The following is a 57,671-nucleotide window of genomic DNA, read 5'->3' as shown; positions in this document are numbered from 1 at the left end:
CCCAGGCTGCTGGCGCAGCTAGAGACCCCAGTCCTCATCGTGCAAGGGGGCGCCGATTCCGCACGTTTGGTGGAAGGTGTCGCTGCGCTGCGCGAAGCGGCTCCACAGATAACACTTGTGACGATCGATGGCGCCGACCATTCGTTTGGCATATCCCATCCGTTTGCCGGCACCAACGTGTTTTTGGAGGAAGCGCTGGAAATCACCTCGACATTTTTGGCTGAAACGCTAAACCGGCAGCGGCAAACAACGTAAAGCCGCGTTGTAAGGCAAGCGGAGTTGCCTGATGCCGGAGGCTGTTATTGGCCGGCTGTCAGGCGGCAAACATTCGGACGGCTCCGGTCTATCGGGTAACGTCATGATGCTAACGGACTTCAAAGACTTTATTTGCGCTAAACGTAGCTTTTTGCAGCGTAACGGACGTGGGAGACTTTATTTGGCGGCACATGGTACAAATGGGCGCCCGTCTGGCCATATAGAGTCTTTCAGGTCCGTTACAACTTCTAGCGGACGAAATCCGGCCCAATAACGTCAGCTCAGTCCGTTACATTGCGGCGGCTATGAGAACCCGCCTGCACGCACGGATGAATCCCCCCCAAGAACTGTTAAAGTGTACGTCGTGTACGAAACGTTTTAGCAGCACCTTAACCTGACAGCAATGTCCCCACCACCCCCAAAAAATGACTTTGCCGCACCCCATTATCGCTGCGCCTCAGTTTAGCGGCAAGTTCCCGGGAAACAAGAAGAAGCCGTCCCCATAACGATGGCGGACGGCTCTTTTTTACGCCGCAACACGCTTGAGCGCGGTTGCTAAAACGATCCTTCGATCACGCTTTCCGCCAGCGGACGGCGACCATTCGGCTGCTCGCGCTCGCGCAGCGCTTCCGGCAGCTGCTCCTTATCGCCGGGGTAGCCGAGGGCAACCACCGCATGCAGCTCCACCTCGTCCGGGACTTGCAGCACCTCGCGAGCTTTGGCTCTGTCAAAGCCGCCCATTGCGCGTGTCGACAAGCCCAGCAGCTTCGCCTGCAAGGCGATGGACGCCCAAGCCGCTCCCGTGTCGAATGCGTGGGCTCCGTTCAGCTCGCCGTCCGCTCTCAACTTATTTGATGCAAGCAAGATGAGTACCGGCGCATGATCCGCCCACGTACGGTTGTTCGGGTTAATAAACTGCCCGAATTTCTCGCGTTGTTCAGGCGTCTTTGCAACGATAAACCGCCACGGCTGCAGATTGCTCGCCGAAGGCGCCCAACGCCCCGCCTCCAATACGGCATTCAGCGTTTCTTCGTCAACGGCTTTGTCCGTATACGCACGCTGGGACCAGCGATTGATAAACAACGGGCTGACCGGGTAATCCGGCCTGCGGAACGCTTCTACTTCAGTTGAAACTTGCTCCAAAACTTGAACAGACGACTCGTAGGTTGTACTCATCGATGTAACACCCTTTCCGTAAAGTTGTATGATAAAGCGACCGGCCTGCGCCTGAAGCCGCTTAAATCCGCCAGCCTACTCGTTCCCGATATTGTCCCAACAGGTTCCGCTGCGCCAGCTCCGCTTCTTCGACAACGACATTTACCTCTGCATGAGGAGCTACATAAAGCGCGTCCGCCGGACAATATAACTCGCACATAAAGCAGGTTTGGCAATCGCTCTGCCGGGAGATGACAGGCACTCCCCGTTCGGTGCGGTCAAATACATTCGTCGGACACACCTTTACACACATATTGCAGCCAATGCAGCGGGATTCGCTCACCATCTCGATCATACTGCTCACCTCCTTGACTGCTCGTTCTACGACAAAAAAGAGACATGGCCAATGTGCGCATGTCTCCAGCTGTCTGGTCAACAAATCGTTATAATCCATAGTGTATCGATCGGATTAAAAGCATCGTAACACCAATCGCTTTATTCCGTCAATCGATAAAATAATCGTTGACAGACGGCCTTTCCCGGATGTACTATTTTCAAAAAAACAGATAATCCCATGCGAATAGTGTGAAATAAGACAAGTCGACCATACCGATGGAGACGTGTTTCCGCCAGCTGGCGGTAATGCGTCTTTTTTTACCATTCCGGCGGATGGAGGAAACCATATGGCAGCAGCACAAACAACTAGACCGGCGCTCTACGCGGATGTATTGGTACTCGGCGGTGGACCGGCAGGCACATGGGCCGCCGTGAGCGCAGCCGAAGCCGGAGCGCGGGTCATCCTCGCAGATAAGGGCTACTGCGGCACAAGCGGCGCCACAGCCCCTTCCGGCACCAACGTATGGGCGGCAAACCGCGATGTCCGGATTCACGAAGCATCTATACGCGACCGTCATGTATTGGGCGGATTTTTGTCCGAGCGCAGCTGGCTGGATCGTATGCTGGAGCGTGCGACGTTGAACCGCCATAAACTCGAAGCTTGGAAATACCCTTTCACCTTCGATCAGCACGGAGATGTCCGTTATTCGCTGCAAGGTCCTGAATATATGCGGCTGATGAGATCCCGCGTCAAGCGTGCCGGCGTGAAAATATTGGATCATTTCCCGGCTGTGGAGCTGCTTGCCGACGAGCACGGCGTCGGAGGGGCGGTGCTTGTCTCTCTGGAGAGCGGCGAATCCCGGACCGTTCATGCCGGAGCCGTCGTCATCGCCACCGGTGGCTGCGCGTTTCTGAGCAAGGCGTTGGGCTGCAACGTGCTGACCGGCGACGGTTATTTGCTGGCCGCCGAAGCCGGAGCGGAAATGTCGGGAATGGAATTTTCCAATACGTACGGCATTTGCGCCGCCAGCGCATCGGTAACGAAAAACGCCTTTTTCCAATACGGCACTTATACTTATGCAGACGGAACCGTCGTGGAAGGGACGGATACGGACGAACAACAAATCACGCCGGCACGGATTTTCAAAATTCAATCGGCAATCGCCAAAAAGCTGAATGACCATACGATCTACTGCCGTTTCGATCATGCGGGCGAAGCGCTGCAGCCGCAGCTGCGCAAGTCGCAGCCCAATCTGTTCTTGGCGTTTGACCGGCTAGGCATCAACCCGTTCAAGGACCGGTTCCCGGTTACGCTCCGCCTGGAAGGCACGGTCCGCGGCACGGGCGGCATTCATATCGTCGACGAAACGTGTGCGACGACAGTGCCGGGCTTGTACGCCGCCGGCGATGCGGCGACACGCGAATTTATCGCCGGCGCTTTTTCAGGAGGCGGCAGCCATAACGCGGCATGGGCGATGTCGTCCGGGTCGTTTGCGGGAGAAGCGGCAGCCGCATATTCCAAGCGGCTCAGCGCCTCCGTGTTAGGCCGCTCCCTTAAGGGGCTGTCCACGACACCGCAAACGTCCGCAGCAAGCTCCTCGCCGCTTGTATCCGCGAAAACGCAGGAATTCGTGCGCGCCGTGCAGGACGAGGTGATGCCTTACGACCGCAATTTTTTCCGCACCGAATACAAGCTGTGCGAATCGTTGATCCGCTTAAACGGCGTATGGGCCAATCTGCGCGAAGGCGCCTCTGCAGCCGGAGTGCAAACCGTCCGTTACCGCGAAGCGGCTGCCATGGCCGCGACGGCGCGATGGATGTACGCTTCGGCGCTGGCGCGTCCCGAATCGAGAGGGATGCACCAATACGAAGATTACCCGGAGCTCGATCCCGCTCAACAGCGGCGGCTGTTGTCCGGCGGTTTGGACGACGTATGGGTCAAACCCCATCAGCCCGCTCCGGCACACTCGCACAGTCCGTTCTGAAGCAGCGCATTTGCGGCCAAGCAATATTACGGTGCGGCCGTCGGTGATCTCTCATCCCGGACGCAGGACGGTGTTGCGGGCCAACCGGAATTACGGCGCGGCCACCTTCTGAACCCGCACTCCATACGCGGGAGCAGATGTAGCCTCAACCCATACTGCCCCCGGCCGGACGACGCACGCCACGTAACGATACCGCAGATCGGGTTTCCCTCGCACCATTCGATACTCCCCACACCGCTACCCTCAGACCAGCTCTACATAGACTGGTCTTTTTGCCTTTTCCCCGACACAGACGATATAATAGATATATTCATTCCGGACAAGGGGCGGCGCAATGGACGAAAAGGATTGCGAAATATTGCTTACCATATTTCAAGAGCAAAATCTGTCCAAGGCGGCGGAACGGCTCTATATCACACAACCCGCGTTAACATACCGAATACGTCAATTGGAAAAATATTTCCAATTCGATATTGTGCAAAAGGAAGGCAAAAACATCCGTTTTACTCCCGAAGGCACGCATTTGGTCGATTACGCAAGAAAATCGCTGCAGGAAGAACAGCGATTCAAGGAATTTATTACCAACTTAAAAACCGAACTGCAAGGAACGCTGCGGCTCGCCGCTTCGGGGCATTTTACCCATTATCGGATGGGTCCGATTTTACAGCAATTTTTGCAGATGAATCCGAAGGTCCATATTTATTTAAACACAAGCATCAATCAGGAGATTTTCCAGTCTCTAGAAAGCAACGCCATCCACGTGGGCATTATCCGGGGAACGTTTAACTGGGTCGACCGCAAGCATTTGATCAATGAGGAGCCCTTCTATATTATCTCGGATAAGGAAATCGATATCGACGATTTGCCGCATTTGCCGCGCATTAACTATCGGCCCAACACACTGCCGGTGAACAAATTCGGCTACAAACCCGACACCTTGCTTATGGAGGTGATCGACGGCTGGTGGAAGGACCGCTATAACGTGCCCTCCCATATTACGATCAACGTCAACAACTACGAAATTTGCAAGCAGCTTGTCAGTTACGGTTTAGGTTATTCCATTGTGCCGGAGCTTTGCTTGCAGCCGCAGGACCGCTTTTTTAAACATAAGGTGCTTTTCCGAAGCGGCGAACCGCTGACCCGGAAAACGTGGCTGATCTATAAGGAGTCGTCGCTGGAGCTGAATCTGGTCAGACAGTTCGTCAGCTTTATCGAATCGCTGGAGCTGAGCAAAGCGGATTAGCCGCTTGAGATCGCCCAAGCAGGCTGCCCTTGAGACACGAGGGCAACTGCTCGCTGGCGGCGCCTTGTTCCCGGCTGCAGCCAGTTCGCTCAATATGCACGCTTTCCCCCACGTGCGAAGCACGAAGTCCCGTGGTGCCTGCTCCGGCAAGCCGCCTGCGCAGCGATCCCGCTGTGTCAAGATTTTGCTTTTCGCCAATAAACGCCGATTCTATCGATCGCCAGCATCGGCTCCTCGATCCCCATTTCCTTCCGGTAGTCGGCAACGGCCGCCGCACAGTTTGGAATATTATAGTCGTCGATGATGACAAATCCTCCGGGCGACAGCTTCGGATACAAGCTTCGCAAACTGACGATTGTTGAACCGTACATGTCTCCGTCCAACCTCAGCACGGCAAGCTTCTCGACCGGCGCAACCGGCAGCGTATCCTCAAACCAGCCCTTGATGAAGCCGACTTGATCGTCCAGCAGCCCGTATCTTCTGAAGTTTTCCTTGACCTGCTCAAGCGAAACTTTTAAATAATCGAATGTATGCAAGGTGTGAACCTCGCTTCCGTCCAGCGGGTATTTGTCCACATCCGATTCAGGCAATCCCTGGAACGAATCGGCAACCCAGACCTTCCTGTCGGTCACATCGTAGGCTTTCAGCACCCCCCTTGCAAAAATACAGGCCCCTCCGCGCCAAACGCCGGTTTCAATAAAATCTCCTTCGATCCCTTCCTTCAGCGCGATCGTCAAGCAGTGTTGAATGTTTTCCATGCGGAACCTGCCGATCATGCTGTGGGCGAATTGCGGCCAATCCAATCCTTCGAGGCGCATGCTGCGCTCCGTTTCGTTCTGAATCCAAATTTCATGCAAAATCGTTTTCTTCAGCAGCTCCAGGTACAGCTGTACGGCAGAGTGTTCTTTCAATCCGCTAACCACCTTTTACAAAAATGTATACAACTTATTTGTATTCCGGCGTACCGGACGGTGCATAGGCAGGTGCGATAAAATATTGCTATTCCGCGGGGAAGCACATGACCTCATGAGTTCATGAACAAAGGGAATCCGCAGCCTTCCTTACCCGGTCTTCCATCACATATTTATATCTATGGCCGCCATCGCAATTGAAAAAAAGGAACCCCGGCGACAAGCCTTCTGGCTTGCCAAGGGTTCCTCTTGATGTAAAGCTGATCTATATCAGGCCCGATGTTTGCAGAAGCCGCTGCATAATAGCCGCGACCTCGGCCCTAGTCACGTACCCCTTCGGCGCAAGCCCGGCGGTTGATCTTCCCGTTACGATGCCCGCTTGAACGCTGTCGGCAACACCGCTTCTCGCCCAACCTGATGCTTCCGCTTGATCTGCAAAAACACGGAGTGTGCTGTCTGCGTCTTGGACCGGGAGCTTCGCTTTCAACCCGGTTATTTTCAACGCCTCCGCAACGATCAGCATTGCCTGTTCACGGGTAATATTCTCATGCGGTCGGAATGTACCGTCCCCAAAGCCATGGATCAAGCCGTATGAGTATGCCGTGTTAACCGCATCGGCGTACCAGTCCGAAGCCTTCACGTCCGAAAATTGCGCTGCGCCGTTCTCGGGCTTAAGTCCAAGTCCCCGAACGACGATAGCCGCAAACTCGGCGCGGGTGATCTCCCTGTCAGGGGTGAACAAGCCGCCGCCCGTACCGTCAACAACCATACGCGAGCCCATGTCGTTGACCGCGTTTTTCGCCCAATGGTACGCAACGTCGGCAAATTCGAGCGGATGCCACACGACGGAATACATGCTGTTGGTCAAGCTGTTGATTTGCGCATAATACAAGCCGTCGATCACAATGATCTTTGTCGGCACGTGGCGAACCATTCCGTCCGGATCAGCCACAACGCCTGTCGTTATTTTATTCGGATCGACGCCTTCCGGGATGGCGATGAGACGCTCCACATAAATGTTAAACTTGGATACTTCAATCGTCCGCTCTCCATAAATAGCTCTTACGGTAAAGTTAACCGGAGGGGCGACAATGGTAAAATTGCCCTTGTTTGCCGCGTTCTCCATGATGGTCGCCGTATCGGCCGCAGGTCTTGCGATTTCCAGCTGTATTTTGATATCTTGCAGATTTACCGCGCCGCCCAGCTGCCCCGATATCGCGTCAATATTCATTTGCAAGGCGGACAGCTTGTACACGTTTTTGTCCGATTTGAGCTCCAGAACCGCCTGCAGCTGTTCCATGTTTTTGACCATTTGACCGTCCAATTCCCCGATAACGACGTCAGACGCAGTGCGAACCGGAATCGTGATGATCGACTTCGGACCTTCTGCCGCAAGTTTGGCGGCAAGCAGATCGGCATCAAGATGCACGGTCGTAACCGACCGGTTGTTTACCTGCGAGACGGTTGCTGTGCCGGCGTTTTCCGCCTTACCGTTAACAAGCACGTCAACCCCGGTGTTTGCCGCCTCAGGCGTGCTTGGGGCGGACGCTGCCGGTGAAGATGGCGCACTGCCGCCGCTGCTGCTGGACGGAATCCACGGCACAACGGCGTTGGAGATGACGGAAGATTCGCTGCCGCCGATTCCATTGATTGCTTTTACCGTAAACGTATAAGAGGTGCCGCCGGCCAATCCCGTTACCGTAATCGGACTTTCATTGCCTGCCGCTACGATATCGCCCGGCGAAGCCGTAACTTCGTAACCGGTAATATCGCTTCCCCCGTTATCCGCCGGGACGGTAAAACTGACTGTCGCTTGGCGGATTCCGGCAACGGCGGCAACCTGCGTCGGAGCTGCCGGAACGCCTTTTGGCGTGGCGCTGAGCTGGTTGGAGGCTGCACCTTCTCCGCTCACATTTAATGCCTTCACGACAAAATAATATGTCGTTCCGTTCGTCAATCCCGCCGCCGTATAAGTGTAAACGTCGCTTGACACACTGGCCGTTTCCGTTCCATAAGTACCTGAAGTGACGCTTTGATAAATATGGTAACCCGTCGAACCCATGACCGGACTCCAATGAAGCGTTACTTCCTTATCCCCGGCTGCAGCGGATTGCAGAGCGGGCGGACCTGGAGGAACAGGAGTCGTATCGCTCGCATCAACCGCAAGCATCTGCGGCAAGCCGTTGTTGAAATGAAACGTCAATGTCGTTGTTCCGAGAGGCAGCGCGGATAAGTACGTTTTTTTGACCGTTACGGTATTGCCGGCCATTTCATAATCGGTTCCTAATACCAGCGCCGCACCTCCGTTTGTAATGCTGCTGAGCGTGTTTCCGTTCAGCGACAATGCCACCGTGACGTCCGCATAAACCGCCGATGTTACGTTTTTATCAAAGTTCGCGCTTGTCGGACTCATCGTGCTGTTTGGCGGCGACGTGTCGTTCACCGTAATAGCCAACGTCTGCGGGGTGCCCCAACTGAAAGCAAAGATCAAATTCACCGTCCCTTCCGGCTGCGCCGACAGGTATGACTTCTTGATCGTTGCCGTATTCCCGGAGACGGTATAGTCCGTTCCCGCTACAAGCGCGGCGCCGCCGTTTTTGATGCTGCTTAACGTATTTCCGTTGGAACTCAGCGTGACAGCCACATCCGCATAATCCGCAGCTGCCGTATATTTGTCAAAACTTGCACTTGTGGGAGTAATGGAACTGTTCGTCGGAAAAAACGGATATCCGCCGTTAAACGCAGGATTGATCCCCCAAATCGCCGTAAAATCCCAACCGGAATACGTAACTTGATCTTTCATATCCGCTCTGGATTTGCCGAGCTCCCACCAGTCTTCTTCATCAGGTATACCTGCCGTCTCCTTGTCATAGTAGCTGCTCGTAATGGTGCCGCCGTTGTTAGAGGCAACCAAGCCGCCTATGCCGTCTCCGGTCACAAGTGCTGCGGCATAGCTGTTTTCGATGGTGCCTGTATGATAGCCGACCAAACCGCCCACCGTCGTCCAGCCTGAGACCTCTACAGTGGAGTAGCTGTTTTTAATGACGCCGTAATTCTCACCAACCAGGCCGCCAACACTCTGGCCTGCATTGTTAGAAGGGTCGCTAATCAAAGCAACCCGCCCTGTGACATAGGTTTGCTCAATCGTTCCCGAAAGGACGATACCGGCCAATCCGCCTGCATAGTTGCCTCCTGATCCGGCAATATCCACCCCTTCCAGCCGCATATTCGTAATATGAGCGCCTTCCACAACTCCGAATAAGCTCAAATAAAACTGATTGGTCCTATTGATTTTTAAATTTGTAATCTTGAAGCCATTTCCGTCCATGGTGCCGGTAAATCTGTTTGTTACAGTCGCACCGTCACCGATCGGCTGCCAACCGTTGCCGGCCGAATAAATAGTCAAATCAATATCTGCCGTCAACTTGAAACTTTTGTCCAAATAATCCCGAACGTGATTAAGTTGGCTTGCATTTGCAATCAGATAAGGATCCTCCGGCAATCCCGTTCCGCCCGCAAACGAGGGTGCCGCATGTACCGCCCCCTGTTCATACCAACCCGACAAGTTAAGAAGCAGCATCAACGCCGCCAACATACGCCGCCAAGCTTTGTTCCTCATGTCTCTTCGAAGTCTCCTTCTCTTTATCGATAGCGCCAAAAGGACGTTCATTATAAAAACGCATCCGCCCTCATTGGACAAACTTCCCGTTTATTTTACTAGCCACGTCTAAACAAACACTAAACAATGATGCAAACGATCAACACAGCAACCGGATCGATCTTTGAGTAAAAGGTGCTTAAATCGCAAAAAAAGAGAGACAGCCGGATCGGCTGCCTCTTAAAAAATGGCTTATAAATTTGCTTGAAACGCGGCTTTGGCGTTCTGAAATTCTTGCCTGATTTCCGCCAGCAGGTTCGGGTCGGCAATCAGATCATACGCCGCTGCGGCAATCGATTTAGCGGCCGCAATGACCGCATGATGACCGCTTTCGCTGACCCCGGCCGCGACCCATTCGGTCGAATGGCTGGATGTGCCAAACGGCACAAAAGCGACACGCAGACATGCGCCCGGAACGATGTAGGTCACGTTGCCGAAATCGGTGGAGCCGGTGCTGGAACGCGGCGGTGAAATATGTTCGATGCCCGCTTGTCTGGCATTGTCGAGCAGCAGCTTGTTCAGCGTGTCGACGTTGACTTTGTTCTCGCATTGCTTCACCTGCCGGATCGTCAGCTTCGAGCCGGTAGCCAGCGCTGCGCCTCGCGCCGCATTGTAGACGCGTTCGAGCACGGTATCGAGATACGGGCGGTCCGCCGCGCGCACATAAAACTGCGCAACAGCCAAGTCGGGAACGATGTTGGCGGCGGTGCCTCCATTGGTGATGACGCCGTGCATTTTTACATCGGGTCTTACATGTTCGCGCAAATATTCGATTGCGTTAAAGGTCATCAGCACCCCGTCCAGCGCGCTGATGCCTTTCTCCGGAGCTACGGCGGCGTGTGCGGCTTTGCCTTCGAATACAAAATCGATCAAATTCATCGCCAGCGATTTGCCGTCCACCGTGGTGCGGTCGCCGCCATGCATCATCAGCGCGACATCCAGCCGGTCGAACAAGCCGTGCCTGATCATCGGCAGCTTGCCGCTGGTCGTCTCTTCGGCCGGAGTGCCGTATACGACGATTTCCACGGGCAGATCGCCCAAGTTTTGCGACAGCGCGATTGCCGCCCCGGTAATCGATGCGGCCTGCAGATTGTGGCCGCAGCCGTGGCCAAGCCCCTCTAGTGCGTCGTATTCGCACAATAAGCCGATAACGGGGCCGCCTTCTTTATTTTTATACGTCGCTATAAATGCCGTCTCCAGACCGGCGACGCCTTTTTCCACCGTAAATTGATGTTCCGCGAGCGTACGGGTAAGCAGTTCCACGGCTTGAAATTCATTGTTCCCCAGCTCCGGATGGTCGTGAATAAAATCATTGACGTCGATAATCATCTGCCTCATGTTGTCCACTGAAGCGTATATATTTAATTTGGTTTGGTTCAATCCGGTTCCCTCCGCCAAAAGCAATCTTTAATTATATAGATGGCAGGCCACAAGCTGGCCGTTCACTTCTTTTAATACGGGTCTTTCCGTGCGGCAAATGGCCATACATTCGCTGCAGCGCGGATGAAATGTACAACCTGAAGGCGGGTTCGCAGGACTTGGCACATCGCCCTGCAGCACAATTCGTTCCTTCTTCACAAGCGGGTCGGCAATCGGTACCGCGGAAAGCAGCGCTTTTGTGTACGGATGCTTCGACGAGCTGAACAACTCGCGTTTGTCGGCCAATTCAACAATGCGGCCCAAATACATAACGCCGATCCGGTCGCTGATATGTTTAACGACGCTGAGATCGTGAGCGATGAACAAATACGTCAACTGGAATTGGTCCTGCAAATCCTGCATTAAGTTAATCACCTGGGACTGGATCGACACGTCAAGCGCCGATACCGGCTCGTCGGCGACAATCAGCTTCGGATTCAGCGCGAGCGCCCGGGCGATGCCGATCCGCTGCCGCTGGCCGCCGCTGAATTCGTGGGCGTACCGCTTGGCATGGTAGCCGCTCAAGCCAACGACCTCAAGCAGTTGTTCCACCCGCTTGTCCCGCTCTTTGCCGCTGGCGATGCCATGAATGTTCAGCGGTTCGGCGATAATGTCGCCTACCGTCAGTCGCGGATCCAAAGAAGCGTACGGATCCTGAAACACCATCTGCAAATCTTTGCGCAGCTTCCGCAGCTGCCCGGCATCCATGCCGACCAGATTTTTGCCTTCATACAGCACTTCGCCGTCAGTGGGCTTCAACAATTGAAGAAGCGTGCGCCCGGTTGTCGATTTGCCGCAGCCGCTTTCGCCGACTAAACCGAGGGTTTCGCCCTTGTAAATCGTAAAATCGAGGCCGTCGACCGCTTTCACGTGGCCGACCGTGCGGCTCAGAATGCCTTTTTTGATCGGATAATATTTTTTAAGATTCTTTACTTCGATAAGCGGTTGATTCACTTTGCATCTCCTTCCGGCTTAGGGCGTATGGAGCCAGCAGCGGCTTACATGCCCGGGTTCGATTTCCATCAGCTGCGGCGCGTCTTTGCGGCAGTTTTCCATGGCGAATTCGCAGCGCGGCGCAAATGTGCAGCCATCGCGCAGACTGCCGGGAATCGGCACATTGCCTTTAATCGAATACAGCCTTCGCTCTTCGACTTCGAGCGACGGAATCGACTTCATCAAACCTTGCGTATAGGGATGTTTCGGATTCGTAAAAATCGTCACGACATCGCTTTCCTCCACCACTTTGCCGCCATACATCACGATCACGCGGTCGCACATTTCCGCAACGACGCCCAAATCGTGGGTAATCAGCATGATTGCGGTATTTTTCTCGGCGCGCAGCTTCCTCATCAAGTCCAGGATTTGCGCTTGAATGGTGACATCCAGCGCTGTTGTCGGTTCGTCGGCAATCAGCAGCTTTGGCTCGCAAGCCATCGCCATGGCGATCATCACCCGCTGACGCATGCCGCCGGACAGCTGATGCGGATATTCGTCGACAATATGCTCCGGTCTCGGAATACCGACCAACTTCAGCATCTCCACCGCATGCGACTTCGCTTTCGGTTTGTTATAGCCAAAATGAATGCGTGTCGCTTCGCCGATCTGCTCTCCGATCGTAAATACCGGATTAAGCGAAGTCATCGGCTCCTGAAAAATCATCGCCATGTCGTTGCCGCGAATGCTGCGCATCTCGTCATCCGTAAGCGCCAAAATGTCTTTTCCGTCAAAATGGATCGAACCTTCGACCACTTTCCCCGGAGTAAGCCGCATCGTCGTCAGCGATGTCACGCTTTTGCCGCAGCCCGACTCGCCGACTATGCCGACCGTCTCTCCTTCGCGGATGGTGATATCAACCCCGTCCACAGCGGGAACGACGCCTTCGTCGGAATAAAAATAGGTTTTGAGCCCTTTAATTTCGAGCAGTTTGTTTTTTAATTGATTTGTCATGGGGGGCGCCTCCTAAGAACTTTGCGATAGCAAAGTTCACTTCGTAAGCCTAATCCGAGTTTTGCAGAGCAAAACTCACTTCGTAAGCCGAAAGTTATAGTTTCATCTTGGGGTCAAGTGCGTCGCGCAAGCCGTCCCCCAACATATTAAAAGCAAGCACCATAAACATGATGGCCAGCCCGGGTATCGTGCTGACATGCGGGGCCGTCCGCAAATATTCCCGGCCCGTGCTGAGCATCGCGCCCCACTCCGGTGTCGGAGGCTGCGCTCCCATGCCAAGGAAACTGAGTCCCGATGCGGTCAAAATCGCCGTAGCGATCCGCAGCGTGGAAAGCACGATAATCGGGGCGATGCTGTTAGGGATCACGTGTTTGAAAATAATTGACGCATCGCTCGCTCCCATCGCTTTGGACGCTTCGATGTACTCCTTGTTTTTCACGGAAATGACCGAACTTCGCGAAATCCGCGCAAACGTCGGCACCGAAAAGATCCCGATCGCAATCATCACGTTAATCATGCTGGGGCCAAGCACGCTGACAATCGCCAGCGCGAGCAAAAAGCTCGGAAACGCCATGAAAATATCCATAATCCGCATAATCAGCGCATCGGCTTTGCCGCCGTAATAACCGGAAATCGTACCTAAGGCCATTCCGACAACAACGGAGATAATGACGCCGACGATGCCGATCATCAAGGAGATTTGCGCGCCGTAGATGATACGCGAAAGAATGTCGCGGCCGAACTCGTCCGTGCCAAACGGGTGACTCCATGACGGGGATTCCAGCATGATTTGCATATTTTGCGCAAACGGGTCGTATGGCGCAATCCAACGCGCCAACAGGGCTACGATAATAAATATCGCTACCATCCATAATCCGACCATCGCCCGCTTATTTTTTTTAAACCGGCTCACCATCATTTGCAGCGGCGTGCGCGGCTTATAAGTCCGCTCGTTTCCGCTGTTTTCGGCAGGCGCGGCCGCAGTGGCTGTCTGACTCATGAGCTTGCTCCTTTCTTTGTACAACCGGATGAATTAATCGTATCGTACCCGGGGGTCTACCAAGCTGTAGCATAAATCGACGATCAAATTGACGACAACAAATATGGCGGCGATAAACAGCACGGTGCCTTGAATCGCGGGATAATCGCGGAATTGTATCGATTGGATGACATAGCGTCCGATACCGTTCATGGAAAACACCGTTTCCGCCAGCACCGCTCCGCCCAGCAAATGTCCGAATTCGAGGCCGATGATCGTGATGATCGGAATTAATGCGTTTTTCAGCGTATGTTTGTATATGACAAACTTTTCTTTCACACCTTTGGCGCGAGCCGTGCGCACAAAATCTTGATGAATGATTTCAAGCACCGAGGAACGGGTCAAACGGGCGAGAATCGCCGAAGAGGAAAGCCCGATCGCAAATGCCGGAAGGATGAAATATTTGAAGCTGTCCGAGCCGCCGGAAGGCAAGATGCGTAAATAAAAGGAGAAAATCAAGATCAGCATCAATCCGAGCCAAAATACCGGCATCGATATGCCAAACAGCGAAAACAGCATCGTGGCGTTATCCCGTAAACTGTTGGGTTTGGTAGCGGAAAATATGCCGGCCATTAATCCGACGACAACCATGATGACAATCGCCATGACCGTCAAGGTGAGCGTAGTCGGAAAACGGGTCATGATCTCCGTCATCACCGGCCGGTTGGAACGCATCGACGTCCCCAGATCGCCTTGCAGCAGTTGTCCGATGTATTTGCCGTACTGGACATACAGCGGATCGTTCAGGCCAAGCCGCTCGCGGACAAGCTCCACGTCCTGGTCGCTTGCTTCGTTACCGGCAATCATCCGGGCCGGGTCGCCGGGCACGGAATGGATCAAAATAAACACAAGTATGGATACGCCAATCAAGGTCGGAATCATCTGTAGAATTCGTTTTATAATATAGCTGAACAACCAAGCTCCTCCTTTTCAAAGTCTTCATAATTAGGAAGAGGGAGGGCCATCGCCTCCCTCTTACTTCTTTTCATAAGTTTGTTCGATGAATTCATTCTGAATATTTATTCATGCAGCGTATGGAGGGCAAGGGAATGGCATGCAAAGTTTACGTCCGCCTTGAAAACCGTGTTTTTACCGCAAGGTAAATTCAAGAAAACACGGTTTTCACGAGCGGTGGAATGCCATCCCTTTCCCGCAATAGCCTTGTTCATGTATAAATTTCACAGTGGTATTTCATCGGACAAACTTATTTTTTTACGACATCACGCAAAATCAGACGTTCGTTATTCCAGCTGTACACATTCTCGAGATTGCTGCGGTAACCTGTCGTTTGCTTATAGTCAAGCAGGAAAATCCATGGAGCTTGATCTTTGATCAATTTCAGCGCATCGACGTAAACCTTCTTGCGTTCGTCGGCATTGGCAGATTTCATGCCTTTGTCGATGAGAGCGTCAATCTCCGGATTGGCCAGTTTCGAATAGTTGCTTGCGCCTTTGGTCATCAGGATCGGTCTCAAACCCCAGTCCGCATCGTTGGTCGATGCGCCCCAGCTGTTTAACGCAAGGTTGAACTCGGCTTTCGGATCGCGGGTCGCTTCCTGGAACGCGCCGAACTCCCATTTGCGGAATTCCACTTTCAGTCCTACGGCTTGCAAGTTTCCTTGGATAAACTCAGCAATTTGACGGTCCATCAGGTAACGTCCGTCCGGAGTCCACAATTTGATTGTTGTGCCCGGCTGTACGCCTGCTTCAGCAAGCAATTGCTTTGCTTTTTCCGGATCGTACGGATATGCTCCAACGGAGGAGAAACCCCATACCAGTTCGCCCACTGCCGCTTCCGCCACTTTTGCTTGGCCGGACATGATTTTTTTCACGATCGTTTCTTTATCTACCGCATAGTTAAGCGCTTGACGCGCTTTGGGATTATCGAACGGCGCTCTGGTCGTGTTAATGGACATGTACAGGTTGCGTGAGCTTGGTTCAACAAGCACTTTGACTTTGTCGTTTGATTTCAGACGATCCACGTCGGTGGTTACTACAGGAACGATAATGTCGGCTTCGCCGGTTTCCAGCATGATCGAACGGGCGGAGTTTTCCGGCACCGGTTTAAACGTAATTGTTTTCGATTTCGGCTTGTCGCCCCAATAATCGTTGTTTGCTTCGAATACGAGTTTGTTGCCCGGCACCCATTCCTTCATTTTATATGGACCGGAACCTACCGGCGATTTGCCGACGTCCTTGCCTTTTTCCTTCAGGTTTTTCATGCTGTGGATACCGCCGTTCGTGTGGGCGAAGGAAATCAGCGCCGGACCAAACGGGAATTTCAGATCAAAGCTGACTTGGTATTCGCTGTCCGCATTCACCTTGTCGATAAACTCGGCATACAGCGAGTAACGGTTCAGCTTGTTGTCTTTATTGATGACACGATCAAACGTATATTTAACCGCTTCCGCGTTCACCGGAGTGCCGTCCGTGAACTTAACGCCTTCGCGGAGCTTAAACGTAATTTTTTTGCCGTCAGGAGAAATTTCCCATTCTTTGGCTAACTGAGGAACAATTTTGTTGTCTTTGTCCAAGGTGACCAGCTTGTCAAAGATAAGCTCATTGGCATTGTTGGAGATGCCGTCGCTGGTGTCTTGCGGATCAAGCGTAACCGGCTCGGAACCAAATGCGACTATAAGGTCTTTGGGTTCGGCTGCGCCCGTTGCGCTCCCTCCGGCGGAAGGCTGCGAGGAACTGCAGGCGGAGATGACAAGCATAAGTGATAATGCGAGAATTGATAGTGTTTTTTTCAAAACGTTTCCCCCTTCGTGTACTAAAAATATTATAATTTACGGGCTGCATAATCGGTTATGCCAATTCATGGATAACCATGGCAGCCAGCTTGATGCCATACATATAATCGCTGATGAAAATGTTTTCGTTTGGCGCATGTTTGCGCGAATCGCTGTTGCCTACGCCAAAACCGACCGTGGGAATGCCAAACTGCTGGCACAGCTGATACATCGGCCCCGAACCGGGATTCATCAGCACCATTTGCGGCTCTTTGCCGCTGACCTTCTTGGCTGCTTGGATCACTTTTTGCACGAGCGGGTGGCCGGGATCGGTTTTTGCCGCCCTGGAGCCTTTGCGCGCCCGGATTTCGATATCTTCGAAGCCGTTGCGGTCCAAGTGTTCCCTCAGCAGCCTCACGATCTCTTCAGGATCTTGATCCGGCACGAGACGGAAGTCAATCTTCGCTCTCGCCTTGGAGGGCAGCACCGTCTTGGAGCCTTCCCCAATATAACCCGAATCGATGCCGCAGATGGTGCACGTCGGCTGGAAGAGCAGCTTTTCTTTCAGCGCTATGCCCGACAGGTTCAGCAGAAACCGGTCCAGACCGTATCGCTCAAGTGTCTCCGCCTCGGGATATGCCATCTTCTCCAGCGCTTTCCTCTCCGCATCGGACAGATTAGCCACCCGGTCGTAGAAACCGCCGATCAATACGTTTTCGTCGCGGTCTTTTAATGTATTTAAGGCCCATACGAGCCGCCAAGCGGCATTTTCAACAATCGCTCCATTCAGCGAGTGAAGATCGGAGTTCGCACCACTTGCAATCAATTCGACATATAAAATGCCTTTGGTGCCAAGCTTAAGCTCAAAGCTCCCGTCCGGGTTGACGATACCGTTTTCCCAAATGCACAGATCGGCCTTCACCTTGTCCGAATGACTTTCAATAAAATCGGACAAGTTCACGCTGCCCCGCTCTTCCTCGCCTTCGACGATAAACTTCACATTCAAGGGCAGCCTCCCGTATACCTGGGTATACGCATGAATCGCGCAAATGCGGGCCATCAATGCCCCTTTATTATCGGCAGCGCCTCGGCAGATCAGCTTATCCTCTTGAATTTCGGCGGCAAACGGCTCGCAAACCCATTGCTCCAGCGGATCTTCAGGCTGGACATCGTAATGGTTGTAAAATGAAATCGTTTTCTTTCCGCCGCTAAAAAATTCGCTGTACACAACGGGGTGGCCTGTCGTTTCCAAAATATCAGCCGTACCGCCGATTTGTTTAAACAGCGACTGAAGCCATGTTGACGCCTCCTGTATGCCTCTATTTTGCGTGGAAACGCTGGGTATCCTGCAAAACTCGCGCAGCCAGTCGATGTACATGTCTTTGTGTTCCTCGATGTAGCGGTTAACAAGATCCATCGTACTCGTTATCCTTTTCTTCTTAAGTTGTCTTGTAAAGAATTATAACACCGGCTTTACAAAATGTTTAATTTATAATTTTATGGATTATTGATAAAAAAATTTTTCAGAATCGGCAATGTCACTTTTGCCTGTCTTCCGCATATACTGTGTTGGTTGAGAAGGAATTAGGGAGGGATCTCATTGTTAACCGCCGCAAATGATCAAGTATGCACCAAAGAAAGCGTTATTGAAATACTGAATCGGATGGAGCTGAATCAAATAGCCAACTGGTTGCGCATTTTACCGGAGGAACGCTGGAGAGGGATGTTCCTGACACATTGGCCCACACTGGCCAAAAAGTGCGGCTTACGCGACTAAAGCCGCGCTACATAAACAAAAACGCCGCAAGTAATCGAAAACAGCGATGCCTCCCCTTGCGGGAAGCTCGCTGTTTTTTAATACGCACACACGGATTAAATTTTGAACCTTTTAATGAGCATCTGCAGTTCGTCCGCCATTTTGGACAACAAATTCGCCGAAGATGTAATTTCCTCCATGGTGGCCAATTGTTCTTCGGTTGCCGCGGCTGCGCTTTGCACGCCGGATGCGGTATGGTCGGAAGCCTGCTTAATGACATCAAACGCCTGCACGACCTGCTGTGTATGGTCCGACATTTGCTGGGACGATGCCGATACCTCCTGAATTTGCGACGTGACCTCATGGATCGATTGCCTGATTTGCAAGAAGGCGTCACCTGCGGTATTTACCGCTTCAAAACCGCTGGCCACTTCGCGAATGCCGGCATTCATAGAGTGCACCGCTTTGGTCGTTTCACTTCGCATGTGTTGAATCAGACCGGTAATATGCCCGGCGGAGTTGGCGGATTGCTCGGCAAGTTTCTTCACCTCGCTGGCCACGACCGCAAAACCGCGTCCGTGCTCCCCGGCCCGGGCCGCCTCAATGCCGGCATTCAGAGCGAGCAGGTTTGTTTGCGTAGCAATACCGGTAATCGCATCAACGATCTGTTCGATTTCTTCGGAGCGCTCGCGCAGCACCTGAATCGTCTCTGCCAGATGATTCACTGTTTCGCTTATGGAGTTCATTTGCGCTACCGCTGTTTGAACCGCCGTGTTGCCTTGCTCCGTTTTCTCCGAGGCGATCGTTACCGCAGCGGATACGGATTGGGCGTTAGCTGCAATTTGGCGAATGCCGGAAGACACTTCTCCGACTGCTTGGGCGCTCCCCTGCAAATTATGGATTTGCCGTTCGGTGGCATGCGCAACCTCTTCCGTCACGGCAGCAACTTGCTCGGCCGCCGAACTTGTTTGCGCTGCGCTGGCCGTCAGTTCCTCCGCCGATGCGGCCACGTTGATCGCGCCCGATTCCACCTGCTGAATCAACTGGCGCAAATTCAAAATCATCGCATTAAAGCTTGCGGCAAGCTTGCCGACCTCGCTTTGGTCCTTGACCGCGACGTGGACCGTCAAATCTCCTTTTGCCGCCTGCTCAGTCAAATAAATCAGCCGCACAAGCGGCGTCGTAATGACGCTTGAGAAATAAAATCCGACAGCAACGACCAAGACAAGAGCAGCCACCATAATCCAGATGCTGTTCATCTTGATTTGCGTGCTTTGCGCCATCACAATATCGTAAGGTTTTTCGTTGCAAATCAGCCATCCGGTTTGTTCGTCGTAAATATAGGAGATCAGCATATCTTTGCCGTCACGGTTCATCACCTCGCTGCCGTCTTCGCCCTTTAACCCTTTCTGTACAAAAGGAAGCTCGCTGATGTCCTTTTGCTGCAGCGTTTTATCGGGGTGCGCCAATATTTTTCCGCTGCGGTCCAGAATAAAGGCGGTGTTTCCGTCGCTTGACAGCTTGGTGACATAATCGCTCAGCTTGTCCAGCAGCAGTGTATTGTTGATCGTTCCGATCGTTTGTTTGCTGGCATTCAAGATCGGGGCGACAAGTACGACGACCAGCTGCTTTTCGCGCTGCGTGATGCTGACATCGGAAATAACCGGCTGGCCTGTCTGCATCGCTTGTTTGAAATAATCCCGGTCCGCCAGACTTGTCGTTTCTTTATCGTCGGCACGCACGATTTGCTGGCCCGTCTTGTCCAAATAAGTGACCGACTGCGATTCGGGATGCTCTTTGGCCGTAGCGGCAAGAAACGATTTAATAAAAGCCAGATTGGCCGGAGATGCCGTGCTGAAAGCATCGGTTTGAGCAAATGTTTTAATCACGTCAAAATTTTTGTGAATCATCAGGTTAACGCTCTCTTGGACTTCCCGGGCGTTGCCCATGCTCAGCTGGGTTGCGTTTTTTTGCAGCGCCTTGTCGTTGGTGCCAATGCTGTAAATGGCAAACACAAGCAGCGGTAAAGCGGTGAACAGAACCAAAATGGCAATCAATCTCTTTTTCAAAGACAATGAAGCTATAGCGCTTATCACATTCAAAACTCCTGTCTCACATATTTGTCGATTCCTGCGGATCCGTGTTCCACTTGTTTTATTATAGGCACCAAAAGCAATTAGCCCAGATCTCGTTCCGCATATAAGAACAAAACATGCAAAAATAGGTAATTATAACCATGTTTTCACATATAGGAACCAGACGGCCTATTCCCCGCCACGATGAGATATGATGAGATCAGTTGTGCTGCTTATTTCCGGAATGCTGCCAACCGGCGGCGACGGACAATTGGTAGGCAAAGGCGACCCAACGGCACAGGCGGAGCAAGTATTTCAAAATATCGGAGCCGTGCTCAGCGCAGCGGGCGCAACATTTGCCGATGTGGTCAAGCTGAACATCTATTTGACCGACATCGGGCTGCGCAGCGCGATAGCCCCTGTCCGCGAAGCTTGTTTCGGCCAGAACAAACCTGCCAGCACGCTGCAGGAAATAAGCCGGCTGGCGCATCCCGACGCCCTGCTTGAAGTCGAAGCCATCGCTTATTTGTAAGCGGAGTACCGTATTGCGGCCGGCTGCAAGCTGTCGCTCGAAACCCGTTCAACGAAAATACCGTCCGGAATGATCCGGACGGTCGGGATAAATATAGCGGTTATAGTTAACGGACTACTTGTGCTTTTTCCAGTCCATGCTGCTGTTATTGAGCAGATGCTCAAAATCGTTGTCCAGCCGCTTCTGTTCGGCACGGCGCGCTTCTTCCGCCCGCGTACGCTCCTGCTGCTTGCGCTGCTCGTCCTCCGCTTTCATCTCGTCGGCTTGTGACTTCAGCTTCTCGACGATGTCGGGACGAAGCAGATCTTTTAAGGTTGACGGCTTATCGGAAGCTGCCGGAGCGGCGGGGGCGGACCATTTTTTCTTCGCCATGATGATCACCTCATTTTCTAGCCATATTATATCAAGCTGAAGGAATAAAAAAAACCGGCCCTCACGTGGAGTACCGGCTGTATCTTGTTTGAATGGACCGAATTGCCGCCCGAATCGCCTTTAAAACCGCGGCAAATTGGACAAATTGTTGCTCGGGTCGCCATCGGGGTATGAACGCAGCGTCTTTTCGCCTTCGCGGTTTCTGCCCGTGTTGACATCTTCGATAAGTCCGGCTTCGGCCATTGCAATGGCTTGGTTGATGTCAACGATGGAGCCGTCCTGAAACTGCACGGCGCGGATCGCTCCGTTATCGTAATGAACCGCCTGGATGATCGCTTTGTTCGGATCAATCGTATGCGGCCCTTTGCCGTATTGCGTGCCGTCGCGCATAAAGGTGCCGTATTGAATCGGCTGGCCGTTCTGTCCGTAGCCGGTGTAACCGCCTTGGAAGCCGACATTACGCGCATCGGCATGATTGATTCCGGTATTGCGCATCCCGTAAGGCGCGTTCGCATCCCCCGACGAACCGGGAACCGGCATGCCGCCGCCCGCTTTGAACGTCTCGGTGCCGGCGTCTCTCGCCTGCTGCATATTGCCTATGCTGCCCAGGTTTTGCATGCCGGTCGCGCTCTGCATGGTGTTCATGCCCTGCATCCCGCCCATACCCTGCGCGTTATTTGCCGTTCCTTGCGTGCCGCCCGCAGCACCTTGCATCCCCATGCCTCTTGTGGCGCCCATGTTTTGCATCCCATTCATGCCATGTATGGTATTCGCAGCATTCTGCATTCCGGCTCCTTGCATCCCGCCGTTTGAAAACTGCATGCCGCTTATCCCCTGCGAGTTGCCTGCACTTTGGTAGCTGCTGCCGGCGCCTTGCACGTTACCATTGCCGAATGTGCCGCCCATCCCTTGCATGTTACCTTGATTTTGCGCACCGATCATGCTGCCGGCACTTTGCGTGCCGATAGCGCCACCCATGTTTTGCATACTTCCGGTCCCCGCCATTCCCATATGTCCCGTGCCGGGGAAGGTATTCATCATCACGTTTTGCTGCTGCTGTTCCATCTGATTGTAATCGTAACCGCTGCGGCGTCTTGCCATAAGGTAGATCAGCTCCTTTTTTAATTATGTCCTATACATTGATGCCAAGTATCTTGAACTACCTTATTAGCATGCGCGATTCAATTGGAATTTATGCCCAACGTTGAAGTTATCCTTTGACCGAACCCATCACAAGGCCATCTTTTACATACTTTTGCAAAAAAGGATAAAGACACAATATCGGAACCAAGGTGATGACGTTATAAGCCATCATCAACGACTTCTGCGATACCCGCATCACCCTTTGCGCATCCGACAATGATTCAACGGCTTGCAGCTGGGTTTGAAGGACCTGCATATACGTTTGGATCGGATACATGGATGCGTCCGTCATATAAATCAACCCGTCGAACCATGCATTCCAATGGCCGATGGAGCTGAGCAATACCAATGTGGCCAGCGCAGGAACAGATAAAGGAACATATATTTTTAATAAGGTTTGGAAATAACTCGCACCGTCCATAAGAGCGGATTCTTCGATTTCCTTCGGAAGCTGGCGAAAGAAATTCAATAGCAGCACCACATTAAACACAGGCAGCGCTCCCGGAAGTACCAACGCCCACACGGAATTAATCAAACCTAGGTCATTGACAAGAATATAGGTCGGAATCAAGCCGCCATGAAAAAGCATCGTTACGACACAAAGCCAGACATACCAGGATCTCCCGGGAAACTTATTTGGCTCTTTCGATAAAGGGTAAGCCGTAATAACGGTTAACGCCATATTGATCGTGACGCCAAGCGCTACCCGCAGGAAGGAGATGCCCAATGCCTTTACAATCCGGTCATCGGACAATGCTTGTTTATAAGCTTCCAGATTAAAACCGATCGGCCAAAGCCCGACAAGATTGGCCCCCGCAGGGCCCTTATCACTGAAAGAAATCGCAGCCATATGAATGAAGGGGATCACGCATATTACACCCAAGCCGACTAGCACTGCTATGTTAAATAGGTTAAATATCCGGTAAAGAACTGCCCGCTGATAAAGTCTCACCCCGGCACCCTCCTTTTAAAAAATTCGATAATTGGCATACTTCTCAGCCAACCGATAAGAAAGCCAAATGAGCAGAAAGCCGATCACCGATTTAAAAAGTCCGGCTGCCGTCGCTAGACTGTATTGCGCGCTTAATATACCAAGTCTATACACATACGTATCGATAATGTCACTGACCGAATACACAAGCGGATTGTACATCGTGAATATTTGGTCAAACCCCCCGCTCAGAATATTACCCAGGCTTAAAGTTGCCAGCAGAATGACAATCGGAGTAATGCCCGGAATTGTAACATGCATCGTTTGCTTCCAACGGGTGGCGCCATCGATCATTGCGGATTCATACAATTGGGCGTCAATATTGGTTAATGCGGCCAATATAATGACGATCAAATAACCGCATTCCTTCCACATGTTGCTTGTAAACAGCACAGCAAGAAACCAAGGAGGATCGCCGAGAAAAAAAATCCGCTCCAAACCTAAGGCCGCGACAATATTGTTCACGACACCTTGTCTTCCGAATACATCAATAAGCACGCTGCTCATAATCACCCATGAAACAAAGTGGGGGAACAGCAGCACAGTCTCCGTATACCGCTTCAAAAGCTTTAACCGCAATTCATTCAGCAGCAATGCTATGACAATAGAGGCCGCCAAGGTAGTGACAATCTTTACAAAGGATATAAACAGCGTATTGTAGACGACATCCCGAATATCGGGTAATTCAGTTAAATATACAAAATGATCAAAACCGATCCAATCAGAACCGAAAAAACCCTTAGTCGGGTAATATTCCTGAAAAGCAATAACAAACCCTACCATCGGCCCGTAGGAAAATATGAATAACATCACGATCCCCGGCAGCAGCAAAATATGAAGGGGCCACGTATGTTTTATTTTTGTACGGCTCATTATGATTTTTAACATCATCAATACCTTCACTTTGATTAGAATGAGGAGGCAATGGATGAAGCGGTTCATATCGAAGCCCCACCCTACTGCCCCCTATTTTACCGGACCGTTTATTTATTCGTTTTATACCAAGCGTTAACTTCATCGGACAAGTCTTTGCCGCCTGATTTGTTCCATTTATCTACGAATGCATCAAAGTTATCAAGGGACTCACCCATGATGAATTTAATCAGACCTTCCATACGCGCTTTATCTGCAAGCGGTTTTTTGGCGGCTATGACAGGTGTTGTCGGCCCTTGGAAAGCGCTGTAGACCAGATTGTTTTGAAGCTGTTCCTGAATAATCTTGTAGGACTGCGTAACAACCATCTTCTCTGTCCAACCGTATATGGATTTGGGATCCATGATCAACGGATATTTCTTCTTCGCTTCTTCGCTCTTCAGCTTGCTGGTGTCCCCGCTGGCGATAACTTCCCGCAGATTCTCATCCAATATTTGATTTTTCATCGGCGGATCAAACCAGAAAGGCGGATACAATTTGAAATCCTCTTGCGCTTTATTATAGGCCTGCTGGTTGTTTCCGTGGTAAAAAGCAGAATGCTGGCCTTGCCATAGTTCGTACCATAAATTGTATTGTTTCACCGCCGCTTCCGGATATTGAAAGCCCTTTTTAACAACCAGCCATTTGCTCGTAGACGACTTGTTCTTAATTTTGTATTTGCCTTCCGGGTTCACCATAATGGGATACGCAAACCATTCGGCTTCGGGCTGATTCAATTTATTTTTCATCGGCGGCCCAAGCGAACCCCAGAAAGGATAGAAAATGATGCCGATTCTTCCGGCTGCAATATCTTCCGTGACCTTATCCCCATTTTTGACAGCAAACTCGGGATCAAACAGCTTTTCCTTGTAAAAGTTCTGCATCGTTTGGAGCACATTTTTCATTTCAGGCAACGTGTCCCCATAAACAAGCTCACCGTTTTTATTAGGCAGCCACGTGTCCGGGTATACACCATATGCATGGGCAAATGCGTCAAGCACCAGCCCAAGGTCATTCTGCAGGCCGATCCCGATTGTGTTTGGACCGCCCATTTTATTATCAATAAATGCTTTAGCAACCGTACGCAGCTCCTCAATCGTTTTGGGAGCCTTTAAGTTCAGCTTATCCAGCCAATCCTGCCGGATCCAGATGAGCTGAATCCCCCCGGCATAGTCTTGAGTGATCGGCAGCCCATATACCTCCTTGTCGAAGGTAACCGGCTTGAAGAACAGCCCATTGTCAAACCCGAACGATTCCTTCACACTGTCCGTAGCATATTTCTTATAAACTTCGCCAAGTGGTTGAATTTGACCGGCCTTCATCAGCTTATACACTTGAGCCGCGTTTGCTTCGAACATATCCGGTATGTCATTGCTCGCAATCGCAAGATCAAGACGTTCCGCACTTCTTCCCCGCTCCACCAGCCATTTGACATCCCATTTAATATTTAATTTTTCTTCGTAAAATTTAGTCAGAATGTTGTCCTTAATCGACTCACCTTGGGGAAACCATATACTAGGGTTATCTTCCCGCATAACACTGATGGTTATCGGTTTAGCAAAAGGCTCCAGCGGTCCGTCTTTTCCCGCTACTTTCGCAGTATCGGCTTTCGTTTCCTGATTGTTTGTGTTTTTTGTGCTTCCCGCATCCTTACTTTCGGTGGTACATCCGGCTAACACCAACGTCAGCATCATACTTACCGCGCTCGAAAAAACAAGACCCCTTTTAACCGCTTTCATTTCATGCCTCCCCTAACTATTTTTTGAGCTCATTCATGATTATAGCGGCAGCGCGTTAGCACCGACAATATGAATAAACACCTCTTACTAGTACTTTTCTCCGATTCCTGCAAATCACCGTTAATAAAAAAACAGAACACAACTATCGTGTCCTGGGCGCTAACGATTTCTATTCTTGTTTTAATTGAACCTGCGGGTTGCTAAATACATCAAACCGATCCCGTGCCGGACTGGAAAATTCAATGACAACGGCACCGGCTTCTCCAGCTTGGAACCCATGATACACATTGCCGCCAATCGTGTATTGCTCGCCGGCATGAAGCTCAATCTCCTGAAATTCGGTATGGACCCGGACTTTCCCCCATACGACCCGGAACGTTTCCAGCTTCCCCGGATCATCCCCTACAGGAGGGTGCATATGCTCCGGGATCGTTTGCAGCGGCAGAAGAGCCAATTGTCGGGCACAATAACGTTCATTATTGATGTATTCTACAAATTGAACTCCATAACGGGCAATGTCCTTTAAGCCATAATCGACAACCTTGAGATGTGCCTTATCCTCCTCACTTAACGCGACATTGGCCTTTTCTAACAAAACCAATGCCTGCTCCCTCGCTTCTTCCAAGGAAATGCCTGCGGCCATGACGGTTCCCCCTTGTCTTCGTTTATTTTAATGATAAGGATGTGAATTTCCGGATATGTTCCGCAACAGCACGTTCTACCGGAAGACGTTCCGCGCTGGAAGCGCCGTAAAAACCTTGTACCCCGGTGGTATGCTTCAGAATAAATGCCGCATCTTCCGGCTCGGCAATCGGCCCGCCATGGCAAATGACGATGATGTCCGGATTGACCGCACGTGCCCCGTCGCATATACCCTGAACGGCGGCGGCGGCTTCCTCCAGCGACATCGTTGTCTGCGCGCCGATCGAACCGCTTGTTGTCGTTCCGACATGCGCAACGACAATATCAGCGCCTGCGGCAGCCATTTTGCGCGCTTCATCATGCGTAAAGCAGTACGGAGTAGTTAGCAGATCCAGCTCTCGGGCAAGCCGAATCATCTCAACCTCTTGGTCGTAGCTAATTCCTGTTTCCTCCAGATTAGCCCGGAACCTTCCGTCATAAAGACCGACAGTCGGGAAGTTCTGAACCCCGGAGAATCCTGCCTCCTGCACCTGCTTGAGAAAACGCGGCATAGAACGAAACGGATCGGTTCCGCAAACACCGGCCAACACCGGGGTTCGTTTGACGACAGGCAATATTTCACCGGCCATCTCCATCACGATTGCGTTGGCATCTCCATACGGCATAAGCCCGCTCATAGACCCACGGCCCGCCATACGAAACCGCCCGGAATTATAAATAATGATCAGATCGCTGCCTCCTTCTTCTTCAAATTTTGCTGTAATCCCTGTACCGGCGCCTGTGCCGATAATGGGCCGGCCCTCTTGAATCAGGCGGTGAAGCCGTTCTAATATGACACGTCTAGGAATCATCTTATCCTTTCCTCCTTACGATCCATTATGGTTTCCGATCAATTCCAGAAGTAGCTGTACCGCCTTATCGGCAAATGCAGATTCGTTAATAGCCATATCCATTTCGATGATTTCAATATCGGGCTTCAGTTTATTTCTCATAACGGAGAACAATACGCCGTCTGCTTGCGGATCATAGAAGGGCTGGCCCTCCTCTCCCAGAATAGATAGTCCCCGGAGCGGCAGCATCACCTTTACCGGACCTTGAGAAGCATTCAACCGCAGAGCTATCTGTTCGCCAATAAGCAGGTTATCTTCACTTGACGTTCGCATCAAGGTGTTATTTGGATTCCATGAATAAAATACCCTCCCTTCCTTGAAGCGAGAGACAGGTATACTTTCGCGAACCCCGAAATTGACCATATCCAGGCAGCCCGGAGCTACAACCTGAGGAATGCCTCGCCGCCCCGCTGCGCTGAGCCGCCCAGGCCCCGCGCTCATCATACCGCCGCACAATTCATCGGCAATTTCAGTTGTCGTCAGATCAAGCACCGCATCGATGTAACCTTCTTCAATAAGCGATTCCATCATTTTCCCGCCTGTTCCTGTAGCGTGAAAGATGAGGACCTGGTACCCCTGCTCCCGCAAACGGCAAGCGCATGCTTGCACACATGCGGTTGTATTGCCAAACATGGTCGCAGCAATAACCGGCGCATTTCCCTTCGACGGTAAAGGAAGCTCCGCTTCAACCATTCCGCACACCGCCCCCGCCGCTTGAGCGATCACCATCCGGGAAATAGGATGAATTCCGGCTAGATCCGTCAAAGACGGAATCATGACTATATCCTTGATGCCGACATAACCGGACACGTTCCCTGAAGCAACTGTCGATACACACACTTTAGGAACGCCGTACGGGAGTTCCCGCATCGATGCGGTCACGATAGCGGTTCCCCCGCCGCCTCCCATCCCAATGATGGCTTGGAATCTCCCTGCTTGATATAATCTTTGAACAACGATTGCCGCACCATTGCACATAACTTCCATAGCACGGTCACGATTGCCCGCCCCACGCAATACGTGCAGATCCGCCCCTGCCGCTTGAGCGATTTCCGCAGCATCAATCTCGACCGGGAACTGCCCCGAAGTTGCCATAACCCCGACATTTACGGATAACACCCCATGACCACAGGCCATTAACCGCTCCCGGAGGTACACAAATTCTTCTTCCTTCGTATCAAATGTACCTATCATGAGTATGATCGACATCCATCAGACAACTCCCGATTCATCCGGATTCAATATATCGCTTAGCTTGACTACGATGTTGTTCTCAGACGAACGTACCGCAGCTTCCAATACTGCAATCACCACATAAATATGTTTCGGATTAATTAACAACTCTTCGCCGAAAGTGACGGCTTGATACAGGTTGTTGTAGATAACGCCGGGTTTCGGTGCGTCAGGTATTACCGTTTCTTCAGTATATTGCTTTTTAATGACACCTTTTTTGAGGGTAACATTGCCTGTTGACTGTTCGAATTTGATGGAGCCGTGTTCTCCCCGCACATAAAACAAATTAAAGGAGTGTGGGGATACGTAAGATATTTCAATATGGGCCGTTGCTCCGTCCGCAAATGTAATGGTTACCGATGAATTACTGTCGCCATCGAACTCCCAGCCTTCGCTGTTCAGCCTTGCGTAAACCGTATCCGGCGGGGAATGATGCGCATGCAGCACCATATCAACCAGATGGGGACCCCAGGAAAACAGCGTACCTCCTCCTTGCTCTTTCTTGCATTCCCAGTTCGGAATGTAATCCGGAGAACCTTCGTATCCGCCCCAGCCCGACATCAATTGCACATTATATTGATAAGGCTTGCCAATCGCATTGGACGCCAATGCTTGTTTGATGTAAGGATACTGCTGATGCCCGCTAAATCTGTGGTTATGATTGACGACCAGTAATTTACCGTTGGCATCGGCGGCCTCCACCATACGTTTGGCATCCTCCGCATGAAGCGCCATCGGCTTCTCCACGATCACATGTTTCCCGCTCTGCAAAGCTTGAATCGCATGGACCGCATGAAAACGAGGCGGGGTAGCCACAACAATAACGTCTATGTCCGGGTCCGCCAGCATTTCTTCATAACTTTGACTAGCCTTCGCGTTTAATTCCCGTGCAACCTCCGTTTTTCTCCGTTCACTTAAATCAAATACGGAGGCAATTCTGAATGGATCGCCGCACTCGCGAATAGCCGGCAGGTGGTAATCCAGTACTCTTCCGAGTCCCAAAAAACCGATATTTATCATAGGTCGCTCTTCTCCTTAACGTCTGCTCCCAAGCCTAAACGGGATATAGCAGAGACGATATAATCAAAGCTTTCTTTAACACTTTCAAACGGATCTTGGGTACACACATCTTGTTCCACAACTAACCATTCCACTTCTGACTGTGCGGCCGCTCGCAGGATCGAATCCCAGTTCATGTTTCCCCGTCCCACCTCAGCGAATACCTGGTTCACCTTGCCTTCCCTCTGTTCGATAGCCAAATCCTTAAGATGAATAATCGGAACGCGGCCTTTGTACCTTGATATCCATTCCGCAGGATCACCGCCCCCATGCTGCACCCAATACGTATCGATCTCCGCCAAAATACCGGCTTGCGCCGTTTGCTCGTAGAAATAATCCAGCGCCGGCCGGCCCTTGCAGGCCACAAACTCGAAACTGTGATTATGGTAAGCGAATTTGAACGGCGTAGACTTCAATCTCTCTCCAATTTCCGATATCGACTTGATATATGCCTCTAGACCGCTAAGATAGCTTTTACTCCAATCCCCTCCGTATGAATACGTAATATAACGGCAGTTCAGAAGTTCCATTTCTTTTAACACTTGATCAAATTCGCCTTCAAGCCTGGCTAAAGGTACGTCCACACCACATACGGATAAATCCATCTCCTGAAGAATATCCCTCATATCGCGGATCTCGATGGGAATTCGAAAAAATTGGACTGATTTATAACCGATATCGCAAACCTTCTGAAGCGTATGAACGACATCATTATAGCTTGTAAATTGATCCCGCAATGTGTACAGCTGCACGCCTACCTGTTCAGGGGCAAACCTCATCGTACCCGCCTCCGATTGGATATGATCGAAACGCGAATGACTGATCTCCTCCTTGTCCTTGATGATTTGCTCATCTATAATAAATTGTAGCTTGCAGATTATGGTTAAAATAGGACTTTTAAGCGGGGTTTTGGTAGAAATGCGACAACATCAACCGAGTTCGGAACAACTCAGGCTGAAACTGGAGATCAAAAAGCAGCGGATCACCGACATGCATCCCGAGCATCAGTTTCATAAGCTGTTCGATCACTTAGAGGATGTTAGTTTTTTTGCAAAGGACTGCGAGGGTAAATTATTTGCATCCAACCCGACACTTCTAAGGCGTTACAATCTGGAGGAAGAAGCCGATATTATCGGCAAGACCGATTACGATCTTGTACCTTTAAGTATTGCGGAGAAATACCGGAAGGATGATTTGGAGGTCATGCAGAGCCGGCAGCCGCTGCTGAACATTATTGAGTTGGCGCTCAATGCGGTAGGTGTGCCGGAATGGTGTTCCACGAACAAATTCCCCGTCGTATCGGCCAACGGGGAAATAGCGGGGGTTATGGGCACCATTCAAAGTTACCGCTTTGGCATGTTGGGAAGCTCGATACATCACCCATTCCAGGAAGTCATCGATTATATAACCGAACAATATAACGCCAACCTTTCCGTAAAAGAACTGGCCGGCAATCTCAATATGTCCGTACGAAACTTTGAGCGGATATTTAAAGACATTTTCGGTATGAATCCGCAGCAATTCATCATTAAAACACGTATTTTTAAAGCATGCGAGAAGCTGCGCACAGGGGCGAGTGTGGCGGAAACCGCCTTAGCTTGCGGTTTTTATGACCAAAGCTCGTTTACCAAGCTGTTTAAAAAACAAATGGGGCTTACTCCCCTGCGATATATCAAGTTATACGCCATGCGATGATTCCACACTGCAAGTGCTGCGGGCGGGCCAAATGATGGTAACCTCTGCGCCTGTCTCTATACCGTCTTTTATCTCAATGGAGCATGCGGGACCAAAATGCAGTTCCAACCGTTCTAATACATTATGAAGACCATACCCCGATCGGCCTAACGATATGTCTTCTAAATCACGCGTTTTTTTGAGCAAGCCCGGTCCGTTGTCCAAAACGCGCATTTCAATAAAACCGTCATCCGTGAGTATTGCTTTCAGTTCGATCACTCCCGCCCGGTCGGAATGCTGGATACCATGCTTAAACGCATTTTCTATAAGCGGCTGCAAGCTGAGTTTAACCGCATCATAGTCCAGCACCTGTTCATCTATACAATAGTTCACTTGGAGAGCATCGTCGTATCTGATTTTCTGAATGTACATATATTGTTTAACAATTTCAATTTCCTCTCTTACCGTAATGATCTCTTTGCCCTCACTTAAGGTTAATCTGAAAAACTTGCTCAAAGCCGTTATGATCGAAGATACCTCATACGCATCCTGATTAATTGCCATCCAGTTGATCGTATCCAGCGTGTTGTATAAAAAGTGCGGGTTGATCTGCGCTTGCAAAGCTTCGAATTGTGCTTCCTTCTTCATATGCTCCGCCCGGTAAATTTCCGCGATCAAACTATTGATTCTCGATCTCATCTCGTTAAACCGTTTCTCCAGTTCGCCCAGCTCATCATTTACTCTACTGGGTACAACCGTAGTTAGTCCATCATTTTCAATATAAGACATCACCCGAATCAAGCGGTTAATCCGTTTGGTAGAGTTTTTCAGGATCAAATAAATCAGTAAAATAACGATAAGCAGCACGGCGGCAATGGTGATGAAACTGGAATCCCTCAGCTTTTTACTGCTTGAATACAAGATGCTTTCCGGAATTGTCGTGATCAGCGTCCAGTCGTTGATTTCCACCTTTCTGTAAACGACTTGCTTACTTTGACTGCCTTCTTCCGTCTTGAACGTTCCCTTGGGACCACCTTGCATGACTTTATGCAATAATTCGGCATCAGGCCTGGAGGCCATACCGGTTCTTGTATTTGCTGCTATGATGGCTCCTTCCTGATCGATCAGGTAAGTGATACTTCCTGAAGCGCTGCCGACATTACTCATGATTTGTTCGATGAACTTATTTTGTGTGTATACTTCAATAATGCCGATTACATTATTCGTATAATAATGTTTAAGCAATTTATATTGGCTTGTTACATCTTGATCCAGTTTTTTACTCAGCCGTTGGCTGGATCTCCACAACGCTTTACCGTCTTGCTTTTCAATCGCCGCCTGCAATTCCTGATTATCGACAATCTTAAACGGATAAATCATGATTTGTTCTTGGGAGAATAACACTTCCTCCGGCAGGTAGATGCTAAGGTAATAATTGCTATAGCTTGTAATAATATCGTTCAGAAATGGCTTCAATGCAAAATAATTTTCAATCTGCTTTAATTTATCGGCTTCGTGCAAGCTGGAATACAGCAATTCATTCATGGCATGCTGATTGGATATAATATTGGATACTTTGTCCATCTCATTAAAAATATAAGTGATGTGCAGATTAAGCTGCTCTAAAGCGCTGGCAGCATTCTCATCCACCTGGGCATCCAGAATTTCGATCGATCTTTGGTAAGACACAAAGTAAAATATAATTGTAAATGCTACAAAAAATGTAATACACAATAAAATAATTTTGTTGCGGAGTTTTATGTCCCCTCTTAGAAGCTGAAGGAGCTTCGTTTTCCTCCATTTCATATTCAATAACTCCCTTCCCTGTATTGGGAAGGACTTCGGCCGAAATGCTTTTTAAATATTTTCGCAAAGTAATTAGCGTCCTGATAACCAACCATACAAGCTATTTCGCTGATTCTGTGCGTGGTGCTCAAGATCATCTCCAATGATTTTTCCAGCCGCATCGTTGTGAGGTAATCCATATAATTGACTCCCGTTTCCTGTTTGAACAATGTGCTGAAATAATTAGGACTCACCTGCATGCACTCGGCTACATATTGCACATTCAGCGGCTCATTGTACCGGGACTCCGTCAGCTCTTTAGCTTTACTGATGATTTGAGCGGACCTCTTTCTTCCTTGCTGCTGCTGGGAGTGTTCACATAAGGCAAATAAAATTTGGACTAACCTTTGTTCCATTTCATTAAGCGTTTGCAGCTCCAGAAGTTCGCTTAAACGGTGAAAATCGGCCATTGCCGGATTTAATTTTCTTGCTACCTGTTTAACCAGAGATACAAGCTCAAGCCGGACGGTCTGAATTTCGTTCGAACTCATAAATTCGCTTTGATAAACGGGGTTCAAAATCGTGCGGACATACTCCTCGGTTTGGTTGCAATCGCCCGCCAGGATGTATAAAGCGAGTTTCTCGACATAGGTTTCTTGTTGAACAAAAGGATACCGCTCCTTCATGTAAGAGGCAGGGTACGAGATAACATGCCCGTTCCCCTGAATAAACCGCTGATTGACAGCTTCAACCGATGCGGAATAGGATTCGGCCAATTTTAAATAATGATCCGCCAGGCTCCCGATTCCAATCATGAACCCGGGGCCGTAACGATGTATTAGTCGATCCAAAAGGAGACAGCAAACCTCGTGCACGCTATCGTCGCTAAGCGGCAACCTGGCATCTGGCTGTATTACGGCTATGACTTCCATTTCGGACTTGCGGAATACCTCACTGACGCCCAACTTACTAAAAGCCTCCTGAATCGTTTCCAGCATACGACTCGATTCAGGACCAATTACATTGACAACGCTTTCATCAAGACATATATTAACAACGACCATAGGCCGCTTAATATTCAAAGCGATATGGAGCTGCTTCATTTTGTTTCCCGTCGGGTCGACATCCTGATATTTCCCGGATAGAAGCGATGTCAGGTACGTCTCTCTCAGGAGCCCGATATTTTCGCTCCAGTTCCCCTTCAAAGAAGATATCTCCAACTTCACTTCCGTCTCTGCCTCGAAGGTGGATATAATCCGCTCCAGCACAGGATTTAATTCATTTAAGTCGATGGGCTTCAAAATATAATCAACGACACTTAATTTAAATGCCTGTTTCATAAATTTGACTTCTTGAAATCCGGTAATCATCACAATTTTGACATCGGGATACAAGCCTTTCATCCGGGTTGCCAGCTCAATTCCGTCGATCTTCGGCATAGCGATGTCCGTGATTAATAAATCGGGCTTAAAATGAGAACTGATATGCAGCGCTTCGGTTGCGTCTTTAGCTGTTGTGATCTGTTTAAAACCGAATTTTTTCTTTGTTACATACTTTTCGATTCCTTCACGGATTTGCTTTTCGTCATCTACGATAAGCAAGTTCATAACCATCCCTCCTACTATAAAAGTAATATTGCCTCTTGGCTCATCCACTCGATTGCTGCATTGACAGTTTAAGAGGTGCTAGTAGAGAATGCATTTGAACAAACCTCAGGAATACATTGGAATCCGGTCTTCATTTATGTATAGACAATGTAATTCTACAAAACAATAGTTTAATTGTAAATAATTCCACTGTTTAATCCTGCCGAGTAATTGGCCCGCAGCATCATGTATTGGACATAAAAAAAACGGCATTCTGCAATGGTTCCGCACCATGAGAATACCGTAATAAAAATCAATGAAACGATGGCGAGGCCACTGAAAGAGTGAACGCTGCATGTGCGAATCATACTTTAGGGTCGCTGGTTGTCCCCGAATTTCTTGGATGATCCCGCTTATGGCGGGTGAAATTCGGGGCACTTAATGATCCCCGTACACTCTGATCTCTACAACCTCAGCGTACGGACTGCCGTTGGTAGCGTGAATCGCGAGCTGCAGCGTGCGGGCGGTGACGGGCTGCGGCAGCACATGGACCCGCTTGCGCTTGCGGTTAGCGGTAACCGACACGGCTTCGTACCAGCCCGTACCGTCATCCAACAGCACGCTGTAATCTTTAACCAGCTCCGGCATCACGGTAAACGGTGTCCGCAAAAAATGCAGATTGTTTAAATATTCGTTCGGATCGTCGTTAAACGTCATGTGCACTTCCCGGATCGTCACCGGAGCGTCCCATTCCAATCGTACGTGCTCCCCGCCGGAACCCATCCGGTCGGATAACCACAAATGCGGCAAGCCGTATGGGCGATGGTAGCCGTCCGTTATTTTATCCGGCGTATATGCATTTGTTTCCGGCAGCAGTCTGAAGCAATACGGTGTTCTTAACACCGGCTTCATACTCCATTCGATCACCGGCTGGTTCTCGCGGTCCTCCAGCCGCTTCGACACGTCGGAGCCCGCCTTCCTGACAAATCCGAGCACTCCGGTCACCGGATGGCCGGACAAAAACAGCGACACGGCCGGGTTTGCTTTTACAATGAGAAAAGCGTTCTGCGGATGTTCCGGCGCCCAAACCACCTCCGCCCGCACCCACTGCCGCTCGCCGCGATGTACCTTAACTTCTGTACGCGCTTGTAAATGGACCGGGATGTAGTTTTCCGGCCGCCCGGTATTCCATACCTCCACCTGCAATACCGTATCTTCGTCTGCGGTAACAAGCAGCTCCACGCCGTCCAACTGCGGATCGACGGGCAGCAGCAGCCCTGCATCCTCCACAAGCGGGAAAACCCGCTGCGCGTCTTCCGCGCCAAGCTGCTTCAGGCAGCTTGATGCCGTCACGCGGGCACAAGCGGTCAGATCGGCCGTATCCCGCCCGGCAAGGCCGATTAGCGCAGCGTCCTGCCGCAGCAGCGTCGCCTGCAGCTCCTGCAGGTGCGCTTCGTAAAGCTGCCGCGGGAATATGCCTTTGCTTGCGCAAAGCGCCGCCGCCGTTCCGGCCGCCTCGCCCATGATCGCGCAGGTGGCCATCACGCGGGTCGTGCCGAAGGCAACGTGGGTGGCGCTGATGTTGCGGCCGGCAAACAGCAGGTTGCCGATATTGCGGGAGTACAAACTCCGGAACGGAATATGGTAGATGCCGTCCGGATGCACATGCTTCGAGCCGCCCTGCTCCGAATAGACGCCTTGCGGCGGATGCAGATCGATCGACCAGCCTCCATATGCGACACGGTCGTGAAACTCGTTCTGCGCAATAATATCGTTTTGGTTTAACACGTAATCGCCGATAAACCGCCGCGATTCCCTTTTGCCGGGAACCGACCCGACCCATTCCAAGGTCAGACGATCCGCATCGAAGCGGCCGGAATTTTTGATATAGTCCCATATGCCGTAAATGACGGCCCACAATTCGTCGCGGATGCGCTCGTTATCGTGAATCGTATCCAGTTCGCCGCCCCATTCGATCCACCAATAGTGGCAGCCCGAATCCCCGCTTTGAATGATCCGCTTCAACGGAATCGACGTATCTTCGATCCGTACGGCGAATGCCGGAGCGATAAACGGCACGGGCCGCCCCGCATCTTTGGTGTAAAAAAACATCGTGCTGCCCAGCGTTACCCGATCGGCCTGCTCCGGCGCCGCCGACTCGTTGAATTCGCAGCGCGCTTCCCTGCCGATGCGGTATTCGGCTCCCGCCAAAACGCCGACCAAGCCGTCGCCGGTACAATCCATATACAGCGGGCTGGCAAAACGCAGCTTCCGCTCCGAACCGGTCATCCAGCCTTCCACCGACCGGATCAAACGGCGTTCGCCTTCTTCTTCCGCTACTACGGTATATACGTCAGTGCTGTGGAGCGATTGGCGGACTCGGCGGTCGCCCTCATCTTCCGCTACTACGGTGTATACGTCGGTATTGAGGAATAGCCGGATGTTCGGCTCGGCCCGCACGGCCTCCAATACGACCAAATCCCATATATACGGGTTGCCGTCGGGATTGCGGTATTGATTTTCCAAGTACAACTCGCCCATAATACCCGACTCGCGGGCATAACGGTTGACTCCCGTCGCTGAAGCGCCGCTGACCCAAACCCGGACCTCGCTGCTCGAATTGCCGCCCAACACCGGGCGGTTCTGCACCAGCGCTACCGACCTCCCCAGCCTGGCGGCGGCAATAGCGGCGCATACTCCGGACAAGCCCCCGCCGACAATGGTAATATCCGCAGCAACCGTTTCTTCTCTCATAATTCAAAGCTCCTTTACCCGTATCGCAGCTTACGCTAACCCCGGTTCAGCTTATTCCGGCTGCGCTTCTTCAATAAATCCCATCATCTTCTCGTACACGCGCTGAAGTTCGGCATATTGCCCGCTTTTTACAGGCTCAAGCGGCCTGCGCGGTTCGCCGCAGTCTACGCCCCGCAGCTTGATCATCTCCTTGATCGAACCAAACAACCCCAGCGCCCTGACGTCGGTAATAATCTCGTTGACTTTGGCTTGCCACCGCTGAGCTTCGGCCATGTTGCCCCGCACATAACAAGCTTCGATTTTCAAAAACAGCTCGGGCATCATCCCGTACGTGCTGCCGATACCGCCGTCCGCACCCATTGATCGCCCCGCCAAATACTGCTGGTCCGGGCCGTTAAAAACAACGAAGTTTTCGCCGCCGGTTGCTTTGATTTGCTGCAGTTCGTAAGAGCTGAAGCTGGTCACCTTGGCACCGGCGAGGCGCGGATGCTCCAGCATCGTCTTCAGAAACGGCGTTGTCAGCTGAAAGCCGGTCGCCCCCGGAATATGGTAGATGATAAACGGCAGCGAGCAGCTGTCCATGATTGAAGTCCAATAATGCTTCACCGCCGACTCCGAATACCCATAATAAAACGGCGGCACCGACGAGATTGCGTCGACGCCCAGCGACTCGGCATGCCGGGCCAGCTCCATGCTGTCCTCCGTATTCATCGCCCCGATATGGGCAATAATGGTAAACCGTCCGCCGCTTTGGGCGGCTACATGCTCCAGCACCAGCTTGCGTTCCGCCACCGTCTGCAGGAGCCCTTCCCCGGTCGAGCCGCCGACGTACACGCCTTGTACGCCCCGCTGGATCAAATATTCCGTCAGCTGGCATACGGCATCCGGGTTGATGCGTCCCGCCGGGTCATAACACGAGTTCATAGCGACATGAACGCCTGTAAATTTAGTTAAATCCGTGTTGTACATGGAATTGCTCCTCCGCTGTTAATAAATGATGATATCGTCGAAATAAGCGGTGCCCATATTGGCCCCCGTGCTGTTGATTCTGACGCCGGAAATGCTGGATACCGCATTTCTGAAAGTATAATTGCTTGCCGCCAGCGTGCCGTCGATATACACGTCAAACTTTTGGCTCGCAGGCCGCGCAACGATTTTTACGTTGTACCAGGTGTTTGCGGAGTAGGTGCGCAGCACCGTCTTGCTCGCGCCGTTATACGTGTAAATTTCGCCGGTGCTGTCCCAGCCGATTGTAACCGCGTTTACCGCCGACGCACCGGTCAGACTGGCGCCGAATACTTGATCCGCCTGCGCCGCCGACATGTTGAAAGTCATTGTGACGTTGTTGGTTGTGGCTGCATACGTTTTAGTCGCTTCGACCAGCGCGGAAGCGGAGCTGTCGCTGAGCTTCAAGCTTTTGTCCGTGGCGCTGGGCACATCCTCCACCGTCACCGTACCGCCGGTCGTGCCGACCGTCCAGCCTGACGGGGCCGCACCCGTCGTCATCGCATTGAAATTTTGCTGCAGCCTTGTTCTCACTTCGTCCCATTTCAATTCGTACCGGACAATGTTCGGATAATCGGAAGATGAGCCTTTTTCGTACGTGATGATGTTAAAATACGTGGTGCCGCCATCCTGCTGCAAATAATATTCGGCGTAAAATGAATCGCTGGATACGTAGGAATTTTGGCTGATTTGGACGCTGGATTCCAGCTCAAGCGTGTCCGGATTGATGCGGTACAACATCAAGTAATTGACACCGGATTGGATGTTCCGGGAAAGCAGATAATATTCGCCGTTCTCCACAAACAACTTCGGACGCCCGATATATTCGATCGTGCTGTAGGCGGAGGACAAGTCTTTTTGCTGGATCAGGTTAAAATTCGCGTCCGTCTTGAACAGCTTTGTCACCTGGTTGTCGCCCCTGGCAATGACCAGAAATCCGCTGCCGTATTTCTCCAGCGAGCTTTCGTTAAAGGCAAAAGAAAATTCGCTGTTCAAGTTTTTGACGTAAGACCAGTTCGCTCCGTTGTCCGTCGTTTTCAGCACATGCACCGCCCGGGTTCCCCCTGTTAATTCCGGGAACGACATGGCCAGCATATAGACGGTGCCGCCGTCGTTGTAATCGTCGAACATGTAACCGTATTTGTATGAGCCAACCTGCGGAAAAACACCCTGATCGGTGAACGTATCTCCGTTATCGACCGATTTCAGCACTCTTGCGCCAAGTCTTGTCGTCGAGCCTCCGGCCTGCTGGTCCACATAATTGTAAATATCGCCGTTTGGCATGCGCATCAGCTCGGGGTTTTGGTTGACGACGGACGCGGTGCTGTCGGTAGTGGCGGTGCTGACGACCGTTTTTGAGGTCGGATTAAAAATCATCGTCTCCAGATTGGCCTGCGAATCGCCGGCGTGTTTGTCTCCCCGTTTGTAAGAGACGATCACCTTTGTGTCGCTCAGCTTGAGCAGCGTCGGAAAAGCCGCGTATTTATCGACGCCGGTCGGGTCAGCGTCAAGCAGCGTTTGTATCGTTTTGTAAACGGGGGTCATGGCTACCGGCAGACCGGTCGCTTTGACGGCGGGGTTTCCTGCCGGAGGGCTCTGTCCCGCGGTGACCAAAGCGGCGGCATCCGCCGAGACATATCCGTTGGCGTTGTTGGTCAGCTCAATATAACCGCTGGAACCGGCGGCAAAGCTGTGAGTGCCAAGCTTGATCCACTGTGAGCCGTTTGCCGTCTGATCGACAAGATACGTCTGCGAGCCACCGTTGTAAACGACAGTATACGGCGCGTCAGTCGCGCGATTGCCGTTCGCCGGGTACCAGATGTACACGTCGTAGCTGCCGCTGCTGGGCACGGCCGGCGTCCATCTCGCTTTGCTGTTGGCCGTTCCGCTTGCCGCATACCGGGAATTGGTGCCGTAATATCCGGCAAGCCCGCTTGTCGTCCACGAGCCGGTTTCCGTATAAGACCCGGCGCTCGTATTGTCCACGATCATTTCCGCCGCACTGGCAACCGAAGCAACAGCAAAGAAGAGAAAAACGGCAAATGAGAACATGACGGTCCAACCGAATCGTTTCTTCATCAGCAAACTCCCCTAACCTTAAAATGGATTTTAATTGACTTTAATCAAAAAACTCAGGAATGATCGCTTTGGCTTCAGCCCGAATGTCTTTGACAGCCTCCTGCGGAATCGAGCGGTACGGGCCGCGCAGCCGGGTGCCGATATCGGCCCAGCCCCCTACGGCGGCCAGCAGCTTGTCGACGGCTTGGTTTGAATAGCGGTGCTGAGTAATCCACGGCCTGATGTGCGCGCCCATAAACGACTGGATTCGGCGCTCCAGTTCCAGCGCGCTTTCGATGTCGGATCGCATCGTTTCGTACCATCTCTGAGCCGCAGCCGGATTCAAACAGGCCATATTCGAGTACGCACCGGCCGCGCCCCGCGAAAATCCCGTAGCCAGGCTTGAGCCCGGCACAAAAACAGACATCCGGGAGCGGTACCGCCTCATCGCTTCATACCATGCAGCGTCGCCCCCCGCCGTCTTCACGCCAATCAGGCCGGGGACGGCTTCGAGCAGCTTCCCGTATGCTTCCGGCGCAAGCACCTTTTTGGCATGGGGCGGATTGTACAACACAAGGCCGACGGGATCGGCCGCTTCCGCCATCCGCTGCAGGCTCAAGATCGCTTCCTCTTCGGTAACCGGAAACCAATCCGGTAAAATGACCTGAATCGCTCCGGGCTGGAACGCCTTGGCGCGCCGGATCCGGTCCAAGGAGATGCTCATGCTCATATGGCTGGCGCCGATCTGCAGCGGCATACCTTTTTGCGCGCAGCGATCCGCTACCAGCTCGTGAATCCGCTCGAACTCCGCTTCGCTTTGCGCGTAAAATTCGCCGGCCGAGCCGTTTGTATAAATGCCGCTTGCGCCGCTTTCGAGCAAAACATCCAGCTCGGCCGACAACCAGCCGTAATCGATCGATTCGTCATCGTTCAGCGGCAGCAGCACCGTAGCCCAACTGCCGAATATGTCCCCTGCTTGTAACGGCTGCATCGCCTTGTCTGCTCCTTTTGCGCACCATTTGTCAGTTAATAAACTAAATCCGCTTATCTGTAAAGATGTACCGGGCAAAGCCAATGTTGTCAGAATAAGAAGTCGATGGACCCCAGTATCGTCACAGGGATAATCAAGCTTCTTTGATGCGTCGCGACCCGTCCTGGACTTAGAACGCCTTGGGATGGATAACGGACTGAATGAGACTGTCGACTCATGGTGCATCACCCAGCCGTTGAGCGTCATCCGATCGTTGTGCATCATCCAATCGTTGGTATCACTCAACCGTTGTGCATCACCGATCTTTGAACAGCCCCAACGTTGGAGGAGCCCCCTCTCTAACGGACATGAGCGCAGCAATTTAAAGCAAATCTGAGGTTTGCTCAATGGGACGGACACCAGCGCCCTTATTCGGCCTATCATCGCGATTTCCCCGACTTTTTTGGGCAAATAAAGTCGCTCATGTCCGCTAAAAATGATATCCTCGATTTTTTAGCCACATAAAGTCGCTCATGTCCGCTAGCGTTGGAACATAACGTTCGCATGCATTAAGGCGCCCCGGCCGTTTAACGTTGGAGCATTACGTTCGCATGCATAAGGCGCCCTGACCGTTTAACGTTGGAGCATTACGTTCGCATGCATAAGGCGCCCTGACCGTTTAACGTTGGAGCATTACGTTCGCATGCATAAGGCGCCCTGACCGTTTAACGTTGGAGCGCGACATTCGCATACATAAGGCCAACCAGAGCGACGAGGATGTCCGTTACAGACAACTAGCCGAAGATCAACTTTAATCAAAGTCGAAACGAAATCGCATCGTTCGCCGGGTTCGAGCACCCCGATGTTCAGCGCAGCTTAAGCGAGTTACTTATGCGCCTTGTAATAGTCGTTGTAGTCCTTGGTCACATCTTCCCAGCCTGCAGCGTACACTTCTTTCAGGAAGTCGTCCCAAGCCGTCAGCGGCAGCTCGCCGTATACGATTTTGGCCGTTACTTCGGCAAACTTCTTCGTGTAGATATCTTTTTTGTAAAACTCCGTTTCTTTCTCCGATACGATGCCAAGCAAGCCGTTTTGCTTGTAGTTCGTTTCCACGTATTTAATACTTTTGTCGAGCCATTCCTTCTGGTACGGGTACAGCTCGGGCACAACTTTCTTCAGCCACAGCTCTTCGTCGTTAGGCCGGCGGAACATCGCCAGATGGCCGATCCATTTGGAGAAATTGCCGTATTCCGGCTCCAGTCTGACGATATTGCCGTTTTCTTTTTTGTAATGAACGCCTTCCACGCCGTTTTTCAGCACGTTCCAGCCTTCGTCGCTTAACATCCAATCAAACGCTTTGATGATCTCTTTTTCTTTGCCTTTCGCTTTGGTCGTCAGCCCCCAGGCATTGTACAAGCCGGAGTTGGTCGACACGAGTTTTTCGTTTTTCACCTGATCCGATTCCGGCGCTGTCGGGAATTCGACAAGCTCCACTTCAGCGGACGGCTGCACCTTTTTTACAACGTTGAGCAGTTGGGCATCCAGATTACCGGCGAAAGTCCGCATCGAAGCGGTTGTTCCTTTGTTGAACTTATCCATCTTGGCGCCGATCCCCTTATTGGTAATCAGATCGGGGTCCAGCGATTTGTCCAACATCAGCTGGCGGTAAAAATCAAGCGCGTATTTGAACCGGCCGTCTTTGGCGAATATGCCATACGCGACTTCGCCGCTGCCGTTGTCGTACCACTGCTTGTCGGCATGCCATGCCCGCGCGAAAAACTCCAAATTGTTCGACGCCTGCAGCGACATCATCTCGCTGGATTCGGTCGTGCCGTACGTGTCGGCTTTGCCGTTGCCGTCCGGATCCTGCGTCGCCACCGCCTTGAAAAAAGCCCGCCAGTCGGCGATCGTTTTCGGCACCGGCAGCTTCAGCTTTTCCCGCCAGTCTTTGCGGATCGCCATAAAATCCTCGCGTACGATGGTCGAGCGGGGAATCATGTACGTCTTGCCGTCCGGGTCTTTGACCGCGTCCAGCGACGCTTTGTTGGAATATTTCATGATGTTGGGCGCGTCTTTTAAATAATCGTCGAGCGGCAGCAGCACCTTGTTTTTGACCATTTGCTTATACATGGTGTCATACGGGGTGTCCAAAATGATCACCTCGGGATAGTCGCCGGATGCAAGCAGCACGTTGCGTTTCTCCCAAATGTTAGCGAGCGGTACGGCATTCCACGTAATTTGCGCGTTCGCTTTTTTGTTGATTTCCTGCACCCATGGGTTGTTGTCCGGCGAAAATTCCGGGGTCGCCCGCAGCATCACGGTAAATTTGACCGGCTCGGCGTTTTTTGGCGCTTCTCCGGCAGCGGCCGCTTTCGGATCGGCCGGCTTCGCCTCCGGCGTTTTGGCCGTCTGCGTCCCGCCGGAGCAGCCTGCAGCGGTCAGCAGCAGCCCGATGGAAATCGCTACAACGGGCAGTACGTTCAGCTTTTTCTTCATAAATTCAATCCCCTTTGCGATATTGTGATATAAAAATCCCCGAACTGCAGGGAGTATTGCCTTGGTGTTGTCTAGGAGTCAGTCCGACGAAAGTAAATCGGTGAATATTGATTCATGAGTGCGGCTATTGCAGGAAAGAGATGGCATTCCACCGCTCGTGAAAACCGTGTTTTTCTTGAATTTACCTTGCGGTAATAACACGGTTTTCAAGGCGGACGTAAACTTTCCATGCCACTCCCTTACCCTCCATACACCTGTATGAATCAATATTCACGAAAATCAATCCGTCGGACTGACTCCTAGCGAGCTATATAAGCCCCACGAAAAAACGCGGGCGTCCGTTTCAGTGAGGATGTCCATTTCAGTGCAGTTATCCGTTCCGTTGTGAAAGGGATGGTCTTGCCGCACCAGACATTTTGTTTTTTCCTTGGTTTTCCTTATCTTGTTTACTTTTATTTAAAATGAATTTTTATTCATATAGGTTTATGGAGGGAAAGGGAATGGTGCGAAAGCTTATGCTTCCGATGCCAGTTTTCCTTCGGAAAACTCTCAAGTTTACGTCCGTTTTTGAAAACCGTGTTTTTACCCCATAGTAGATTCTAAAAAAACACGGTTTTCATTGACGGTGGAGTGCCATCCCTTTCCCGCAATAACCGGCGATATGAATAAAAATTCCTCCTGCGCCTACTGCTTCACAGCCCCCAGCATAATCCCCTTAATAAAATACTTCTGCACAAACGGATACGAAAACAGGATCGGCAGCACTGCCGTGATGATCGTAGCATTCTGCATCGTCTTCGGGTACACCTTCTGCGCATTCAGCGGGTCCGCTCCGGCGAGCACGTCGGTATTTTCCGTAACGATCTCGCGCAGCAGTATCGTTAACGTCCACTTCGAACGGTCGCTTAAATACATGACGGCTTCAAAAAAGCGGTTCCAATTCACCACCCCGTAAAACAAACCGACGGTGGCGATCACCGGAACGGACAGCGGCAAAACGATGTTCAGCAGGATGTACATGTGGCCCGCGCCGTCGATTTTGGCCGATTCCTCCAGGCTGTCGGGGATCGATTCGAAAAACGTTTTGACAATAATGAAGTTGTACGTGCTGATCGCGGTCGGAATAATGAGCGCCCACAACGTGTTGTACAGGTGAAGGTTTTTCACGACAAGAAATACGGGAATGAGGCCGCCGCTGAACATCATCGTAAAGATGATAAAAAACAAGATCCACCGCTCGCCCCGCACCTTCGCTTTGGCCAAAGGGTACGCCGTAACAATCGTCATCGCCATGTTGACCGCAGTGCCGACCACGGCGATAAATATCGTATTCCCGTAACTGGAGATTAACAGCGGATTTTTAAAAATAAGCGTGTAAGCCTCCAGATTGATGTTTTGCGGAATAATCATCATCGGGTTGTCGACAAACGCTTTGTAATCGCTTAAAGAAATCGCCAGCACGTTTAAAATCGGGTACAACGTGACAAGTCCAAGCAAAGTAAGCAGCGCATAGTTGGCCAAATCGAATGCGGTGCTGAACGAAAATGTTTTTGTTTTCACTAAAAAATGCCCCTTTCCCCGAACTTCCTGGCAACGCCGTTGGCGATGAGCAGCAGCACAAGCCCGATCGACGATTTAAACAACCCGACGGCCGTCGAATAATCGTATTTGGCTTCGACAAGCCCGGTACGGTATACGTAAGTCTCGAAGACGTCGCCTACCTCCAGCACAAGCGGGTTCGACAGCAGAAAAATTTGCTCAAAGCCGTTGTCCATAATATGGCCGATTTTCATGAGCAGCAGCACGATAATCGTGCTTTTGATGCCCGGCAGCGTGATGTGCACAATCTGCCTCAGCCTGCCCGCACCGTCCATCTTGGCCGCCTCATACAGCTGCGGATCAACTCCGGTCAGCGCCGCGAGGAAGATGATCGTATTCCAGCCCATCCCGTGCCATAAATCGGATAAAACGATGATTGTGCGGAAAAACTGCTTTTGCCCCAAAAAGTTAATCGGTTCGCCGCCAAGCGACTGAATCATCATATTAATTACGCCGGTAGACGGCGACAGCAGGTTGATCACCAACCCGGCGATGACAACCCAGGATAGAAAATACGGCAAATAAATGATCGTTTGAATCGTTCTTTTAAAAAAGATGCGTCTCACTTCATTAAGCAAAATAGCGATAATAATCGGAATCGGGAAGTTGAACACAAGTTTATACATGCTGATCAGAACGGAATTGCGGAATACGCTGAGGAAGGTGTCGCTGCCGACAAGCTCCTTGAAGTGCTTTAGGCCGACCCATTCGCTGCCGGTAACGCCCCCGAACACGTCGTAATCTTTAAAAGCGATCGTAATGCCGTACATCGGGGCGTAATGAAATACCGCATAATACAGCAAACCCGGCAGGAGAAGCAAATAAAGCGATTTGTTGTGCCGGATATGGTCCCATGTGGACTTCACCCGCGGTGCCGGTGCTGCTTTGGTCATTTTTGTAAGCTGCGCATTGGTCTGCATGAATGCTGTTCCCACCTTGTCTTGTTTGATTCCATTATATAAGCGCAGCAAGTGGAACGTAATGACGCTAAACGCGACTTATAGTCCGTTATTTGGGAAACTTTTCTCCCGTCCGGACCTCAAAAATACCGCCCCAGCCGGATAAGGTTCGGATTTATGGCATTTGGTTCGGATTTTTGTCAGCTTTGCGTGATCCTTCACGAAAGCGATTGCAGCCATCCCCCGCCCACCCTATAATTTAGTTACCGGAAGGGGGATTATCATGGCTTACACCGTACTCATTACCGACGACGACCCAAAAATCAGAGACGGGCTGGCCGCGCATATGGATTGGAGCGGTCTCGGGTTTGAAGCGCCGCTGAAGGCGGCGGGCGGACAGGAAACGCTGGAGCTGATGAAATACCGCCAAATCGACCTGCTCATTACCGATATTCGCATGCCCGGCATGTCCGGATTAGAGGTAGCGGAAGCGGTGACCCGGCTGTACAAGCATACCGCTATCGTCATCTTAAGCGCGTTCCACGAATTTGAATACGCCAAAACGGCGATGAAATACGGCATCAAGCATTATGTTACGAAGCCGACCGATCTGGATCAGCTGACCCGTGTCGTCAACGACATCACCTCCGAGCTGGAGGCCAAACGCAAGATGACGGAAAAATGGAAAACAATCGAGAAAAAATATTCCGAAGCCGTCGAGCTGCTGATCGAGCAGTTTTTCCTCGACCTCGCGCACGGCGCCGTCAAATCCGACGCCTATATCGCCTCCATGCTGGCCGATTACGGGATTTCGCTGCCTTACGTGCGCTATGGCATGCTGCGTATCGCGCTGACGGACAACCGCAGCGTGTTCCTGCACAAAGCCGTGCTCGAACGGGTGCTGCAGCAGGCCGCGCTGCCCCATGCGGTGCAATATTACAGCTTCTGCGATCATGAGTGGGCGCTGAGCTTGGCCGTCAATTTTGAAGCCACGGACGACTTTCGCCGCTTCGCAATGAGCATCCGGGAGCTGTCCGCTGCCGGCGGCATGCCGGTGAGGATCGGCGCGAGCCGCGAGGTGTATGCGCTGGAGGCGCTGCCCGCCTGCCATCGTCAAGCCCAGGAAGCGCTGCTGGCCGGCAAGCTGCCGGAGGTGGCGTTCTGCGAACGCGCCGAAAGCGAACCGTTTCGCGATATGACTTATTCCACGGATAACGAGAAAATATGGCTGACCTACATTGTGGCATGCGATGAGGAGAAAGCGCTGAATATGCTGGACAGCTTGTTTGCGCCGCTGTTTGAGCAGAACGCTTACCGGGAGACGTTTCATGAATATGTCGCCAAGCTGTACTTTGCCTTGGAGGCTGTTGTGGCGGAGCTGCAGATCGAGATGAGGCTGATTACGGGAGAGCGCATTTTTCCGGTCACGAAGGTCACCGAATTTTACGCGATGGAAGAGCTAGTGGACTGGTTCAAGCGGCTTACGGGGAAAACCATTCAATATTTGAACGAGGCCAAAATACCGGGCAGCCATAAATTTGTCGAGCAGATGAAAGCATATATCGAGCTGAACTACATGAACGAAATTACGCTGTATTCGACCGCCGAAGCGGTTCATCTGTCCCCCGCTTACGTCAGCAAGCTGTTTAAGAAAGCGACAGGACTGAGCTTTGTCGAATACGTCACGCAGGTGCGCATGAACAAAGCAAAAACACTGCTCGCAGACCTTCATACCAAGGTGTACGAGGTCGGAGCGCGGGTCGGCTACAAAAACACCAAGCATTTCTCGCAGGTGTTTAAAACAAGCAGCGGCATGACGCCTTCCGAATACCGCGAATACGTCCGTCCGGGTAAAGGGGAATAAACGCATGAAGCGAATCGCCAGCGGCACGCTGCTGAAAAATTTCGCCTGGCTTGTCGCCTTTATTATGGTGCCGGTGCTGCTGCTCAGCTACGGGTATGTCGCTTATTGGGGCAATTACATCCAGCAGCAGGAGATCGAGAAGGACACCAAATTCCTGTCGCAGACCGGCATCACGCTGGACACCATTCTCAACGACATCACCCAGGCCATCTCGCTGCTCGAATTCGACCAGAACCTCAGCGATGCGATCGAAGAAATGGTCGATACGGAAGGCAATATCTCCCCTTCCAAGTTCATCTATTTGAACTCCGTCTGGGACAACACCTTCCGTACGCTGATTGCCAAGCCGTACGTCCGGTCGGCCTATTTTTATCACGAGCAAAACAAACGGTTTATATTCACCACCGACGGCATCCGCAATCTCGCCGATTTTCCCGATATGAGCTGGCTTGCTTCGTACAATCAGGCTTCCGAGGATAAAAACTATTGGGCCGAAGTCCGCAGCATCCCCACCAACGATTCGTCGGGCGCCCAGTTCGAGGCGCTCTCTTTGTTCCGCAAGGTGCCGATTTTTTCCACCAAAGGCAAAGGCGTGTTTATCATCAACCTGGAGACGAAATACTTCGACTCCTTGCTCGCCAACCTTCCGAACATCGGGGAGAAAAACGTCTTTATTTTGGACGGCGCAAGCCAAGTGCTTTACAGCAACAACGGCAGCCGGCTGGCGAACTACCTGACGGATAACGACATTAAGTCGTTTACAAACACGGGCCATCTGGTGAAGCGGCTGGATACCCTCGATTATCTCGTCTCTTATACGAAGTCGAAGCATTACGACTGGACGTATATTTCCATCATACCCGTGCAAAGCTTGCTGACCCAACTGCAATGGATGAAAAAACTGACCGCCGCCTTTGTGGCCGGAACGTGCGTCTTGATTACCGTGCTTGCTTTTGTGTACTCCAAACGCAATTTCCGGCCGGTGCAAACGATGGTTGAGCTGATCAAGCACCATGAGGCGGGCAAGGACATTTTGCATTACAAGCCCGGTAAAAATGACGAATATGCGTTCGTAACCTATCACATCGTGCGAAATTTTATCGAAAAAAACGAGATGCGCCAAACGCTCGCCGAGCAGAAGCTGCTGCAGAAGGAAACCGAGCTGTACGCGCTGCAATCGCAGATTAATCCGCATTTTTTGTACAACGTGCTGGAGACGATCAACTGGGAGGCGATCGACCGGCTTGGCCGTAAAAATACGATTTCCGAGCTGCTGCTCCAACTGTCCGGCAACCTGCGTTATATTACCCGTGATCATAACGGCCTGGTCACCTTCGAAGAGGACGTTCAGCATCTCAAAATGTATCTGCACATGCAGCAGCTTATTCACCAGCAGCGGTTTGCGATCGTCTACGATATCGATGAATCGGCGTTGATCTGCCACACGATCAAGCTGCTCATACAACCAATCGTGGAAAACAGCATCATGCACGGACTTGCCGATCTGGCAGCACACGATCCCAAGCCGACCGTCAAAATCACCCTGCGGCGGGCCGATTCGCATCTTCTTGTCAAGGTGGCCGACAACGGCTGCGGCATCGGGCATTCACAGCTTGCCGCCTTAAGGGAACGCATCCAAGCGGCGCACCCTCCCCAATTGGACGGCAGAACGGCGTCGGGTCTCGGACTTCAGAACGTCAACCAGCGCATCAAGCTAAAGTTTGGCGGCGAATTCGGGCTCACCGTCAACAGCAGGCCGAACAAAGGAACCGTCGTTGCGCTCACCGTACCCGTGATTCACAGCAAGCTCTAGCCCTGCTCCACTTCAAAAATCGAATCGACGACAAGCGGCAGCTGGTCGCGCAGCGTGCTGGCTCCGAGCACCGACCGCGCATGGTTGCCGCGCTCGCCGAACACATCCAGCATCAGATCGGAGAAACCGTTAAGCACCTTATGCGGCTCCGAAAACTCCGGATCCGCGTTGATAAAACCTTGAACCTTGACGACTCGTTTCACGTGATCCAGCGAACCTAACGCCGATTTTAATACCGCAAGCACTTCGATCCCCGTCTGGCGGGCAAATTGGTAGCCTTCTTCGGTTGTGTACCGTTGGCCCAGCTTGCCGCGCGGATTGCCCGCAGGCCCTTTCCCCGATACAAACATCAGGCCGTTAACGATGACATAATTGGTGTATTTCGCCGCAGGCTCGCTCGCTTCAGGAAGCGTAATCCCCAGCGCGGCCAGTCTATCTTCCGCCGATTCCAGCATACCGCAGCCTCCTCTTCAGTCGGGTTCCCCGATAATAAGTTAAATTTTTCCTATTCTATCACCGTGCACAAGGGAATGCAATGACTTTTTCGACACCAAATGAAGGACTTTCGATACGTTTTGCAGAAATAATTGGAAAACCCATTTAGAATAAGTCGGAGGATCAACATATCATGATAGACTTCTTGCAAGGAATTCCCTTATTTGCAGGACTTAGCAGCAGCTACTTGCAAAAGATTGCAAACGAATGTGCGATCAACACGTACGCCTCTGGCACCATCCTGTTTCGCGAGAACGATATCGGCACCGTCTTTTATTTGGTTTTATCCGGATCTGTGAAAATTTATAATTCCAGCAATCATGGAGATGAAAAAATATTGTCCATCATGACAGTAGGGGATTGTTTCGGCGAGTTGTCGCTGCTGGACGGCAAACCGCGCTCTGCATCGGCACAGGTGATTGAAGATGCCAGAGTGCTGTCGCTTTCTTCCAAAAGCTTTAACGTCTTGCTGCGGGGCAACATCGACATGGCGCTTCATATTATCAAAGAGCTGAGCAACAGACTGCGGGAAACGAATCAACAGGTGCACGATTTGACGTTTATGGACGCCAAGAAACGGGTGATCAAAAATTTGATCAAGCTCGCTAACGAGCACGGCGCCCGCAGCGGCAACATTGTGCGTTTCAAAATCAATCTGAATTACGATGAGATTTCGCAGCTCGCCGGCGTCGAAAAGCCGCTGTTGTTCCAAGTGTTTAACGAACTTCAGACAAAAGGCATTTTGTCCGTTTCCGGCAACGAATTTTTGTTGAATTTATTGAAGCTGAAATATTAGCAGTCTGCAAGGCAGACATCAAGGAGATCACCTATGAGACTAGCCGTTATATCGGATATGCACGGAAATGCAACCGCTTTTGAAGAGGTAATCCGAGATCTGAAAGAGATGAGCCCTGACGCTGTTGTATGTCTAGGCGATATTGTAATGAAAGGCCCTCAGCCTGTTGAATGCATCGACATGGTACGTTCGCTGAACCCGCTTGCCGTTGTTAGAGGAAATTATGACGATAAATTTCTCAAGTCGCCTAAAACACCGGAAAATTACAAGCAGGAGTTGCAGCTGCGCGCCCTACGGTACGATTCGGAGAAAATCAGCCTGGCCGATCAGGAATGGCTGACACAACTCCCTCACGGTCATACGTGCGATCTGGAAGGCATCCAGACGGAGATGTACCACGCTTCCCCGCAATCTTTATATAAAGTAACTTATCCGTGGGCAACCAACGAAGAATTGGAGCAGCTTCACCAGCAGGAGCAGACGAAACTTGTGCTGTACGGCCACATCCACCATGCCTATGTCAGATACTGGGCGGGCCGAACGATTGTCAATTGCGGCAGCATCGGCATGCCGTTTGACCGCGACAACCGAGCCAGCTACGCTGTTATCGATTTTGCCGGATCGAATCTGGCCGTGCAACTGCGCCGGGTGGAATACGATATCGAGAAGGCGCTTAAGATCGCCAAGGAGCTGCAAATGCCCGACGCGGACGCTTTTGAATATGCGATAAAAACCGCACGGTACCCATATAACGAGAAAAAACAGCTGCCTATATCGTAGCGGCACAGCGGGTCGGCTTTCCGAAACCTCCTCATTTAAACGGCCGCTTGGATGAAGTGCAATTCTGCGGTGCGAATGTGAAGCTCACATACTTTTCCCGGGAGATTCGCACCACGAAAATGGATAATATACCCATATTTTGATTGTTTTTCTGCTGGCAGATGCTTGTAGACCTAGTAATTGGGCGCTTTTTTGACGAAAAATGCGAAGGTACGTGCGTATTTTATTCGAAAATCGCTGTCGCATCCCGTATGGGGTGCGTGGATTGAAATACCTTCGCGACAAATGCCCCTGGAATCGGTTTTCGTCGCATCCCGTATGGGCTGCGTGGATTGAAATGTCTCATAATCGCTGAGGTAATTGTTATACATCTGCGTAGTCGCATCCCGTATGGGCTGCGTGGATTGAAATAGTTTATGAGCGGTTGTGTGCTTTACAGTAACAACGTCGCATCCCGTATGGGCTGCGTGGATTGAAATTGCGCATTATACAAGCCTCCCGCATAAGGAGTTGTCGCATCCCGTATGGGCTGCGTGGATTGAAATCGCAGACCTTAACACATTCGCCGCCGCGAACAGGTCGCATCCCGTATGGGCTGCGTGGATTGAAATCTTACAGAAATTAACGGCATCAGCGAGTTTTTCACGTCGCATCCCGTATGGGCTGCGTGGATTGAAATTCCGGTACGCTCTCCTGCAGCTTGGCACTGGGAGGGGTCGCATCCCGTATGGGCTGCGTGGATTGAAATCGCCTTCCACCGTCGCAAGTACAATATTTACATCAGCGCGTCGCATCCCGTATGGGCTGCGTGGATTGAAATTCAACCGTTCGTCCAGGTCAATACCTCGCTGCTTCGGTCGCATCCCGTATGGGCTGCGTGGATTGAAATAGGAATTTAACCGGGACAATGTACGCCAGGTAGCGGTCGCATCCCGTATGGGCTGCGTGGATTGAAATCTCCCCTAGCACAATTTTCCTACATCATACCATTACGTCGCATCCCGTATGGGCTGCGTGGATTGAAATTTAAATAGTCTCCGTGGCTAATTAGTCCCTGAATAGTCGCATCCCGTATGGGGTGCATGGATTGAAATTGTAGGTGTGAGCCTAACCACGACCTATCACCTTCGTCGCATCCCATACGGGGTGCGTGGATTGAACTCCACATTTTTCAAATCATCGAACGATTGGGTCATAGTAGTGATGAGCAAGTAAGAAGTGTGTATTTACACGTTACTAAGACCATGAAAAACGAGGCGTCCCAAAAATTCAGTGAACTCATGAAAAACCTTTAGCTCATCTGGATGCGAATGTAAGATTGGTAATTGTGAGACAATTCTGAATCAGCTTGTATCTCTGTCAATAGAGTAGACACAAAGAATCGAGAGAATCAGGCTTCTTTTCGGTACATACGTTCGTATTCATTGGGTGTCAGATACCCAATGGTAGAATGGATACGCTTGGCATTATAGAAGCAGGTGATGTACTCGAAAATGCGCTTGCGAGCTTGGTCCCGGGTCTTGAACTTCTCCAGATAAATCAGCTCTTTCTTGATCACGCTGTGGAAGGATTCGATGCAGGCATTATCGTAGCAATTCCCTTTTCGACTCATACTGCCCTTCATCTTGTAGACTTTTAAACGGGCCTGATAATCGGAGGATGCATACTGGCTGCCGCGGTCCGAATGATGCAAGACCTCACCTGATGGCTGTTGTTGCTTGTACGCCCGATCCAGTGCCTCGATGACTAGCGCTTTCGTCATTCGTTCACTCATCTGGAAGCCTACAATTTTACGGCTGTACAGATCCATCACGCTGGCCAGATAGAGCCAACCTTCCTCTGTAGCCACGTAAGTGATGTCAGTCACCCAGGTTTGGTTTGGAGCTTGCGGCCGAAATTGACGGTTCAGCACATTTTCTGCAACCGGCAGTTGATGCTTGGAATTGGTAGTGGCTTTGTATTTTTTGATGGTTCGGGACTTCAATCCTAACTCCTTCATAATGCGGGCTACGGTCTTCTCTGAGACCTGCGTTCCTTGTTTGTGAAGCACCTTGGTGATCTTCGGGCTTCCATATAAGCGGCGAGAGTCCAGAAAGATGTGGCGGATGCGCCTCGCTAGCTTTTTCCGGCGTTTCTCCCGTTTGCTTTCCTTGCGTTTAGTCCATTTATAGTAGCCGCTTCGGGAAACATCTAAGGCAGCACATAACTTCGCGACACGGCACTGGAAGCGGTGATCGTGGATAAATGTATAGATCAGCGCCGGTCTTTGGCGAAGTAGTGCATCGCCTTTTTTAAGATCTCGTTCTCCTCTTGCAAGTCACGAATCTGTTTTTGCATATCGCGAATGGCTTTGTCATCGGGTCTGAGTTGTCCACTGCCGGGGAAGGCATGCTGACCATCTTGTTTCATTTCAGCCATCCATCGATAGACCGTATTATCGTGCAATCCCAGTTCCTGAGCTACCTGGGAAACGGCCTTTCCTTCTTCTTGAATCATTTGTACTACTTGCCGTTTAAACTCTTTGTCATAGCTTTTCTTTTTCATCACGGTCACCTCGAATATGGATAAAATGATTGTATCCTATTCTCGGTTCTCCGTGTCTACTTTTTAGTCTAACACCATTCTGAATCAGCTATACTTAAATCAAGGAAGGTGATTAAATTGAACTTTGTCAGAAAAATAACTAACAGTGATGTACTAAAGCATATCGTCGATCTCCCTGAAGACCTTCAGAATCAGGATGTTGAATTAATCATATTACCTATTGGAAATCCATCTCACTTCAAACAAGTGATCTCCCCTTCTCCTACCGCTAGAGGTGCATTGAAACAGTACGCCAATTTGGATTTAATCCAATACGAGCAAAGCGCTTGGGAAAAGGGTGTGCAAGAAAAACATGAACATCGTTGATGCAAATTTAATATTGCCTTATTTGCTTCAAGATGCGCCTCAGTTCATTGAACAAGCTATAGACAAAATTGAAAACCATCATATCTTTATCCCTAACGAAGTTATCGCCGAAGTCGTATACGTCTTGGAGAAGGTGTACAAAGTCGAACGAGTCAATATCCTTGATGCCTTGCAGAACCTGCTCACATATAGCAACATTACGACACATGACAGAAATATCCTAGTCGAAGCCTTAAAGGTCTACAGTAAAATCAAAATCGACTTTGTTGACTCGCTGCTCTTCGCCTAATCCAAAATCGGTGGACATACCATCTTCACTTTTGACAAAAAGCTCAACCAAATGCTTACTGAACTACGCAACGCTTAATAAAATAGGCTTCTCACAAAGTTCGACTGAACTCGTGAGAAGCCTATTTTTTTATGTGGTCAAAATGTGGTCAAATGACGTTTTCTAACTTGAGACCCCCTGACACACAAGGGTTTCAGGTCAGCTTACAACATTCCGCCCATGAGACAAAGGCTTTTTCATGTATCTTTTGAGTCTTTATGTGACGATTTTATCTGATATCCTTCAGATATTAGTCCAATATACTTGTGAGTATGGTGTATGGGTAGAGTTCGTGGGCAAGTTGCGGGCACTAACCCTAACCCCAATAGTACATGAAAAGCACACGATAATAGCTCGTTCTGTGTGCCGCGGCCGTATCCATTCATTCCATTATCGGGTATAATTGTTTATAAGTAAAGATCGAAGAAGATCGCGGAAAGCGAAACGATTTAGCAACATATTTTGATAAAGGAGTGGTTCTCCATGTCAATGGTACGCAAACTCCATCCTCATATAGCAAAAGACTTAAGGGAGTTTTTATCCGAAAACAATATTTCCACCAAGAAGCTTGTCATAGATCTTGAAGCAGAAACCATCGAGGACTTTGATGATTACTCAGTCGATGACATTTTAAGTGTAGCTGGAATTCTGAAGCCCGGGGAAGCGCAACAGTTATTAGACCATATCCATGAGTCACGGGAGGGCTGGGGAAAGTGACTCACAACCACTCAGGATATTTATTCGATTCGAACATCGTCATAGCCATTCTGGACAACGATCATGCCGCCGTTAACTTAGTACGACAAGCCCAAGAAGAAAAACGGCGAATATTCTTTTCGACGATTACGGAATGTGAAGTACTGAGCGGTGTCAAACACAATCAGTTCTTAATCGCAGAAAAGTTATTCTCCCCTCGGCATATGATACATGTCGATTCCGTTGTCTCAAGAAAAGCAGCTTCCATGCAAAGCGAGCAGAGAAGCAAGGGACGGAAAATAAAAACTCCTGATGCGCTCATTATTGCAACTGCCTTAACAGCTAATTTGATACTGGTTTCTCGCGATTCAGACATGAACTTTGTTACGAATGAGTATGGGATGACTTTGTTGAAAATATAGGGTTACCGTGCTGAAAACCGACAAAGGATACACTGAAGTTAATGCGTTCTCCAGAGTAAGTACGGAAAACGCATTAACTTCATCCCAAATATCCAAGTTTGATGATGCTGATTCGGAATCAATACATTACTCCGCCCATGATGTAAATACGTCGCATCCCATACGGGGTGCGTGGATTGAAATGTGACTACCTTGTTCGCGGCTGCATCTCGGTAGGATCGCATCCCGCATGGATGTGTGGGTTGAAATTGCCAAATCAGTGGAATTGCTGATGGTGTATACAGTCAAATCCCACACAAGGTGCGCGGCGTTTGTCAAGCTAGTTGTCGTTAACTCTATAAACTATGAAATGTCAAGACAAAGATTTTTCCCCAGCCTGAATAAGCGCAACCTTTTCCGGGTTGAGCCATACTTTTTCTTCCAGGTTCCAGTCGCGAATTTCGCCCGACCATCGATTCGGATGCTTGGCTTTTGCAGCCGCGTAGACTTCCTTCCGTCTATTGAACACTTCATCGGCTAGTCCTTGGTGGCGTTGGCTTGGTGTAATGAAGTTTAAGCCGCTATGACGATGCGTGTCGTTGTACCAGCGAACAAAAATGAGCACCCATTCTCGCGCTTCAGCCAGGTCTGAGAAGCCCTTAGCTGGATAGTTAGGGCGGTACTTGCACGTACGGAAAACAGACTCCGCATACGGGTTGTCGTTGCTTACCCGCGGACG

Annotated in this window: 48 protein-coding genes, 1 pseudogene and 1 CRISPR repeat array (1 of these 50 running past the window's edge); of the genes and pseudogenes, 14 read left to right on the top strand and 35 right to left on the bottom strand. The window is 50.9% G+C overall.

Annotated features, from left to right (window positions below):
- A protein-coding gene (locus EYB31_RS22945) for an alpha/beta hydrolase family protein (protein WP_131015760.1) crosses the window boundary here: on the top strand, positions 1–255 show its 3' end. It extends 543 nt beyond the left edge of the window; the window shows 255 of its 798 coding nt (coding positions 544–798); its start codon lies off the left edge, out of view; its stop codon occupies positions 253–255.
- 555 nt (positions 256–810) lie between these two features.
- Here EYB31_RS22945 and EYB31_RS22940 read toward each other — a convergent pair.
- Both EYB31_RS22940 and EYB31_RS22935 read right to left on the bottom strand, forming a co-directional pair.
- The gene (locus tag EYB31_RS22940) at positions 811–1,431 is read right to left on the bottom strand and encodes a nitroreductase family protein (RefSeq protein ID WP_131015759.1); all 621 of its coding nucleotides are present in this window, start codon (positions 1,429–1,431) and stop codon (positions 811–813) included.
- 70 nt (positions 1,432–1,501) lie between these two features.
- Positions 1,502–1,765: pseudogene (locus tag EYB31_RS22935) on the bottom strand (4Fe-4S binding protein); the annotation flags it as partial.
- A 328-nt stretch (positions 1,766–2,093) separates the two neighbouring features.
- Here EYB31_RS22935 and EYB31_RS22930 point away from each other — a divergent pair.
- Positions 2,094–3,731 (top strand): FAD-dependent oxidoreductase, encoded by a 1,638-nt coding sequence (locus EYB31_RS22930; protein ID WP_131015757.1) that lies wholly within the window; start codon positions 2,094–2,096, stop codon positions 3,729–3,731.
- A 90-nt stretch (positions 3,732–3,821) separates the two neighbouring features.
- Here EYB31_RS22930 and EYB31_RS41285 read toward each other — a convergent pair whose 3' ends face one another.
- Positions 3,822–3,950, bottom strand: coding sequence for a hypothetical protein (locus tag EYB31_RS41285; protein ID WP_276322082.1), 129 nt, complete (start codon positions 3,948–3,950; stop codon positions 3,822–3,824).
- Positions 3,951–4,065: 115 nt separating this feature from the next.
- Between EYB31_RS41285 and EYB31_RS22925 the strand changes: the two genes are divergently transcribed.
- Positions 4,066–4,974: a LysR family transcriptional regulator gene (locus EYB31_RS22925; RefSeq protein ID WP_131015756.1), complete on the top strand. Its 909-nt coding sequence runs from the start codon at positions 4,066–4,068 to the stop codon at positions 4,972–4,974.
- Positions 4,975–5,150: 176 nt separating this feature from the next.
- On the opposite strand, the gene EYB31_RS22920 is transcribed toward EYB31_RS22925, so the two are convergent.
- From EYB31_RS22920 to EYB31_RS22880, 9 genes are all read right to left on the bottom strand, one after another.
- A complete protein-coding gene (locus EYB31_RS22920; protein ID WP_131015755.1) occupies positions 5,151–5,885 on the bottom strand; it encodes a TylF/MycF/NovP-related O-methyltransferase in 735 nt (244 codons plus the stop codon).
- 265 nt (positions 5,886–6,150) lie between these two features.
- Positions 6,151–9,504 (bottom strand): X2-like carbohydrate binding domain-containing protein, encoded by a 3,354-nt coding sequence (locus EYB31_RS22915; RefSeq protein ID WP_165452562.1) that lies wholly within the window; start codon positions 9,502–9,504, stop codon positions 6,151–6,153.
- A 231-nt stretch (positions 9,505–9,735) separates the two neighbouring features.
- The gene (locus tag EYB31_RS22910) at positions 9,736–10,923 is read right to left on the bottom strand and encodes a M20 family metallopeptidase (protein WP_240762750.1); all 1,188 of its coding nucleotides are present in this window, start codon (positions 10,921–10,923) and stop codon (positions 9,736–9,738) included.
- Between the two features lie 27 nt (positions 10,924–10,950).
- On the bottom strand, positions 10,951–11,916 hold the full coding sequence (locus EYB31_RS22905) for an ABC transporter ATP-binding protein (protein WP_131015753.1): 966 nt from the start codon (positions 11,914–11,916) through the stop codon (positions 10,951–10,953).
- A gap of 18 nt (positions 11,917–11,934) precedes the next feature.
- Positions 11,935–12,909 (bottom strand): ABC transporter ATP-binding protein, encoded by a 975-nt coding sequence (locus EYB31_RS22900; RefSeq protein ID WP_131015752.1) that lies wholly within the window; start codon positions 12,907–12,909, stop codon positions 11,935–11,937.
- A gap of 94 nt (positions 12,910–13,003) precedes the next feature.
- The gene (gene nikC / locus EYB31_RS22895; protein WP_131015751.1) at positions 13,004–13,909 is read right to left on the bottom strand and encodes a nickel transporter permease; all 906 of its coding nucleotides are present in this window, start codon (positions 13,907–13,909) and stop codon (positions 13,004–13,006) included.
- Between the two features lie 33 nt (positions 13,910–13,942).
- Complete coding sequence (gene nikB, locus EYB31_RS22890) at positions 13,943–14,863, bottom strand: nickel ABC transporter permease (protein ID WP_131015750.1); 921 nt, start codon at positions 14,861–14,863, stop codon at positions 13,943–13,945.
- Positions 14,864–15,152: 289 nt separating this feature from the next.
- Positions 15,153–16,700 (bottom strand): glutathione ABC transporter substrate-binding protein, encoded by a 1,548-nt coding sequence (locus EYB31_RS22885; protein WP_131015749.1) that lies wholly within the window; start codon positions 16,698–16,700, stop codon positions 15,153–15,155.
- Positions 16,701–16,755: 55 nt separating this feature from the next.
- The gene (locus EYB31_RS22880; RefSeq protein WP_131015748.1) at positions 16,756–18,096 is read right to left on the bottom strand and encodes a M20/M25/M40 family metallo-hydrolase; all 1,341 of its coding nucleotides are present in this window, start codon (positions 18,094–18,096) and stop codon (positions 16,756–16,758) included.
- Positions 18,097–18,279: 183 nt separating this feature from the next.
- Here EYB31_RS22880 and EYB31_RS40330 point away from each other — a divergent pair, with 183 nt between their 5' ends.
- Positions 18,280–18,456 carry a hypothetical protein gene (locus EYB31_RS40330; RefSeq protein WP_165452561.1) on the top strand — a complete coding sequence of 59 codons (177 nt, stop codon included), beginning with the start codon at positions 18,280–18,282 and terminating at the stop codon, positions 18,454–18,456.
- Between the two features lie 95 nt (positions 18,457–18,551).
- Here EYB31_RS40330 and EYB31_RS22875 read toward each other — a convergent pair whose 3' ends face one another.
- A complete protein-coding gene (locus EYB31_RS22875; protein WP_165452560.1) occupies positions 18,552–20,510 on the bottom strand; it encodes a methyl-accepting chemotaxis protein in 1,959 nt (652 codons plus the stop codon).
- A gap of 211 nt (positions 20,511–20,721) precedes the next feature.
- Between EYB31_RS22875 and EYB31_RS22870 the strand changes: the two genes are divergently transcribed.
- A complete protein-coding gene (locus tag EYB31_RS22870) occupies positions 20,722–21,042 on the top strand; it encodes a RidA family protein (RefSeq protein ID WP_131015746.1) in 321 nt (106 codons plus the stop codon).
- A 114-nt stretch (positions 21,043–21,156) separates the two neighbouring features.
- Here EYB31_RS22870 and EYB31_RS22865 read toward each other — a convergent pair whose 3' ends face one another.
- From EYB31_RS22865 to EYB31_RS22820, 10 genes are all read right to left on the bottom strand, one after another.
- Positions 21,157–21,414 carry a YqkE family protein gene (locus EYB31_RS22865; protein ID WP_131015745.1) on the bottom strand — a complete coding sequence of 86 codons (258 nt, stop codon included), beginning with the start codon at positions 21,412–21,414 and terminating at the stop codon, positions 21,157–21,159.
- A 120-nt stretch (positions 21,415–21,534) separates the two neighbouring features.
- A complete protein-coding gene (locus tag EYB31_RS40960; RefSeq protein ID WP_131015744.1) occupies positions 21,535–22,515 on the bottom strand; it encodes a DUF3892 domain-containing protein in 981 nt (326 codons plus the stop codon).
- 109 nt (positions 22,516–22,624) lie between these two features.
- Complete coding sequence (locus tag EYB31_RS22855) at positions 22,625–23,509, bottom strand: carbohydrate ABC transporter permease (protein ID WP_240762748.1); 885 nt, start codon at positions 23,507–23,509, stop codon at positions 22,625–22,627.
- 15 nt (positions 23,510–23,524) lie between these two features.
- Positions 23,525–24,421 (bottom strand): ABC transporter permease, encoded by an 897-nt coding sequence (locus EYB31_RS22850; RefSeq protein WP_131015743.1) that lies wholly within the window; start codon positions 24,419–24,421, stop codon positions 23,525–23,527.
- 110 nt (positions 24,422–24,531) lie between these two features.
- A complete protein-coding gene (locus EYB31_RS22845; RefSeq protein WP_131015742.1) occupies positions 24,532–26,199 on the bottom strand; it encodes an extracellular solute-binding protein in 1,668 nt (555 codons plus the stop codon).
- A gap of 169 nt (positions 26,200–26,368) precedes the next feature.
- Positions 26,369–26,842 carry a cupin domain-containing protein gene (locus EYB31_RS22840; protein ID WP_131015741.1) on the bottom strand — a complete coding sequence of 158 codons (474 nt, stop codon included), beginning with the start codon at positions 26,840–26,842 and terminating at the stop codon, positions 26,369–26,371.
- 22 nt (positions 26,843–26,864) lie between these two features.
- Positions 26,865–27,692: a phosphoenolpyruvate hydrolase family protein gene (locus EYB31_RS22835; protein ID WP_131015740.1), complete on the bottom strand. Its 828-nt coding sequence runs from the start codon at positions 27,690–27,692 to the stop codon at positions 26,865–26,867.
- Positions 27,693–27,707: 15 nt separating this feature from the next.
- Positions 27,708–28,940: a Tm-1-like ATP-binding domain-containing protein gene (locus EYB31_RS22830; RefSeq protein ID WP_131015739.1), complete on the bottom strand. Its 1,233-nt coding sequence runs from the start codon at positions 28,938–28,940 to the stop codon at positions 27,708–27,710.
- Between the two features lie 3 nt (positions 28,941–28,943).
- Positions 28,944–29,984: a Gfo/Idh/MocA family protein gene (locus tag EYB31_RS22825; protein WP_131015738.1), complete on the bottom strand. Its 1,041-nt coding sequence runs from the start codon at positions 29,982–29,984 to the stop codon at positions 28,944–28,946.
- On the bottom strand, positions 29,981–30,802 hold the full coding sequence (locus EYB31_RS22820) for a sugar phosphate isomerase/epimerase family protein (RefSeq protein WP_131015737.1): 822 nt from the start codon (positions 30,800–30,802) through the stop codon (positions 29,981–29,983). The genes EYB31_RS22825 and EYB31_RS22820 overlap by 4 nt, the downstream gene beginning before the upstream one ends.
- A gap of 139 nt (positions 30,803–30,941) precedes the next feature.
- On the opposite strand from EYB31_RS22820, the gene EYB31_RS22815 reads away from it, so the two are divergent.
- Positions 30,942–31,718: an AraC family transcriptional regulator gene (locus EYB31_RS22815; RefSeq protein WP_165452559.1), complete on the top strand. Its 777-nt coding sequence runs from the start codon at positions 30,942–30,944 to the stop codon at positions 31,716–31,718.
- Here the strand turns inward: EYB31_RS22815 and EYB31_RS22810 are convergent.
- The 9 genes from EYB31_RS22810 to EYB31_RS22770 form a co-directional block, all read right to left on the bottom strand.
- Positions 31,701–33,386 carry a cache domain-containing sensor histidine kinase gene (locus EYB31_RS22810; protein ID WP_165452558.1) on the bottom strand — a complete coding sequence of 562 codons (1,686 nt, stop codon included), beginning with the start codon at positions 33,384–33,386 and terminating at the stop codon, positions 31,701–31,703. The genes EYB31_RS22815 and EYB31_RS22810 overlap by 18 nt on opposite strands.
- A gap of 119 nt (positions 33,387–33,505) precedes the next feature.
- Positions 33,506–35,089: a response regulator gene (locus EYB31_RS22805; RefSeq protein WP_165452557.1), complete on the bottom strand. Its 1,584-nt coding sequence runs from the start codon at positions 35,087–35,089 to the stop codon at positions 33,506–33,508.
- Positions 35,090–35,506: 417 nt separating this feature from the next.
- Positions 35,507–37,822, bottom strand: a complete 2,316-nt coding sequence (locus tag EYB31_RS22800; protein ID WP_131015733.1) for an FAD-dependent oxidoreductase — start codon at positions 37,820–37,822, stop codon at positions 35,507–35,509.
- A 51-nt stretch (positions 37,823–37,873) separates the two neighbouring features.
- Positions 37,874–38,791, bottom strand: coding sequence for a dihydrodipicolinate synthase family protein (locus tag EYB31_RS22795; protein WP_131015732.1), 918 nt, complete (start codon positions 38,789–38,791; stop codon positions 37,874–37,876).
- An 18-nt stretch (positions 38,792–38,809) separates the two neighbouring features.
- Positions 38,810–40,906 carry a golvesin C-terminal-like domain-containing protein gene (locus EYB31_RS22790; RefSeq protein ID WP_131015731.1) on the bottom strand — a complete coding sequence of 699 codons (2,097 nt, stop codon included), beginning with the start codon at positions 40,904–40,906 and terminating at the stop codon, positions 38,810–38,812.
- Positions 40,907–40,946: 40 nt separating this feature from the next.
- On the bottom strand, positions 40,947–41,876 hold the full coding sequence (locus tag EYB31_RS22785) for a dihydrodipicolinate synthase family protein (protein ID WP_131015730.1): 930 nt from the start codon (positions 41,874–41,876) through the stop codon (positions 40,947–40,949).
- A gap of 864 nt (positions 41,877–42,740) precedes the next feature.
- A complete protein-coding gene (locus tag EYB31_RS22780; protein ID WP_131015729.1) occupies positions 42,741–44,351 on the bottom strand; it encodes a type 2 periplasmic-binding domain-containing protein in 1,611 nt (536 codons plus the stop codon).
- A 684-nt stretch (positions 44,352–45,035) separates the two neighbouring features.
- Positions 45,036–45,911 carry a carbohydrate ABC transporter permease gene (locus tag EYB31_RS22775; RefSeq protein ID WP_131015728.1) on the bottom strand — a complete coding sequence of 292 codons (876 nt, stop codon included), beginning with the start codon at positions 45,909–45,911 and terminating at the stop codon, positions 45,036–45,038.
- On the bottom strand, positions 45,911–46,870 hold the full coding sequence (locus tag EYB31_RS22770; protein WP_206105487.1) for an ABC transporter permease: 960 nt from the start codon (positions 46,868–46,870) through the stop codon (positions 45,911–45,913). Before EYB31_RS22770 ends, EYB31_RS22775 begins: the two co-directional genes overlap by 1 nt.
- A gap of 262 nt (positions 46,871–47,132) precedes the next feature.
- Between EYB31_RS22770 and EYB31_RS22765 the strand changes: the two genes are divergently transcribed.
- Together EYB31_RS22765 and EYB31_RS22760 are read left to right on the top strand one after the other, a co-directional pair.
- Positions 47,133–48,713: a response regulator gene (locus EYB31_RS22765; RefSeq protein ID WP_131015727.1), complete on the top strand. Its 1,581-nt coding sequence runs from the start codon at positions 47,133–47,135 to the stop codon at positions 48,711–48,713.
- 4 nt (positions 48,714–48,717) lie between these two features.
- Positions 48,718–50,526 carry a cache domain-containing sensor histidine kinase gene (locus tag EYB31_RS22760; protein WP_131015726.1) on the top strand — a complete coding sequence of 603 codons (1,809 nt, stop codon included), beginning with the start codon at positions 48,718–48,720 and terminating at the stop codon, positions 50,524–50,526.
- Here EYB31_RS22760 and EYB31_RS22755 read toward each other — a convergent pair.
- Complete coding sequence (locus tag EYB31_RS22755; protein ID WP_131015725.1) at positions 50,523–50,981, bottom strand: RidA family protein; 459 nt, start codon at positions 50,979–50,981, stop codon at positions 50,523–50,525. The genes EYB31_RS22760 and EYB31_RS22755 overlap by 4 nt on opposite strands.
- Positions 50,982–51,154: 173 nt before the next feature.
- Here EYB31_RS22755 and EYB31_RS22750 point away from each other — a divergent pair, with 173 nt between their 5' ends.
- A complete protein-coding gene (locus EYB31_RS22750) occupies positions 51,155–51,817 on the top strand; it encodes a Crp/Fnr family transcriptional regulator (protein ID WP_131015724.1) in 663 nt (220 codons plus the stop codon).
- A gap of 33 nt (positions 51,818–51,850) precedes the next feature.
- Entirely contained in the window at positions 51,851–52,597 is a 747-nt protein-coding gene (locus tag EYB31_RS22745; protein WP_131015723.1) for a metallophosphoesterase family protein, read from the top strand.
- A 239-nt stretch (positions 52,598–52,836) separates the two neighbouring features.
- A CRISPR array of direct repeats spans positions 52,837–53,759; the repeat unit is 33 nt; unit sequence GTCGCATCCCGTATGGGCTGCGTGGATTGAAAT.
- 228 nt (positions 53,760–53,987) lie between these two features.
- On the opposite strand, the gene EYB31_RS22740 is transcribed toward EYB31_RS22745, so the two are convergent.
- Positions 53,988–55,141 (bottom strand): IS3 family transposase gene (locus tag EYB31_RS22740; protein ID WP_276322081.1). Its coding sequence is split into 2 segments (ribosomal slippage): positions 53,988–54,883 and positions 54,883–55,141, totalling 1,155 coding nucleotides; the frame shifts between segments, so codons are not numbered across the junction.
- A 117-nt stretch (positions 55,142–55,258) separates the two neighbouring features.
- On the opposite strand from EYB31_RS22740, the gene EYB31_RS22735 reads away from it, so the two are divergent.
- The 4 genes from EYB31_RS22735 (at position 55,259) to EYB31_RS22720 (ending at position 56,953) form a co-directional block, all read left to right on the top strand.
- Entirely contained in the window at positions 55,259–55,507 is a 249-nt protein-coding gene (locus EYB31_RS22735; protein ID WP_131015722.1) for a hypothetical protein, read from the top strand.
- Positions 55,494–55,796, top strand: coding sequence for a PIN domain-containing protein (locus tag EYB31_RS22730; RefSeq protein WP_240762746.1), 303 nt, complete (start codon positions 55,494–55,496; stop codon positions 55,794–55,796). The genes EYB31_RS22735 and EYB31_RS22730 overlap by 14 nt, the downstream gene beginning before the upstream one ends.
- A gap of 522 nt (positions 55,797–56,318) precedes the next feature.
- Positions 56,319–56,552: a hypothetical protein gene (locus EYB31_RS22725; RefSeq protein ID WP_206105486.1), complete on the top strand. Its 234-nt coding sequence runs from the start codon at positions 56,319–56,321 to the stop codon at positions 56,550–56,552.
- Positions 56,549–56,953 carry a type II toxin-antitoxin system VapC family toxin gene (locus EYB31_RS22720; RefSeq protein WP_131015721.1) on the top strand — a complete coding sequence of 135 codons (405 nt, stop codon included), beginning with the start codon at positions 56,549–56,551 and terminating at the stop codon, positions 56,951–56,953. The genes EYB31_RS22725 and EYB31_RS22720 overlap by 4 nt, the downstream gene beginning before the upstream one ends.
- Before the next feature lie 352 nt (positions 56,954–57,305).
- Here EYB31_RS22720 and EYB31_RS22715 read toward each other — a convergent pair.
- Positions 57,306–57,671, bottom strand: a 366-nt coding sequence (locus tag EYB31_RS22715) for an integrase core domain-containing protein (RefSeq protein WP_165452556.1), incomplete at its 5' end; no start/stop codon positions are given.

It is taken from the genome of Paenibacillus thalictri, assembly GCF_004307995.1.
Classification (GTDB): Bacteria; Bacillota; Bacilli; order Paenibacillales; family NBRC-103111; genus Paenibacillus_AF; species Paenibacillus_AF thalictri.
Note: the sequence above shows the minus strand (reverse complement) of the source record. Positions and strands in the feature narration are given on the sequence as shown.

Coding starts and splice junctions, on each gene's coding strand:
- EYB31_RS22940 (WP_131015759.1), bottom strand. CDS start 1,431: ATGAGTACAACCTACGAGTCGTCTGTTCAAGTTTTGGAGCAAGTTTCA.
- EYB31_RS22930 (WP_131015757.1), top strand. CDS start 2,094: ATGGCAGCAGCACAAACAACTAGACCGGCGCTCTACGCGGATGTATTG.
- EYB31_RS41285 (WP_276322082.1), bottom strand. CDS start 3,950: ATGGTGCGAGGGAAACCCGATCTGCGGTATCGTTACGTGGCGTGCGTC.
- EYB31_RS22925 (WP_131015756.1), top strand. CDS start 4,066: ATGGACGAAAAGGATTGCGAAATATTGCTTACCATATTTCAAGAGCAA.
- EYB31_RS22915 (WP_165452562.1), bottom strand. CDS start 9,504: ATGAGGAACAAAGCTTGGCGGCGTATGTTGGCGGCGTTGATGCTGCTT.
- EYB31_RS22900 (WP_131015752.1), bottom strand. CDS start 12,909: ATGACAAATCAATTAAAAAACAAACTGCTCGAAATTAAAGGGCTCAAA.
- nikC (WP_131015751.1), bottom strand. CDS start 13,909: ATGAGTCAGACAGCCACTGCGGCCGCGCCTGCCGAAAACAGCGGAAAC.
- EYB31_RS22880 (WP_131015748.1), bottom strand. CDS start 18,096: ATGGATCTTGTTAACCGCTACATCGAGGAACACAAAGACATGTACATC.
- EYB31_RS22870 (WP_131015746.1), top strand. CDS start 20,722: ATGATGAGATCAGTTGTGCTGCTTATTTCCGGAATGCTGCCAACCGGC.
- EYB31_RS22865 (WP_131015745.1), bottom strand. CDS start 21,414: ATGGCGAAGAAAAAATGGTCCGCCCCCGCCGCTCCGGCAGCTTCCGAT.
- EYB31_RS40960 (WP_131015744.1), bottom strand. CDS start 22,515: ATGGCAAGACGCCGCAGCGGTTACGATTACAATCAGATGGAACAGCAG.
- EYB31_RS22850 (WP_131015743.1), bottom strand. CDS start 24,421: ATGAGCCGTACAAAAATAAAACATACGTGGCCCCTTCATATTTTGCTG.
- EYB31_RS22845 (WP_131015742.1), bottom strand. CDS start 26,199: ATGAAAGCGGTTAAAAGGGGTCTTGTTTTTTCGAGCGCGGTAAGTATG.
- EYB31_RS22840 (WP_131015741.1), bottom strand. CDS start 26,842: ATGGCCGCAGGCATTTCCTTGGAAGAAGCGAGGGAGCAGGCATTGGTT.
- EYB31_RS22835 (WP_131015740.1), bottom strand. CDS start 27,692: ATGATTCCTAGACGTGTCATATTAGAACGGCTTCACCGCCTGATTCAA.
- EYB31_RS22830 (WP_131015739.1), bottom strand. CDS start 28,940: ATGTCGATCATACTCATGATAGGTACATTTGATACGAAGGAAGAAGAA.
- EYB31_RS22825 (WP_131015738.1), bottom strand. CDS start 29,984: ATGATAAATATCGGTTTTTTGGGACTCGGAAGAGTACTGGATTACCAC.
- EYB31_RS22820 (WP_131015737.1), bottom strand. CDS start 30,802: ATGAGGTTTGCCCCTGAACAGGTAGGCGTGCAGCTGTACACATTGCGG.
- EYB31_RS22815 (WP_165452559.1), top strand. CDS start 30,942: ATGCGACAACATCAACCGAGTTCGGAACAACTCAGGCTGAAACTGGAG.
- EYB31_RS22805 (WP_165452557.1), bottom strand. CDS start 35,089: ATGAACTTGCTTATCGTAGATGACGAAAAGCAAATCCGTGAAGGAATC.
- EYB31_RS22800 (WP_131015733.1), bottom strand. CDS start 37,822: ATGAGAGAAGAAACGGTTGCTGCGGATATTACCATTGTCGGCGGGGGC.
- EYB31_RS22795 (WP_131015732.1), bottom strand. CDS start 38,791: ATGTACAACACGGATTTAACTAAATTTACAGGCGTTCATGTCGCTATG.
- EYB31_RS22790 (WP_131015731.1), bottom strand. CDS start 40,906: ATGAAGAAACGATTCGGTTGGACCGTCATGTTCTCATTTGCCGTTTTT.
- EYB31_RS22785 (WP_131015730.1), bottom strand. CDS start 41,876: ATGCAGCCGTTACAAGCAGGGGACATATTCGGCAGTTGGGCTACGGTG.
- EYB31_RS22780 (WP_131015729.1), bottom strand. CDS start 44,351: ATGAAGAAAAAGCTGAACGTACTGCCCGTTGTAGCGATTTCCATCGGG.
- EYB31_RS22770 (WP_206105487.1), bottom strand. CDS start 46,870: ATGCAGACCAATGCGCAGCTTACAAAAATGACCAAAGCAGCACCGGCA.
- EYB31_RS22765 (WP_131015727.1), top strand. CDS start 47,133: ATGGCTTACACCGTACTCATTACCGACGACGACCCAAAAATCAGAGAC.
- EYB31_RS22760 (WP_131015726.1), top strand. CDS start 48,718: ATGAAGCGAATCGCCAGCGGCACGCTGCTGAAAAATTTCGCCTGGCTT.
- EYB31_RS22755 (WP_131015725.1), bottom strand. CDS start 50,981: ATGCTGGAATCGGCGGAAGATAGACTGGCCGCGCTGGGGATTACGCTT.
- EYB31_RS22750 (WP_131015724.1), top strand. CDS start 51,155: ATGATAGACTTCTTGCAAGGAATTCCCTTATTTGCAGGACTTAGCAGC.
- EYB31_RS22745 (WP_131015723.1), top strand. CDS start 51,851: ATGAGACTAGCCGTTATATCGGATATGCACGGAAATGCAACCGCTTTT.
- EYB31_RS22730 (WP_240762746.1), top strand. CDS start 55,494: ATGAACATCGTTGATGCAAATTTAATATTGCCTTATTTGCTTCAAGAT.
- EYB31_RS22725 (WP_206105486.1), top strand. CDS start 56,319: ATGTCAATGGTACGCAAACTCCATCCTCATATAGCAAAAGACTTAAGG.